Origin of the sequence: Sorangium sp. So ce119, assembly GCF_051524405.1 — a bacterium.
Taxonomy (GTDB): Bacteria; Myxococcota_A; Polyangia; order Polyangiales; family Polyangiaceae; genus Sorangium; species Sorangium cellulosum_G.
Genome location: NZ_CP150310.1, coordinates 6446861 through 6504531, shown reverse-complemented (window position 1 = coordinate 6504531; position 57671 = coordinate 6446861). Strand labels below are relative to the sequence as shown.

The 57671-nt window shown below is 73.0% G+C and carries 41 protein-coding genes (1 of these 41 cut by a window edge); 22 read left to right on the top strand and 19 right to left on the bottom strand.

The genetic code is table 11. The features are described from left to right. The 4 genes from WME76_RS24500 to WME76_RS24485 all read right to left on the bottom strand — a co-directional run. Positions 1 to 671 carry the 5' portion of an SGNH/GDSL hydrolase family protein gene (locus WME76_RS24500; RefSeq protein WP_437954700.1) on the bottom strand. Its footprint begins 310 nt before the window's first position, so the window shows 671 of its 981 coding nt (coding positions 1-671); the start codon lies at positions 669 to 671; its stop codon lies beyond the left edge, outside the window. Between the two features lie 201 nt (positions 672 to 872). After that, positions 873 to 1667 carry a DUF4336 domain-containing protein gene (locus tag WME76_RS24495; protein WP_437954699.1) on the bottom strand — a complete coding sequence of 265 codons (795 nt, stop codon included), beginning with the start codon at positions 1665 to 1667 and terminating at the stop codon, positions 873 to 875. 189 nt (positions 1668 to 1856) lie between these two features. Beyond that, a complete protein-coding gene (locus WME76_RS24490) occupies positions 1857 to 4607 on the bottom strand; it encodes a lanthionine synthetase LanC family protein (RefSeq protein ID WP_437954698.1) in 2751 nt (916 codons plus the stop codon). A 128-nt stretch (positions 4608 to 4735) separates the two neighbouring features. After that, positions 4736 to 4909, bottom strand: a complete 174-nt coding sequence (locus WME76_RS24485; protein ID WP_437954697.1) for a hypothetical protein — start codon at positions 4907 to 4909, stop codon at positions 4736 to 4738. A gap of 409 nt (positions 4910 to 5318) precedes the next feature. On the opposite strand from WME76_RS24485, the gene WME76_RS24480 reads away from it, so the two are divergent. After that, positions 5319 to 7169: an ABC transporter ATP-binding protein gene (locus tag WME76_RS24480; RefSeq protein ID WP_437954696.1), complete on the top strand. Its 1851-nt coding sequence runs from the start codon at positions 5319 to 5321 to the stop codon at positions 7167 to 7169. Here WME76_RS24480 and WME76_RS24475 read toward each other — a convergent pair. From WME76_RS24475 to ptsP, 6 genes are all read right to left on the bottom strand, one after another. After that, on the bottom strand, positions 7118 to 8221 hold the full coding sequence (locus WME76_RS24475) for a hypothetical protein (RefSeq protein WP_437954695.1): 1104 nt from the start codon (positions 8219 to 8221) through the stop codon (positions 7118 to 7120). The two genes, WME76_RS24480 and WME76_RS24475, sit on opposite strands and share 52 nt — an antisense overlap. Positions 8222 to 8259: 38 nt before the next feature. Continuing rightward, the gene (locus tag WME76_RS24470; protein WP_437954694.1) at positions 8260 to 11058 is read right to left on the bottom strand and encodes a family 20 glycosylhydrolase; all 2799 of its coding nucleotides are present in this window, start codon (positions 11056 to 11058) and stop codon (positions 8260 to 8262) included. Between the two features lie 9 nt (positions 11059 to 11067). Continuing rightward, on the bottom strand, positions 11068 to 12078 hold the full coding sequence (locus tag WME76_RS24465; RefSeq protein ID WP_437962156.1) for an SIS domain-containing protein: 1011 nt from the start codon (positions 12076 to 12078) through the stop codon (positions 11068 to 11070). A 16-nt stretch (positions 12079 to 12094) separates the two neighbouring features. Continuing rightward, a complete protein-coding gene (gene nagA / locus WME76_RS24460) occupies positions 12095 to 13186 on the bottom strand; it encodes an N-acetylglucosamine-6-phosphate deacetylase (RefSeq protein ID WP_437954693.1) in 1092 nt (363 codons plus the stop codon). A gap of 4 nt (positions 13187 to 13190) precedes the next feature. Continuing rightward, positions 13191 to 14930: an N-acetylglucosamine-specific PTS transporter subunit IIBC gene (gene nagE / locus WME76_RS24455; RefSeq protein WP_437954692.1), complete on the bottom strand. Its 1740-nt coding sequence runs from the start codon at positions 14928 to 14930 to the stop codon at positions 13191 to 13193. 92 nt (positions 14931 to 15022) lie between these two features. After that, complete coding sequence (gene ptsP / locus WME76_RS24450) at positions 15023 to 17623, bottom strand: phosphoenolpyruvate--protein phosphotransferase (RefSeq protein ID WP_437954691.1); 2601 nt, start codon at positions 17621 to 17623, stop codon at positions 15023 to 15025. A 437-nt stretch (positions 17624 to 18060) separates the two neighbouring features. Here ptsP and WME76_RS24445 point away from each other — a divergent pair, with 437 nt between their 5' ends. Both WME76_RS24445 and WME76_RS24440 read left to right on the top strand, forming a co-directional pair. Further along, positions 18061 to 19638, top strand: a complete 1578-nt coding sequence (locus WME76_RS24445; RefSeq protein WP_437954690.1) for a glycosyl hydrolase family 18 protein — start codon at positions 18061 to 18063, stop codon at positions 19636 to 19638. Between the two features lie 205 nt (positions 19639 to 19843). Further along, entirely contained in the window at positions 19844 to 20209 is a 366-nt protein-coding gene (locus tag WME76_RS24440; RefSeq protein ID WP_437954689.1) for a nuclear transport factor 2 family protein, read from the top strand. A 205-nt stretch (positions 20210 to 20414) separates the two neighbouring features. Here the strand turns inward: WME76_RS24440 and WME76_RS24435 are convergent, their stop codons facing one another. Together WME76_RS24435 and WME76_RS24430 are read right to left on the bottom strand one after the other, a co-directional pair. After that, complete coding sequence (locus tag WME76_RS24435) at positions 20415 to 20918, bottom strand: anthrone oxygenase family protein (protein WP_437954688.1); 504 nt, start codon at positions 20916 to 20918, stop codon at positions 20415 to 20417. A gap of 53 nt (positions 20919 to 20971) precedes the next feature. Beyond that, positions 20972 to 21349 carry a DUF1428 domain-containing protein gene (locus tag WME76_RS24430; protein ID WP_437954687.1) on the bottom strand — a complete coding sequence of 126 codons (378 nt, stop codon included), beginning with the start codon at positions 21347 to 21349 and terminating at the stop codon, positions 20972 to 20974. Between the two features lie 181 nt (positions 21350 to 21530). On the opposite strand from WME76_RS24430, the gene WME76_RS24425 reads away from it, so the two are divergent. Continuing rightward, the gene (locus WME76_RS24425; RefSeq protein ID WP_437954686.1) at positions 21531 to 22532 is read left to right on the top strand and encodes a hypothetical protein; all 1002 of its coding nucleotides are present in this window, start codon (positions 21531 to 21533) and stop codon (positions 22530 to 22532) included. Between the two features lie 482 nt (positions 22533 to 23014). Here the strand turns inward: WME76_RS24425 and WME76_RS24420 are convergent, their stop codons facing one another. Next, a complete protein-coding gene (locus WME76_RS24420; protein ID WP_437954685.1) occupies positions 23015 to 23602 on the bottom strand; it encodes a Uma2 family endonuclease in 588 nt (195 codons plus the stop codon). 142 nt (positions 23603 to 23744) lie between these two features. Between WME76_RS24420 and WME76_RS24415 the strand changes: the two genes are divergently transcribed. The 10 genes from WME76_RS24415 to WME76_RS24370 all read left to right on the top strand — a co-directional run bounded on the left by WME76_RS24415 (position 23745) and on the right by WME76_RS24370 (position 40188). Beyond that, positions 23745 to 28439, top strand: a complete 4695-nt coding sequence (locus WME76_RS24415) for an nSTAND1 domain-containing NTPase (protein WP_437954684.1) — start codon at positions 23745 to 23747, stop codon at positions 28437 to 28439. Between the two features lie 96 nt (positions 28440 to 28535). Next, positions 28536 to 29060: a hypothetical protein gene (locus WME76_RS24410; RefSeq protein ID WP_433926964.1), complete on the top strand. Its 525-nt coding sequence runs from the start codon at positions 28536 to 28538 to the stop codon at positions 29058 to 29060. Next, positions 29041 to 29418, top strand: a complete 378-nt coding sequence (locus WME76_RS24405) for a hypothetical protein (protein WP_437954683.1) — start codon at positions 29041 to 29043, stop codon at positions 29416 to 29418. Before WME76_RS24410 ends, WME76_RS24405 begins: the two co-directional genes overlap by 20 nt. A 17-nt stretch (positions 29419 to 29435) precedes the next feature. After that, positions 29436 to 31922, top strand: a complete 2487-nt coding sequence (locus WME76_RS24400; RefSeq protein WP_437954682.1) for a SpoIIE family protein phosphatase — start codon at positions 29436 to 29438, stop codon at positions 31920 to 31922. A gap of 129 nt (positions 31923 to 32051) precedes the next feature. Next, positions 32052 to 32543, top strand: a complete 492-nt coding sequence (locus WME76_RS24395) for a hypothetical protein (protein WP_437962155.1) — start codon at positions 32052 to 32054, stop codon at positions 32541 to 32543. Then, complete coding sequence (locus WME76_RS24390; RefSeq protein WP_437954681.1) at positions 32524 to 32901, top strand: hypothetical protein; 378 nt, start codon at positions 32524 to 32526, stop codon at positions 32899 to 32901. Before WME76_RS24395 ends, WME76_RS24390 begins: the two co-directional genes overlap by 20 nt. A gap of 17 nt (positions 32902 to 32918) precedes the next feature. After that, positions 32919 to 35411, top strand: a complete 2493-nt coding sequence (locus WME76_RS24385) for a SpoIIE family protein phosphatase (RefSeq protein ID WP_437954680.1) — start codon at positions 32919 to 32921, stop codon at positions 35409 to 35411. Positions 35412 to 35737: 326 nt separating this feature from the next. Beyond that, positions 35738 to 36115, top strand: coding sequence for a hypothetical protein (locus tag WME76_RS24380; RefSeq protein ID WP_437954679.1), 378 nt, complete (start codon positions 35738 to 35740; stop codon positions 36113 to 36115). Between the two features lie 18 nt (positions 36116 to 36133). Continuing rightward, positions 36134 to 38611, top strand: a complete 2478-nt coding sequence (locus WME76_RS24375; protein ID WP_437954678.1) for a SpoIIE family protein phosphatase — start codon at positions 36134 to 36136, stop codon at positions 38609 to 38611. Positions 38612 to 38676: 65 nt separating this feature from the next. Then, a complete protein-coding gene (locus WME76_RS24370; protein ID WP_437954677.1) occupies positions 38677 to 40188 on the top strand; it encodes a pyruvate kinase in 1512 nt (503 codons plus the stop codon). A 114-nt stretch (positions 40189 to 40302) separates the two neighbouring features. Here WME76_RS24370 and WME76_RS24365 read toward each other — a convergent pair whose 3' ends face one another. Continuing rightward, positions 40303 to 40977, bottom strand: coding sequence for an energy transducer TonB (locus WME76_RS24365; RefSeq protein ID WP_437954676.1), 675 nt, complete (start codon positions 40975 to 40977; stop codon positions 40303 to 40305). Between the two features lie 18 nt (positions 40978 to 40995). Here WME76_RS24365 and WME76_RS24360 point away from each other — a divergent pair, with 18 nt between their 5' ends. From WME76_RS24360 to WME76_RS24345, 4 genes are all read left to right on the top strand, one after another. Continuing rightward, positions 40996 to 43173, top strand: coding sequence for an ATP-binding cassette domain-containing protein (locus WME76_RS24360; RefSeq protein ID WP_437954675.1), 2178 nt, complete (start codon positions 40996 to 40998; stop codon positions 43171 to 43173). Positions 43174 to 43422: 249 nt separating this feature from the next. Then, positions 43423 to 43737: a hypothetical protein gene (locus tag WME76_RS24355; RefSeq protein ID WP_437954674.1), complete on the top strand. Its 315-nt coding sequence runs from the start codon at positions 43423 to 43425 to the stop codon at positions 43735 to 43737. Beyond that, on the top strand, positions 43707 to 44174 hold the full coding sequence (locus WME76_RS24350; protein ID WP_437954673.1) for an ATP-binding cassette domain-containing protein: 468 nt from the start codon (positions 43707 to 43709) through the stop codon (positions 44172 to 44174). The genes WME76_RS24355 and WME76_RS24350 overlap by 31 nt, the downstream gene beginning before the upstream one ends. A 119-nt stretch (positions 44175 to 44293) precedes the next feature. Further along, positions 44294 to 46735, top strand: a complete 2442-nt coding sequence (locus WME76_RS24345) for a family 43 glycosylhydrolase (protein WP_437954672.1) — start codon at positions 44294 to 44296, stop codon at positions 46733 to 46735. Between the two features lie 115 nt (positions 46736 to 46850). Here the strand turns inward: WME76_RS24345 and WME76_RS24340 are convergent, their stop codons facing one another. The 3 genes from WME76_RS24340 to WME76_RS24330 all read right to left on the bottom strand — a co-directional run bounded on the left by WME76_RS24340 (position 46851) and on the right by WME76_RS24330 (position 49263). Beyond that, positions 46851 to 47621 (bottom strand): YsnF/AvaK domain-containing protein, encoded by a 771-nt coding sequence (locus WME76_RS24340; RefSeq protein WP_437954671.1) that lies wholly within the window; start codon positions 47619 to 47621, stop codon positions 46851 to 46853. Between the two features lie 110 nt (positions 47622 to 47731). Further along, positions 47732 to 48133 carry a DUF2382 domain-containing protein gene (locus WME76_RS24335; RefSeq protein WP_437954670.1) on the bottom strand — a complete coding sequence of 134 codons (402 nt, stop codon included), beginning with the start codon at positions 48131 to 48133 and terminating at the stop codon, positions 47732 to 47734. Between the two features lie 524 nt (positions 48134 to 48657). Then, the gene (locus tag WME76_RS24330) at positions 48658 to 49263 is read right to left on the bottom strand and encodes a hypothetical protein (RefSeq protein ID WP_437954669.1); all 606 of its coding nucleotides are present in this window, start codon (positions 49261 to 49263) and stop codon (positions 48658 to 48660) included. A 349-nt stretch (positions 49264 to 49612) separates the two neighbouring features. Between WME76_RS24330 and WME76_RS24325 the strand changes: the two genes are divergently transcribed. Genes WME76_RS24325 through WME76_RS24315 form a run of 3 tightly spaced genes read left to right on the top strand, consistent with a single transcriptional unit; the run spans position 49613 to position 53329 of the window. After that, positions 49613 to 50650 (top strand): hypothetical protein, encoded by a 1038-nt coding sequence (locus WME76_RS24325; RefSeq protein WP_437954668.1) that lies wholly within the window; start codon positions 49613 to 49615, stop codon positions 50648 to 50650. Further along, entirely contained in the window at positions 50647 to 51516 is an 870-nt protein-coding gene (locus tag WME76_RS24320) for a S8 family peptidase (protein WP_437954667.1), read from the top strand. The genes WME76_RS24325 and WME76_RS24320 overlap by 4 nt, the downstream gene beginning before the upstream one ends. Further along, a complete protein-coding gene (locus WME76_RS24315) occupies positions 51503 to 53329 on the top strand; it encodes a hypothetical protein (RefSeq protein ID WP_437954666.1) in 1827 nt (608 codons plus the stop codon). The genes WME76_RS24320 and WME76_RS24315 overlap by 14 nt, the downstream gene beginning before the upstream one ends. 459 nt (positions 53330 to 53788) lie before the next feature. Here WME76_RS24315 and WME76_RS24310 read toward each other — a convergent pair whose 3' ends face one another. Further along, positions 53789 to 54709: a transposase gene (locus tag WME76_RS24310; protein ID WP_437962154.1), complete on the bottom strand. Its 921-nt coding sequence runs from the start codon at positions 54707 to 54709 to the stop codon at positions 53789 to 53791. Positions 54710 to 55424: 715 nt separating this feature from the next. Here WME76_RS24310 and WME76_RS24305 point away from each other — a divergent pair. Then, complete coding sequence (locus tag WME76_RS24305; RefSeq protein ID WP_437954665.1) at positions 55425 to 56252, top strand: hypothetical protein; 828 nt, start codon at positions 55425 to 55427, stop codon at positions 56250 to 56252. Positions 56253 to 56273: 21 nt separating this feature from the next. Here WME76_RS24305 and WME76_RS24300 read toward each other — a convergent pair whose 3' ends face one another. Further along, the gene (locus WME76_RS24300) at positions 56274 to 57347 is read right to left on the bottom strand and encodes a GDSL-type esterase/lipase family protein (protein ID WP_437954664.1); all 1074 of its coding nucleotides are present in this window, start codon (positions 57345 to 57347) and stop codon (positions 56274 to 56276) included. Between the last annotated feature and the right edge of the window lie 324 nt (positions 57348 to 57671).

Below are 57671 nucleotides of genomic sequence, written 5' to 3'. Positions count from 1 at the left end.
CGATTCGGTGCGTCCGCAAGGTTGATGTTACCGTTGATGTCGTTCGTTCCGATCATCAACGTAATGATGTTGGGCTGGTAATTCGGAATGCTGGTGCCCACGAGCTGCGCGATGCCGTTGTTGCCCTCGATCGTCCAGCCGCCGTGACCCTCGTGGTTCCTCGGGAACGTCACTCCGTCCACCATGGGCACGCTGTAATCACTGGCGGAACCGACGAAGGTGATGTCGCGGTCCGCTTCGAGCGCGAGGTGGAACAGCGGGGCGCGGTAGCCGCCGGCGACGTTGAAACCCTGCGTGATTGAATCGCCGAAGGGCATGATCTTACAGGGGCCGCTCGCCGGGCAGGGCTGGAATGCCGGGCCGCCGCCCGCGCCAGCGCTGCCCCCTGCACCTCCGTTGCCCCCGGTACCTCCGCCACCGTCGGATACGCCGTCCATGCCACCCGAGCCCGCTCCGCCGGCGCCCCCGCCGGCCGCGCCCCCGCTGGTTGCGCTCGAGCCGGAACTGCCGGGCGAGCCGCCACCCGACGCTGTCCCGCTGCCGCTCGTGGTCCCCGTCGTGGTCCCCGTCGTCGTGCCCGGCGAGTCGGCGCCGTCACTGCACGCTGCGACGAGCAGCACCACACACGTGAGGACGGCGGAAGAAGAGAATTTCAGGCGGTGTACGAGCATCTGCTACGCATAGCACGATCGCGTACTCCACCGCGATTGTGGAGCGCAGCTTATCGAAGCTGCCGCCGTCGTTGAAAAATTTCATCGCTAGCACCAACGATGAGGCAGCGCATGGCCTCGAGCGCCGTCACGCCGGCGAGCCCGACGGCAGCGAACGGGTCCTTGCGGCGAGCCACTGCACCGGAGGAGGCGCGCGTCGAGTTACACCTCCACGCCCTCCAGTCGCCAGGCTTGTGCGAGGCGGTCGAGGCAACCTTCTTTGATGACGTCGGCATGCCCCACGATGAGACGCTGGGCCGGTCGCTCCAGCATCGCGCGGATGGAGCGCGCGGCCGCGGTCTTGTCCGGAATCTTGTTTCTGGCGTCGGGAGGTACGCGCACCCGCTCGTAGCAGCCGGTAATGCGCGCGGCACAACGGAAAGTCCAGTGATCCTCGGCGCCAGCGCAAAGGACGATGTCTGCGCCCAGCAGGGTCTGCGTTGGCCGATGGTAGAGCACCGTCTCGTCCCAGAACGGCACGCCCAGAAGTGGCAAGGCCTCGAATTCGGGAACCTGCTCGCTGAACCGGGCGTCGTGGATATCCACGTGGAGCCTCAAAGCCTTGTTCCTGCTCAGCGCCGACGCCGGTCCCACCACCCGCGCCTCAGGGAAACGGGCCGCCGCCGCGGGCGTCCCGAGATGATGCCAGCAGTTGGGTACCACCAGCCAGCGCACCGGGCCCAGGGCTCGTAGCTGCTCTGCCAGCGCGTCGGTGGGAGGAGCCGGAGTGTGGAGGAGTAAACTGCCGTCGTCGAGGCGTACGACCGTGGTGCGGGCGCGCAGCCGTACCCCGCTGAACCACACGGGGCGGTCCAGGGCCCAGATCCTGTCATCGACAACGGCGGTGAGAGCGCTGTCAGGCATGCGGGCGGCCACCTCCAGGCGGCAAAGGCCTTCAAACGGCCAGCCGGTGCCGACGACGAGAGCTTGTCGGTACCAGGGGGCCAGGAAATCCAAACGGGATCCGAAAGTCAACCTCCTCGCGGTGGCCGTCCCACCGTCCAGCCACGCTGCACGCGTCGGTTGACATGGAGAACCTTACGCGATCCGCACCCCTCCTGGAAAAGTGACGCTGTATCAGCAACTCATCCATGCATCGAGGGGGCCGCGTTCACTCCAAACGCAAAGGCGCCAGCGCTCGCGCGTTCACGCGGGGCCCACCCCGTACAGCCTCGCCAGCAGCGTCGAGCGCCAGCCGTCGCGCGTGCCGGCGGCCCGCAGACCCTCCTGGATGCCCGCGAGCCCGGTCATGTAGCCCACGGGCGTCGCCCCGGGGAGGCTGCCAGCGCGCACCCTCGACGTGGCCTCGATGGCGCGCGCGATCCGCGCGCGCAGCGCCCCGGCCGCGCTGCTCCCGGTCATCTCGGCCGCGACGCTGAAGCAGAGGAGCTCGCCGGTCATCCCGTGGCACAGGCTCAGGTTGTCGCTGCGCAGGTCCGCGGGCCCCAGCGCGCGCGCGATCTCGTCGACGAGCCTCGTCAGGGTCGGGTGCTCCCGGCCGATGACGGCGATCGCGCTCAGGATCCCCGAGATGCCGTGACACCACCCCGTCGGCAGCAGCTCCGCCCCGCTGCGGCTCGCGTGCTCCTCGATGAAGCGCCTGTCCTGGAGGATCTCCGCCGAGAGCGCCTCGGCGATGCGCTGCATTCGCCCCGCGAGCGCCGACGAGCCGAGCGATCTCGCCAGGCGATGGCCAATCAGGAGATCGCCCGCGACCCCGTGGGCCAGCCCCACGAACCTCCGCCGGCGGAGCATCGCGTCGAGGTCGTCGCAGGACAGGTCCTCGACGATCCGGTTCGCGACGCGCGAGGCCGACCGCGGGAGTGGAATCTGCATCTCCTTCAACGTGACAAGGCCGAGCCCCACGCCCAGCGCGCCGTCGATGACGTCGCCCATCTCGAGCCCCTCGGCCGCGCGGCACGAGAGATCGGCGAGCGCCGCGGCGAGCTCCTTGAGCGCCGCACAGTCCTGCGCGGCGCACACCAGCGCGACCCCGGCGGGGCCCGTGAACAAGCCCCTCCCGGTGCCCATCAGGTAAGGGCCCTTCTCGCCCGCGGCGAGGGCGACGAGCGACACCCGAGCCAGCTTGCGCAGCCCGCCCCAGGCGCGATTCCGTCGCTCGACGGCGCCCCGCGTCCAGGCATGCATGACGCCGGAGCTGCCCTCGTACAGATCCGCGCCTGCGCCGTCCGCGAGCCAGGCGCCGTCCTGACACTCCCTCACGGCGTGCGCTCGCGCGACGCCCTCGCTCTCCTCCACGCCGTCGAGGATCCCCGAGATCCACGCCGCGGCCTCGCCCGCGGTGGGCGCGACAGGGCGCTCGTCGACGAGCGCCTCGGCGCTCGCCGGGAACATCGCGGCGACGCCGTCGCGCAGGAGGAGCACGCTCCTCGGGATCGCGGCCTCCCCGAGCCCCATCACGCCTTGATCGACGCGGGCCCGCGGCGGCGTGAGCGTCGCCACGGGGCGGCCGGACGCGTCCTCCAGGGTCGAGCCCTCGAACGGCTGGTAGAACGCCGGGAACAGGCCCAGACCGAGCGCGCGCACCTCGGACCTCAGGATCCCGAGCGGGAAATGGGGCGCGCTCCTCCGCAGCTTCGCATGGAGGTAGGCGCTCGAGACGGCTCCGCCGGACCACGCGTAATCGAGGAGCTGGCCATAGGAGCTCGTCGCGCGGAGGACGACCCGACACTTGCTGCCACGGAGGCCGGTCGCGATCTGATCCCGCAGCCGCGCCCGATCCGCCGAGAGCTGCCGAGCCGCCCGCTCGTAATGCGCCTCCAGCGCCCGCAGCCACGCCGGCGAGATCGGCGCCGGCTCCGGCGCGGGCGGCTCCTCCTCGACCAGCTCGGGGCGATCGCCGTCGGCGCTTCTCCAGACCGTGCGGCGGAGCTCCAGCGCGGACAGCGCCGTGCCGCGGAGCATCCCGGCGAGCACGCGCCGCTGCTGCGCTCCGAACGGCAAGAGGAGGCTCTCGTCGATCGACGGGCTCCGCACCGCGCGACACGCGAAGCGCTCGTCGAGCTGCAGCGAGCCGATCACCTCGTTGTCGATGGGGACGAGCTGCCCCGCCACCCGCAGCACGTTGTCCTTGTGCAGATCGGCGATCCCGACGCGCTGGCTCAGCGCGAGCAGCGCGCCCAGGGCTCGCGGGTCCGGCGGCGCCCACCCCGGGTCTTCCCGGAGGAATCGGACGAAATGCCTGTCCGCGCTCACGTCGACGAACATGTCCTCTGCCCGGACCGGAAAGTCCGGCACGAGCTCGCCCATGCGCTCGAGGACCACGCGGTCGCAGGCCGAGGAGCGGTGCTTCAGGATCCAGCGCTCGTCCTCTCCGAAGCTCAGCTTGACGTGCTGCGCGCGCCAGGAATGACCATCGTCGTCCAGGAGCTCGATCGCGGTCACCTGCGCAGGCGTCTTGCGCAACGCATGCAGGTCGTCCACGCAGGAATGGACGCTCGCCCGCAGGCGCGAGACGCCCCCGATCAAGCTCGCGGCGGCCACCGGGTGGCCGGCGAGCAGCGGCGCGAGGAGCCGCTGGGCGAGCACGCGATCGAGGAAAGAGCGCCGCCTCGCGCGCTCGCATTCGCCGGCGAGCAGGCCGCGGTCGCGCGCGAGATTCAATCGCTGGAGGAGGATCCTGTCGCACGTGAGCCGGAAGAGCCTGAGCAGGGCGGATCGAGCGTTCGACAGCGACGCCGCTGTCTGGAGCTCGCGCGGGATCACGGCCCGCGCGCCGGCGGCGGCGTACACCTCGTAGAGCCCGTCGAACGGGCCGCGCGTGGAGGTGTCGTCGACCCCGGCGGAGCCTTCGAGGCTGCCGAAGAACGCCATCAGGAGATCCGGCAATCCACCGCTCCTCTGGGCGGCGAGAAACTCGGTCGTCGTCGGTGTCATCGAGGGCCTCCGTTCGGTTCAGCCATGGGCCGCGCCACGGGCGGTGAGCGCAGGGCAAAGAGCGCAGGGCAAAGAGCGCCGGGCGGCCGCGAGAGCAGTCCCGCCGGCCGACCCGGTCGCGTCGAGGATCAGCCGGAGAGGCAGCAGGCGAAGTGCGTCAGCGCCGTGCAGACGCGCCCACACGTCCCGGTGAAGTACGAGTAGGCGTGATTGCCCCCCTCCTCCTCCAGCTGAGGCTCGGGCGCGTTCGTCTTCACGCTGGTGATCATCACATCGAGCATCGCATTATCCATGGCGGCCATGTTCAATTCTCCTGTTTCGTGGTCCATCGAAGCGCGCGACTCACCGCGCGCCTCGCTCGGGGCGTTTGCAACCGCTGGACCAGGCGTGGAGAGGGCGCTCCTCATCACGGCGCGTCGATGCGCGGCCCAGGGGAAACCGCTGCAGCGTGGCCCTCGGATCCTCGCCGGGCCGCCAGCGCTCATCGCCGCGGCGGAGCGCTGTCACGGGGCCGTGTCAGGTGAGCTGTAACCGGCGCGTGTCACCTGTCATGCGCCCGCACCAGCGGGTCGGGGCGCGGCCTGCCTCCCTGCGCCCGAGAGGGGGCCCACGCCGCGGGATCCAGGGCGCCGGCGACAGGACACCGGCCGTCCGACGTGCGCTGTCCGCGAGGCGCCGGCGCGCACGGCGATTGCTACGTTCGCGCTCGTCATGCAGAGTCCTGCCAAGGGGCGCCCCGGCCCGACGCACCTCCGACGCCTCCTCCGCCTCGCCCGCCCCGAGCTCGGCGACCTCGCGCTCGGCGCCCTGTTCCTGGGCATCGGGAGCGCGATGGGCCTCCTGCTCCCCCAGGCGATCCGCGTGATCCTCGACGACGCCCTCACGCCGGGCAGCAGCGTCGAGGCGGTCGACCGCGCGGCCCTCTGGCTCGTGGTCCTCGTCGCGATCCAGACCGCGGCCGCCGCCCTGCACCACGTCCTCTTCTCGACGGCAGGCGAGCGGATCGTCGCCCGGCTGCGGGCGCAGCTCTTCGCGCACTTCCTCCGGCAGGAGGTGGCGTTCTTCGACGATCACAGGACAGGCGAGCTCACGAGCCGCCTCGCGTCGGACACGATGGTCCTCCAGGGCGCGGTCAGCGTGAACGTCTCGATGGCGGTCCGGTGCGCCGCGTCCGTGATCGGCGGCGTCGCATTCCTCCTGATCACGTCCCCGCGGCTCACCCTCCTCATGCTCACCGTGGTGCCGCTCGTGGCGCTCGGCTCGGTGTCCTATGGGCGCCACGTCCGCGAGCTCTCCCGCGCCGTCCAGGACTCCCTCGCTCGGGCCAGCGAGGCCGCGGAGGAGGCGCTCTCGGGCATCCGCACCGTCCGCGCCTTCGCCGCCGAGCGGCGCGAGGTGGATCGCTACGCCGGCCGCATCGGCGCGTCGCTCGAGGTCGCCCGGGCGCGCATCCGCGCCTCGGCGGGCTTCATGGGGCTCGTGAACTTCGCCGGCTACGCCGCCGCGGCGCTCGTGCTCTGGTACGGCGGTCACCTCGTCGTCGACGGGCGTTTGACGCTCGGCGGGCTCACCTCGTTTCTCGTCTACACGGTCCTCGTCGCCTTCGCGCTCGGCGGCCTGAGCGACCTCTGGGCCCAGCTCATGAAGGCCGCGGGCGCCGCCGAGCGCATCTTCGACCTCCTCGATCGCGAGCCGGCCATGGCGGACGCGGGCGGCGTCGAGCCGCTCGCCGTCGAGGGGCGCCTGGAGCTCCAGCGCGTGCGGTTCAGCTACCCGAGCCGCAGGGACGCGCCGGTGCTCAAGGACATCGACCTCTCCGCGCGGCCCGGGGAGGTCATCGCCCTCGTCGGGCCGTCCGGCGCGGGCAAATCGACGATCGCCGCGCTGCTCCTGCGGTTCTATGACCCGGACGAGGGCCGTATCCTCCTCGATGGGCGCGACCTCCGCGAGCTCTCGCCGGCGTGGCTCCGCCGGCAGATCGGGCTCGTCGCGCAGGAGCCGCTGCTCTTCGCCGCGAGCATCGCCGACAACATCCGTTATGGCCGAGAGGGCGCCTCGGACGAGCAGGTCGAGGCGGCCGCGCGCGCGGCGAACGCCCACGATTTCATCGCGCGGTTCCCGGCGGGGTACCGGACGCTCGTCGGCGAGCGCGGGGTGCAGCTCTCCGGCGGGCAGAAGCAACGCGTGGCCATCGCCCGCGCCATGCTCAAGGACCCCCGGATCCTCGTGCTCGACGAGGCGACGAGCGCGCTCGACGCCGAGAGCGAGCACCTCGTGCAGGGGGCGCTCGACGCGCTGATGAAGGGGCGCACGACGCTGATCATCGCTCACCGCCTCTCCACGGTGATGGGCGCCGATCGGGTGCTGGTCATCGATGGAGGCACGATCGTGCAGAGCGGCGCGCACGCGGCGCTCCTCGCCGAGGAGGGGCTCTATCGCCGGCTGGTCACGCGGCAGCTCGCCGGCGGCGACGGCTCGGCACCGCGCCCCCGTCCCCCGGCGACGCCCTCTCACCGCGGGGCGCGCACCACGCGGCCGCCGCCGGCCTCGTCGACCGCGTAGACGCAGGCGCCCTGCACCGCCACGGCCGAGGGGCGCGTGAGGCCCTCGGCGAGCACCTCGGGGTAGCCGGGGCATCCGGCGGTCGGACAGCGCATGAGCGTGCCCCCGCCGCGGTTCACCCAGTACGCGTCCGCGCCGTCGATCGCGAGCGCCGCGGGCTCGCGCAGCGGCCGCGCCGGCTCGGTCTGCGGCGCGAGCGCCTCCGCGGCGCACGACGCCGCGAGGTCGCAGCGGGAGACGCCGCCCGCCGCGCCGCCCGGGTCGGCCCAGGTCCAGAGCACCTCGCCGGCGCCGAGCGCGACCCGGTCCGGATAGTCGAGCAGCACCGCGATCTGCGCGGGCATGACGGCCGACGTCGCGCCCTTGTCCAGGCGGAGCAGCTTGCCGAAGGCGGCGCCCGTGCCGCGCTGGACCCAGACGACGTCGCCCGCGTCGCCCGGGGCGACCGCCACCCCGCGCGGGTGGGACTGGCTCGGCGCGAGCAGCTCCGGCGCCGCGCCGCAGCCCCCGGCGACGGGGCAGCGCAGCAGCTCGCCGGCGGTGCCGCTCTCCTCGTCGCGCGTCCAGTACACGTGCCGGCCGTCCGTCGCCAGGCCGCGCACGGCCTCGGCGTCGGCAGGACCGAAGGCGAGGAGCGAGGTCGCGCCCGCCGGGCAACCGGCGGCCGGGCACCACCAGAGCCCGTCGTCGGCGACCCAGACGACGAGCCCCTCGGCGGCCGTGAGCAGGCCCGGCCGCGGGGTGAACGGCACGAGGTCCTCCACCGCGTCGGTCGCGGGATCGAGGCGGCGGACGCGATCGGCCGCGCGGCTGGTCCACACCACGTGGGGCCCCACGGCGGCGATCGCGGCCGGCGCGCCCGCCGCCTCGGGCCCGGCGACGACACACTGGACGCTGCAATCCCCGGGAGCGCAGCCCTCCGGGTCGCCGGGGGCGGGGCTGCCCGTGCCTGTGCCCGAGCCCGTGCTGGAGCCGTCCTCGGCCCCGCCGCTCAGGCCGTCGAGATCGATGTAACAGCCAGGCAAGCCGGGGAGCAGCGCGACGACGGCCACGAAGGCCCCCCGCCGCGCCGCGATCCTCGACCAGCCCCTCACCGCGCCGCGCGGCGTCCACCCGCCTCGCCCGACGCGCCCGGATCGAGCACCGAGGTGCGGCTGCCGCGGCCGCGCGTGTCGAACGTCCTGAGCTTCACGACGCCGCTCACCGCCACCGGGCCGCTGTAGACCGGCGAGGCGGCGTCGGGCTCGGCGCCGTCGGTCGTGTAGCGGATCTCGAGCCCGGGGAACGCGACGTTGGCCATGAGCTGGCCGCCCTCGAGGCGCGCGCCCGGCAGCGGAAGCCGGTAGTCCACGCCGCCGCTCAGGCGGTCGAGCCGCGGGAGCTCGCGCTGCCCGAGGCTGTTGGCGAAGCGATTCCACGCCGCGGCGAGCAGGGCCGCGCGGGCCTCGGCGTCGTCCTCCGCCGCCCATGCCGGGTCGGGCGCCCAGGCCCGCTCCGCGAGGCTGACCAGCTTCGGGAAGATCAGGTACTCCATCGCTTTCTGCCCCTTGGCGTTCTCGCCCCAGAGCTGCCCCTGGATGCCGAGGATGTTCGCCCGGCCGGCGTCGGTCAACCGGACGTGATCCCGGAACACCTCGGCCTGATCGATCGGGTTGCCCATGCGATCGGCGTGGGCGCTCCGGTAGACGTCGAGCGGCACGAACTCGTAGGGCTGCCGCGTGTCCACGAACCCGGCCCAGTAATAGCCGGGCTCCGCAGGGTCCTTGTCGTAGGCGAGATCGAAATACAGGTTGGTGGCGTTGGAGAGGACCACCGGATACCCCGCGTTGGCGAGCTTGTAGCCGTTGTCCTCGTCGCCCCAGCCCCAGACGTTGTTCCACGCGTACGGCCTGAAATTGCTGCTCAGGAACTCGGGATTCGCCTCCTTGTCGACGCCGTCGCCCTCCTGCACCTTCACCAGGCCGATCTCCTCCCAGCCCCCGGTGACCAGGCCGTGGGACGACACGATCGCGCCGACCTTGCGAAGGAAATGGCTCGCCAGGTCCTCCGCCGAGTCGACGCCCGACACCTGACCGAGGAGCGCCTCGCACGCGGGGGATTGCTCCCAGACGCCTTCCGGCACCTCGTCGCCGCCCGTGTGAAAGGTGGTGAGCGTCGCGCCGGCCTCGGCGTACATCGCGACGATATCCCCCACGACCTTCTCGACGAACCTGTAGGTGGACTCCCGGCAGGGGTTCATCACGTTGTCGTGCCACATCTGCACGGACATGTATCGAGAGGCGTCGTCGAGATCGCTGAGCAGGTACTCCTCGGCTCCCTCCTTGTCGCCCTCGGCCGCGAGCCTCGCGTGGCGCGCCTCCATCGCCTTGACCGCGGCGCGGGCGTGGCCCGGCATGTCGATCGCGGGGATCACCTCGATGTGGCGCGCCCTGGCATGGCGAAGGATCTCGACGAACTCGGCGCGGGTGTAATGGCCGTTGCCGCTCGATCTCGGCGACTCCGGATCAGGGCCGGAGCCGAACGAGGGCACGAGCTGGTCGCGGTCGTCCAGCGTGTGGCCGCGCCGGGCGCCGACCTCGGTGAGCTCGGGGAGGCCGCTCACCTCGATGCGGAACCCCTCGTCGTCGGTGAGGTGGAAATGGAACCGGTTCAGCTTGTAGAAGGCCATGAGGTCGAGCAGCTTCAGCACGGCCTCCTTGCGCTGGAAGTTGCGCGCGACGTCGAGGTGCATGCCGCGGTACGCGAAGCGCGGGGCGTCCTCCACCGCCACCGCGTCGATCGCGATCTCCGGCTGGGCGGCCCGGTACGCCTCCACGGGCGCGAGGGCGCGCAGGCTCTGGATCCCGTAGAAGACCCCGGCCGCGTCGCTGCCCACGATCGCAATGCCCTCCTCGGTCACCGTGAGACGGTAGGCCTCGTCGCCCGCCTGCCGCGGCCGGCCGCCGACGTCGATCGCGCCCGTCGTCAGCGAGATCGCCGCCGTCCCGGCGGGCGGCGCGCCCTCGCGGACCTCCGGCGCGTCGCCGAGCAGGGTCCCGAGCGTCTCCGCCAGGAACGCCGCCTCCGCCTGGAGCCCGGCAGCGTGGTAGATGGGCACCGCGGACGACAATACAAGCGCTCCGGCGCCTGCCTCGAGGTGCACGGGCGAGGGGACGATCCTGTCCACCTCGGCCGCCGGGAGCAGGCGGACGGCCTGGTTCTCGTCATAACGAGACTCCGCCGTCGGGACGGGCGTGATGTCGCCGGGGAACCTGTCGGTCTGCTTCTCCTCCACGAAGGGCGCGACGGTCTCGGAGCCGACCGGCTCCGGCGTGGAGGCCACGCCCGCCTCGTCCGTGAACACGAAGTAGAAGCCCGCGGGCGCGTCCGTCTCCTTGATGGCCCAGAACGACGCGTCGAAGGGGATGACCGCGCTCTCGCCCGGCTGCACCGGCTGGAATGCCTGGGTCGGCTCCATCTTGAAGAAGTCGCCGTTGATGTGGGTGACCTTCACCCCCGCTGGCAGGCTCTCGGGCACGATGGTGCGGACGAAGTTGAAATAGAGCGTCCAGCCGCTGCTCCCGAGCGCGACCGAACCATGGTTGGTGATCGTCAGCGCCGAGCCGAAGCTCACGGCGGGGTTCTTGGTGTTGTCCAGCACCTCCCAGCGCACGGCGACGTCGGCGCCGGACGGGCGCTGCTGCGCCGAGTCGCCGCCAGCCCCTGTATCGCCGCCAGCGCCGGTGTCGCCGCCGGCGCCGCCGTCGCCACCGACGCCGCCACCGCCGTCACCGCCCGTGCTGGTGCTCATCGTGGTGCTCCCCGTGGACGAGGGTGTCTCGTCGTCGGCGCACCCTGCCATGAACAGGGCCGCGGCGAGCAGCCCAAAGTGGAAAACAGGCCTTCGCATGGCGCACTCCTACAGTGTTTTCGTGACCTTCTTCAGCCGTCTCGGCGCGTCGGGGTCCAGCCCTCTGGCCTCGGCCAGGGCAGCGGCCGCGAGATAGAACGCCTGGACCTGACAGAGCGGGTCGAGCAGCTCGTGCGGCGACTCGGGCACCGCGAGATCCACCCCCGGCAGGCCGGCAGGGCCCACCAGGATCACCTTCGCGCCCTGCTCCCGGAAGTCCTCCGCCACCCGGACGAGGCCGGCCTGGGCCGGGCCGCGCGGGGCGAAGATCAGGAGGGGGAACCGCTCGTCGATGAGGGCCATCGGCCCGTGCTGCACCTCGGCGACCGTGAACGCCTCGGCGTGGACACCGCACGTCTCCTTGAACTTGAGCGCCGCCTCCAGCGCGATGGAGAAGCCCGGGCCGCGCCCGAGCACGAGCAGGTGCTCCTCGCCGGCCAGCGCGCCCACGAGCGGGCCGACGTCGCCTTCGCTCGCGGCGGAGAGGGCGTCCGGCAGCGCGCGCAGCGCGTCGAGCAGGGCGGCGTCCTCCTTCCAGCACGCAACGAACCGGGCCATGGCGCTCAGGCTGGCGATGAAGCTCTTCGTGGCGGCGACGCTGCGCTCGGGGCCGGCGCGCAGGGGGAGCGTCGACGCGGCCACCTGGGTGAGGGGCGAGCCGAGCTGGTTCACGAGGGCCGCCGTCACCGCGCCCGCGGCGCCGCAGGCCTCCAGCGTGTTCACCACGTCCGGGCTCTGCCCCGACTGCGACACCGCCACCGCCAGGGCGCCCGGGAGCCGCAGCGGCGCGCGGTAGAGCGTCACCACCGAGGGCGGCAGGCTCGCGACAGGGCAGCCGAGCTGCGTCATCGCGAGGTAGGCGAGGTAGCCCGCGGCGTGATCCGAGCTGCCGCGCGCGATCGTGACCACCGACGGCGGTGGCGCCGCGCGCAGGCGGGCGCCGAGCGCGCGGTAGGCTGGCTCGTCCTGGGCGAGCTGCTGCGCCACGACCTCCGGGGCGGAGCGGGCCTCCTCGGCCATGATGGAGCTCGTCCGGCTACTCAAGGGGCTCTCCTTCCACGAGGACCCGCCGCAGGGCGAGATCCTCGTCCACGACCAGCAGATCGGCGAAGCAGCCCGGCGCGACGCGCCCGCGGTCCGCGAGGCCGAGGTGCTCGGCCGGGAACTGGCTGCAGCGGCGCGACGCCTCGGCCACGGAGAGCCCGAGGCCGACCAGGTTCTTGAAGGCCTGGTGCATCGTCAGGCAGCTCCCCGCCAGCGTCCCGTCGGCGAGCCGCACGCTGTTCTGGCACTTCGTGACCGCGTGCGCGCCGAGCTGGTACGGCCCGTCCGGCATCCCCGAGGCCGCGGTGCCGTCGGTCACGGCGTAGAGCCTCGGGATGCAGCGCAGGGCGGCCCGGATGGCGCCCGGGTGGACGTGGACGAGATCCGGGATCAGCTCGGCGAAGTCGCCGTGAGCGAGGGCCGCCCCCACCGCGCCGGGCTCGCGGTGGTGCAGCCCGTTCATCGCGTTGAAGAGGTGGGTGAAGCCGCTCGCCCCCGCCGCGAGGGCCGCCGCGACCTCCTCGTAGCTCGACAGCGTGTGCCCGACCTGGATCCGTATCCCGAGGCGTGACAGCTCGCGGATGAGCTCCAGGTGGCCGGGTAGCTCCGGCGCGAGGGTGAGCACGCGGATCGGGGCGATGGCGTGGAGCGCGCGCGCGGCGTCGAGGTCGCCGCTCGTCACGCACGAGGGCTGCGCGCCCAGCCGACCCGGGTTGAGGAACGGGCCCTCGAGGTGCACGCCGAGGACGCGCGCCTCGCCGCGGCGGCGCGCGTCCATGGCGGCCCGGATCGCGCGCAGGGCGAGGGCGATCTCCGTCATGGGGGCCGTCATCGTGGTGGCGAGCAGGCTCGTGGTCCCGGTCGCCGCGTGCGCGCGGGCCATCGCCCGGGGCGCGTCGCCTCCCTCCATGACGTCCCGGCCGCCGCCGCCGTGGACGTGCAGATCGATGAAGCCGGGCAGGATCCGCGGCCCTCCGGCGGGCCCGGAGATCGGCGCGCCCTCGACCTCCTCGACCCGCGCGCCGAAGCGCACGCGCCCGCGGAGCCAGCCGTCCGGCGTGAGGATGTTGCCCTCCAGATCCACGGCATCACCCCTTGAGCTTCTGCTCGAGCGCGGCGGCGTAGCGCGGCGCCTCGGGGCCGACCAGCAGGTGGACGACCCGGTCCGGGAGGCGCATCACGCCCTTCACGCTCGCCGCCTGGAGCGCCGCCTCGTCGACCGACGCGTCGTCGGCGAGCTCGACGCGCACACGCCCGCTCGAGAACCCCTCCACGGACACGACGTTGGCGGCGCCGCCGAGCGCCGCCAGCCAGCGCTCGACCCGCGCCGAGAGCGCGGCCGACGCGCCCTCGCGCGCGGCGCTCGCCGCCTTGCGCACGCCCGACGCGGCCGGCGCCGCCGCCGACGCGGCCGGCGCGGCCGGCGCGTCGACCCGGGGCTCCCGCATCGCCCCCATCTCCCGCGCGACCGACTCGGCCATCGGGCCGAGGATCACCTGCAGGCCGTCCGTGCCCGGGCGCACGACGCCCTTCGCGCCGAGCGCCTTCAGGTCCGCGTCCTTCACGAGATCGCGGTCGACCATGACCAGGCGCAGGCGGGTGATGCAGGCGTCGAGCTCGCGGATGTTCGCGTGGCCCCCCAGCGCCCGCAGGAGCTGCCCGGCGAGCCCGCCGTCGGCCTCGGCCCCGGCGCGGGGCGCGCCCCCGGCCGCCTCCGCGGTCGCCGCCGCCTCGCGGCCCGGCGTGGCCAGGTTGAACCGCTCGATGCAGACGACGAAGAGCCCGTAATAGACGACCGCGTAGGCGAGGCCGACCGGCACGATCATCCAGCCCTTGGTCGAGAGGCCGTAGTTGAGCGCGTAGTCGATGAACCCGGCGGAGAAGCTGAAGCCGTGCTTGACGCCGAGCACGTCGAGCAGCGCCAGCGAGATGCCGGTCAGCACGGCGTGGACCGCGTAGAGCGCCGGGGCGAGGAACATGAACGCGAACTCGATCGGCTCGGTGATGCCCGTCAGGAAGGCGGTCAGCGCGGCCGAGAACATCACGCCGAAGGTGGCCTTGCGGTTCTCCGGGCGCGCGGTCCGGTAGATCGCCAGGCACGCCGCCGGCAGGCCGAACATCATCACCGGGTAGAAGCCGGCCATGAACGCGCCCGCCGAGGGATCGCCGGCGAAATAGCGGTTCAGATCGCCGGTCACCACGCCCTTCGCGCCCTCGAACGAGCCGACCACGAACCAGGCGAGGTTGTTGAGGATGTGGTGCAGCCCGGTCGGGATGAGCAGGCGGTTCAGGACGCCGAAGCTGAAGGCGCCGATCGGCCCCGAGGCAACGATCCAGCCGCCGATCGCGTCGATGCCGGCCTGCACGGGCGGCCAGACGAAGCCGAGCACGAGCGCGAGGGCGAGGCTCGCGCCGCCGGTGACGATCGGCACGAAGCGGCTGCCGCCGAAGAAGCCCAGGAACGCGGGCAGCTTCGTGTCGCGGAAGCGGTTGTACATCGCCCCCGCGAGGACGCCGGCGAGGATGCCGGCGAGGACGCCCATCTTGATCTTGTCGTCGATGGTCTTCACCCCGCCCGTGATCACCAGGTAGGCGATCATCCCGGAGAGCCCGGCCACGCCGTTCCGCTCGTGCGCGAGGCCGACGGCGATGCCCACGGCGAAGATCAGCGCCAGGTTGTCGAAGATCGCGCCGCCGGCCTGGGCGACGAACGCGACGTCGAGCACGTCGGGCTGCCCCAGCCGGAGCAGCAGGCCCGCGACCGGAAGCACCGCGATGGGCAGCATCAGCGCCTTGCCGATGCGCTGCAGCTCGTTGAACCCTCTCATTCGAAGCTCCTTCTCCCGTGGGCGGGGCGGCCCTCGCGTCGCGCCGGCGACGGCCCCCGGCCCGCATGCTGCGGCGGAATGACGGATGACGCTCAGCCGGGGCGCGCGCCCGGCGAGAGCAGCGCCCGCACCTCGGCGGCGGTCCCGAGATCGAGCGCGGCCTTCGCGATCTCCCGGCACCTGGCGGCGTCGAGCTCGCGGATCTTCGACTTCACCTCCGGCATCGCCTGGACGCTGACGCTGAGCTCCGTCACGCCGAGGCCGATCAGCACGGCCACGGCCTCGGGATCGCTCGCGACCGCGCCGCAGATCCCCACGTGGCGCTCGCGCCTCTGCGCGGCCTGCACGGTCGCGTCGATGAGCCGGAGCACCGCGGGGTGCAGCGCGTCCTGCCGGCCGGCGAGCCGCGGGTGGGTGCGGTCCATGGCCAGCGTGTACTGGGTGAGATCGTTGGTGCCGATCGAGAAGAAATCGACCTCCGCCGCGAACCGATCGGCCTGGATCGCGACCGACGGCACCTCGACCATCACGCCGAGCTCCACCGGGGGCGACCCGGCGCGCCGGCGCTCCTCCTCGAGCACCTGCTTCGCCTCCAGGAGCTCGTCGAGGCTCGAGACCATGGGCAAGAGGACGCGGTGCGCGCCCCGGACCCGGGTCGCGAGGACCGCGCGGAGCTGGCTGCGGAGGATCGTCGGGTGGAGCGCGCCGATGCGCAGGCCGCGGATGCCGAGGAGCGGGTTGTCCTCGGCGGGCAGCGGCATGTACGAGAGCGGCTTGTCGCCGCCGACGTCGAGCGTGCGGATGGTGAGCGGGCGATCGCCCAGCGCGTCGGCGATCGCCTGGTAAGCGGCGGTCTGCTCGGCCTCGGTCGGCGCGGTGGCGCGATCGAAGAACATCAGCTCGGTGCGCAGCAGGCCCACGCCCTCGGCCCCGAGCCGGACGGCCGTGCGCGCGTCGTCGGCGCTCGCGATGTTGGCGAGCACCGCGACGTGGACGCCGTCGCGGGTCACCGCGCGCTCCGCCGCGGCCGCCTCCTGCCGCGCGCGCAGGGCCCGGCGCGCCCCGAGCCGGTCGCGGTAGGCGTCGAGCTCGGCGTCGGTCGGGCGGAGCAGCAGCGCCGCCTCGTCGACGTCGAGCGCGTCGAGCACGGCCGTCGCGCCCGCCTCGACATCGAGCAGCGCCCCCGGGGCGCCGACGAGGTACGGCACGCCGAGCGAGCGCGCCAGGATCGCCGCGTGCGAGGTGGTGCCGCCGAGCACGCTGACGAGGCCGGCGACCCCCTGGTCCGCGAGCCGCACGACCTCGGAGGGCGTCAGGGTCTCCGCGACGACGACGCTGCCCGCCGGCGCGGCCTGCGCCTCGTCGCCGCCGGCGAGGTGCCGCAGCGCGCGGCCGCCCACGTCGCGCAGATCGTTGGCGCGCGCGGCGAGCAGGGGGTTCGACTGGCCCGCGAGCTCCCTGTACGACGACATCACCGCCTCGCGCCACGCGAACGCGGCCGACTTGCCCTCGACGATGGCGACCTCGGCGCGCGTGATCACGTCCGGATCGTCGAGCATCGTGAGGTGCGCGCTGAAGATCTCGGCCTGCTCGGCGCGCTTGCCCGACCCGGCGACGAGCAGCTTCAGCTCGAGCCGGGTGTGCGAGAGCGCCTTCTGCAGGCGCGCGAGCTCCGCCTCCGTGTCGGTCGCGTGCTCCTCGACCTCGACGGCGAGCGGGTCGATCTTGCAGACGGGGCCGATGGCGAGGCCGGGCGCGGCGCTCACGCCGTGGAGGCGCCGCGGGTCGTCGGTCGCGCGCGCCGCGCGCGGCGCGGGGGCAGGGGAGGCGGGGGCGGCGCGCTCGGGCGCGGCGGTCGTCGCGCGCGCGGCGGAGAGGTCCTCGCCGAGCCCGCTGCGGACGAGCTCGACGAGGCGCGCCACGGCCCGCGCCGCCTCGCTGCCGCTCGCGACGATGCGCAGCTCGGCGCCCGGGCCTGCGCCCAGATTCAGCAGCGCGACGACGCTCTTCGCGTTCGCGTTGCGGCCGGCGAGCTCCACGCTGATGGCGGCGGCGAACGACCTCGCCTCGCTGGCGAGCACCGCGGCCGGCCGCGCGTGCAGCCCGTGCGGGTTGGGCACCGCGACGACGGCGGACGTGACGCCGACCGTTGCCCGCGGCGGCGGCCTGGACGCGCCGGCCTCGCCCGCGCTGGACGCCCGCTGCGCGTCGTCCGCGGCCTTCCGTCGGGGGCCCACGCTCATGAGGCGGCTCGCGCCGGCCGTGGCCACGCCGCTCGCGCGCTCGACGATCGCGCTCGTCTCGCCGCTCAGGAGGATGATCTGCGTGAGCAGGCTGGGCGCGTTGCGGAGGATGTGATCGGCGTCGAACTCGAGCAGCGCCTGGCCCGCGGAGACCCTGTCTCCCTGGCTCACCAGCGCCGTGAAGCCCTCGCCCTTCAGGCCGACGGTGTCGATCCCCACGTGGATCATGAGCTCGACGCCGCCCGCGGCGCTCAGGGTGATCGCGTGCTTCGCCGCGTGGAGCTGGGTCACCGTCGCGTCGCAGGGGGCGAGCAACGTGCGGGTGGTCGGATCGATCGAGATGCCGTCGCCGACCACCTTGTCGGCGAAGACCGGGTCGGGGACCGACTCGATCGGGACGATGGGACCGGAGAGCGGTGAGAGGAGCGTCAAGAAGTCGCCGGGGTGCATTTCGGCGGCGATCCTACCCCGATGCGCCTCGGTCGGTTCCTGGCTGGGGAGCACGATGGTTCCGTCCACGGATCCGCAGAAGAGCAAGCGTCGTGCCCCGGATCTCGACCGCGCGCTGCTCGCGGGATGATCGAAGAAGAGCGCTGAACCGGGCCATCGCCGCGCGATCGAGCGGATCGCTGGGGGGCGATCCGGGGGCTCTCCCGCGATCGGGGGGATCGCACGGCGATCTCCGGGATCACCCCCCTCGATGGCCGGGGTGGCCGGGCGCGATCGCGGCGCGCCTCCTCATGGCGGCGCTCGAAACGGGGGTGCCGCGGGGCCGTGGCGCCGAGCGTCGGTGTCACCGCCAGGACCGGTACGCCAGTTGCTCATTGCGTTTGCAACGTTTGGAACAACCGGAGACCGGGACACCGGCACACCGAAGGAGATCAGCCATGAAGCTTTCCTCACGCACGACCCTGCCGATCTTTGCTGTCATGGCCCTGGCCGCCTGTGGCGGACTCGATGGCGGAGATGGCCTTGGCCCCGATGGAGCCGAGATCGACGCGACGGAGCAGGCCGCCACCGCCGCGTGGGCGCCGTACACCGCGTATGCGGTCAACTCCCAGGTGACCTACGGCGGTGTCACCTATAGCTGCATCCAGGCGCACACCTCTCTTCCGGGGTGGGAGCCGCCGATCGTCCCGGCGCTCTGGAAGGTGGTCAGTGGTGGCACGAGCACGAGCGCCAGCACGACGAGCACGACCAGCGCTGGCGCGGGCGGCAGCGGCGGCGCCGGCGGCAGCGGCGGCAGCGGCGGCGCCGGCGGCGCCGGCGGCTCGGGCGGCTCGGGCGGCAGCGGCGGCGGTTCGGGCGGCGGCGACAGCGGCGGCAAGAAGGTGATCGGCTACTTCGCGGAGTGGGGCGTCTACGGCCGCAACTACCACGTCAAGAACATCGACACGAGCGGGTCGGCCGCCAAGCTCACGCACATCAACTACGCCTTCGGCAACGTGGTGGGCAACCGCTGCCAGCTCGGCGACACCTACGCTGATTACGACAAGGCCTACAGCGCCGCCGACAGCGTCGATGGCGTCGCCGACACCTGGGACGCGGGCGCGCTCCGCGGCAGCTTCAACCAGCTCCGCAAGCTGAAGCGGAAGCACCCGCACCTCAAGGTGCTGATCTCGCTCGGCGGCTGGACCTGGTCGGCCGGCTTCTCCGACGCCGCGCTGCCCGCGAACCGCGCCGCGTTCGTCTCGTCCTGCGTCGATCTCTTCATCAAGGATCCCCGCTGGGCCGGCGTGTTCGACGGCATCGACGTCGACTGGGAGTACCCGGCCGCCTGCGGCAGCACCTGCAACCAGCGCCCCGAGGACACCCAGAACTTCACGGCGCTGCTCGGCGAGTTCCGCAATCAGCTCAACGCGGTGCGCCCCGGGCTGCTGCTCACCATCGCGGCGCCCGCCGGACTCGACAAGATCGACAAGATCCAGGTCGGCGAGATCCACCGGCACCTCGATTTCATCAACCTGATGACGTACGACATGCACGGCGCCTGGGAGAGCACGACGAACTTCCACTCGCCGCTCTTCAACTCCGGCTCGAACCCCGCGAAGGCGCTGAAGTACAGCACCGACGAGGCGGTCGCGGCCTGGCTGAACGGCGGGACGCCGGCGAGCAAGCTGGTGGTCGGGGTGCCCTTCTACGGCCGCGGCTGGACGGGCGTCGCCAGCGTGAACCAGGGCGTGTGGCAGTCGGCCGCCGGCGCCGCGCCGGGCACGTACGAGGCGGGCATCGAGGACTACAAGGTCCTGAAGGCCAAGGGCCACCCCGGCTTCACCCACCCGGACACGAAGGCCTTCTACACCTTCAACGGGACGGAGTTCTGGAGCTACGACAACCCGGCGTCGCTCGGGGTCAAGATGCGCTACATCAAGGACAAGGGCCTGGGCGGCGCGATGTTCTGGGAGCTGAGCGGCGACACCTCGAACGGCGAGCTCATCTCCGCGGTGAAGAGCGGCCTGCGCTGACGGCCGGCGCCGCGCCGGGCAGCGGGCCCGGCGCTCCCTGAAGCCAGCTCACCCCCGCCGGCGCGCGCTGCGCCGGCGGCCGGCGGGGAGCGAGCGACGAGCAGCCGCTCGCGCATGGTTCCGTCCTCGCCGAGCTGGCCGAGGCCACCACGACGAGATTGACTTTCGGGTCGTATCTGGATTTCCTCGCCCCGCTATGAGAAGCATGGTCGAGGTCGCGGTGAAGACCTACATCGACGCGGCGAGCGAACGGGATCCAGAGAAGCGGGCAGCGATGCTCGAGGCGTGCTTTGCGGCGGACGGGCGCGTCGTTTCACGCAGCCGCGAGATCCGAGGGCGAGCAGCGGTCGCTGACGAGATCGCGAAGCTGCTTGCGGACCCGCTGCTGGTGCGAATCCGCATGCTCAGCGTCATCGAGACGGGGAACACCACATTTCGATTCCGCTCGGTCGTCGAGCGTCGTGATGGCAAGAATTTCGAGTTCTTCGATGCTGGTGAGGTAGACGCTACTGGCCAGATCTCGCTCCTGCTCACGTTCGCCGGCCCTCTACGTGAAGCCGCTGACCCCTGACGATGGGTCGGCAGGAACGCTGCTGGCAGCCCGTAGCACGACGATTCATCCCACGTCGCGCTGAGTCGTTGATACAGCCTCACTTATCCCGCGGGCCGGTCGATCGAAGTCCACGTCGCCCATGTGAACGCTCACAAGATGCCCCGTCGACATCCTCACGGAGCCTCGCGCGCGAGCGACAAGGGCCTGCCTCTTGGGGGCCGCGTCAGGGCGCTCCCGCGCTGCCTCGCAGCCAGAGCCCGACCGTCAGCGCGGCGGCGGCCAGGAGCGCGGCGGCGGTCCGCACGTGGTTCCCTGCGGTCCAGCTCGTGATGTAGTCCGCCCACAGCCTCGCGCTCTCGGCGTTCGCCGGGTCGACCGCGGCGAGCGCGTTGTTGCGCGGCACATGGAACGTGAGCGTCTCGATGAACGTGCCGGCCACATAGAGCAGGCCGCCGGCGAGCGCCCAGCCGGCGCCTGGCTTCGCCCACGTCAGGAGCGCCGCGATCGCGAGGAGGACGCATGTCGCGGCGGTCCCCGTGAACACGCCGAGGAAGACGGGGTTGAGCACCACGACGTTGATGGATTGCATCGCGGCGATGCCCTGCGCGGGCGGCAGGCGGGCCAGCGCGCCCATGACGAAGGTCGAGAAGGCGAAGAAGGTGCCGGCCATCAGGCCGCTGCCGAGCGCCGAGACGAGGGTCAACGTGAAGAAGATGCTGTCGGGCATGAAGCCTCCCGCGCGAAGCTTTGGTGCCGCCGGACGCAATCGCAATTGCCGCATCAGGGGACGGGACGCTGGCGATTCCCTTCGCCCGAGTCGAAGAGGACCGCGAACCCGCCCCAGATCATGCGCTTGGCGTCGAACGGTGCGCCCTCCATCTGCATGCGCGGGTCGTTGCGCATCTTCTCGTTCGCCTGATCGCGCACCTCCTTCGACGGCCACTCGATCCAGGAGAACACGATGGTCTCACCGGGCTCGGCCTTCACAGCGCCCTTGAAGTCGGTGATCTTGCCGTCCGGGACATCATCGCCCCAGCACTCGACCACGCGCGTGGCGCCATACTCTCTGAAGAGATCGGCGGCCTGCGAGCAGACCTCGCGATAGGCTGCCTTGTTGCCCGCGGGGACCGGAACCACGAATCCGTCGATGTAGCTCATGCGCGCGATTATGCGGATTGGCGGCGAGCGACGTCAAGGAGGAGGCGCGGGGCCCCGCCGCTGGAGCCTCGCCGGCGCACGCGGACACACGTCTACAGCCGCCCGCCCCCGAAGCTCCGCGAGCAGCACGGGCGCGCGCCAGGAACGATGGAAACCGCGCGGCGCAAATGGCAATGCGAGCATGGTTGCCTTTCTGTGCTATCCGCTGCCGGGTATGCACTTCCGCTTCGATCAGCTCGGCAAGAACATCCTCCGTGATTTCTTCGGGCTCGTCGGCGCCGCCGAGACCGAGGTGGAGGTCCCGGCCGGCGATGCGCAGCGGATCGACGTCTGGCACGTCCCCGATCCCGCCCTGCTGGTGGCTCACCCCGAGATCGAGCCGGGGCTGTTGCGCTCGATGGCGGTCGAGCCCGGGATGGTGGAGGTCTTCAGTCAGGCCCTCGACGCGGCCGAGCTGCACGAGTGCCTGCGCAAGCGCTACCAGTGGCATCACACGCTCGAGCTGCGGGCGGAGCGGCGGCTGCCGCTGCCGGCCGCGTGGCTGCTGAGCGCCGGGCGGCCGGACGGCGTGCTGCGCGGCTTCGGGTTCGCGCCGGATGCTGCCGGCCCGGCGGGCCTGTACGCCCCGGCGGCGGAGTGGCGGGTGCAGGTCGTGGTGATCGGCGAGCTGCCGCGCGAGCGCGGCACGGTGCTGTTGCGCCTGCTCGGCTCGGCACGGGTGCGCCGGATGGCGCTCCGGGACCTGACCGAGCTGCCGGGGGACGCGTGGGAGCGGCGGGTGGCGCTGCCGTGGCTGGTCCGGTTAAGCTTCGAGGTGCCGGCGGCGCTCCTCGCGGGGCTGCCGTCCGAGGAGAGGGATTTCATCATGGAAACCCGGGAGTGGTACGAGCAAACGCTGAAGCAGGCGGAGGAACGCGGGATCGAGCGCGGGATCGAGCGCGGGATCGAGCGCGGGATCGAGCGCGGGATCGAGCGCGGGATCGAGCGCGGGATCGAGCGCGGGCAGCTCCGGATGACGGCTCGGCTGTGCGCCATGCGCCTCGGGCGGCCGCTCGCCGAGGCGGAGCAGGCGGCGCTCGCGTCGCTGCTGGATCGGCTCGGGGAGGAGAGGGTGGGTGAGGTGGTGCTCTCCTTCTCCGTCGAAGCCCTGGCTGCGTGGCTCGCGGATCCGAGCGCGCGGTGAGCCGCGCGCGACGCTCGCTTCGATCGTCGCGTCAGGACCGCCGACGCGCAGGCCCGGAGGGATTGTACGCCGCGGCCGCGGAGCGGGAGATGCGCGCGCCAGCTGCCGCAGGCCCGTGACGATGACCGCGGGTCCGGTCGTGTGCGCAACCCTGTTTCTCACCTTGTGCAGGTCGTCAGCTCAGTTTGCGCACGGCTCCTGTAACAGCGCTCCTCGGCAGTTGGGGGGGCTCGACCATCAAAATCCGTGCAACAGCAGCACTCTGGCTGCTCGATGGATAGGTCGAGCGAGGAGAGCGCTCGCTGGTTCGAATCCGGAGAAGCGAGCGAGAGCGGCGCTGGCGAGGGCGGCTGTGATGACGAGGAGGGCGAGGACGAGGAGGCGCCCGCCGAGGAGCGCGCCGCGAGCCCGAAGGGATCACCTGGGAGGCGCTCCGGGGCCAGCCCTCGTGCGCGCGGAGGCCTGTCGAGCGCGAGGCGGCGTCAGCGTCCCGTGCTGGTGGCCTCGAGCACGCCCCGGTACACCTCGTCCACGGCGATGTCGCACCCCACCGACGACAGCGCAGCGCGATCGCCGGGGCCGTAGACCCGGAGCACCCAGCTCCCATCGGCCTGGCGCGCGAAGACCTCGACGCGAGGCGCCTTCTGCGACGCCAGGACGACCTCCCGGATCGACGCCACGGTCTGGTAATGCGCAAACTTGTCGCCGCGATCGTACGCCTCGCTCGAATCGGAGAGCACCTCGAGCACGAGGACCGGGTTCAGGAGCGTGTCGCGCCGCTCATCCTCGAACTCGGGGCGACCGCAGACGACCGAGCCGTCCGGGTAGACGTAGCGATCCGAGGCGGGGATCTTGATGCGCATGTCGGAGTTCAGCGCCATGCACCCGCGCTCGCCCAGCGCGTTGCCGAGCAGCCGGCCGATGTTCGCGGCGATGGCGCTGTGCTCGAACGTGCCGCCGGACATCGCGAAGAGCTCGCCGCCAGCGTACTCGTGCCTCACCTCCGATGCGCGCTCGAGCTCGAGGTACTCCCCTGGCGAGAGCTTTCGTCGCGGTGCCGCCACGCCCATGCGCGACAGTGTCGCGTGCCGGGCTGGAGATGTCCACGCGCAGGCAGGCGAGCCGCTGCGGGCGCGCGTGGGGCAGCCGGGCTGCGCGCTGCGCCGCGAGACCGCCCACCTCCCGCCGCGCCGGTGATACCGTCGTCCCGCGATGGATCGCACGCTCGTCGACGAGGGCAGCTCCTCCCGCGACCCGGGCGCCGTGCCGCTCCCCCCGGGCGGCCTCGGGCACGCGCCCGGCGACGTGCTCGACCGCCGCTACCGGCTGCGCGTGCGCCTCGGCCGCGGCGGCTTCGGCGACGTGTGGCGCGCCGAGGAGCTCCTGCCCGACGGCGCCCCGTTCCGCGAGGTCGCCCTCAAGCTCCTCTGCTCCGACTTCGCGACCGCCGCGGACTGGGCCGACGAGGCCAAGCTCCTCGCCTCGTTCCGCCACCCCTCGCTCGTCACGATCTACGCCGCCGGCATCCTCCACGGCGCCCCGAGGACCCCGTTCGTCTCGATGGAGCTCCTCGAGGGCCGGAACCTCGCCGACCTGATCCGCTACCGGCGCCGCATCCCCTGGCGCCGCGTCGTGGCCTGGGCCCGCGACGTCGCCGGCGCGCTCGACGTCATCCACGCGCGCGGCGTCGTCCACCTCGACCTCAAGCCCGCCAACCTGTTCCTCACCCAGGACGGCGCCCTCAAGGTCCTCGACTTCGGCATCTCCCGGCGCGCCGGCGCCCCGCCGGGCGGCCCCGCCTCGCGCGCCCCCGGCGCGCCCCCCGCCGTCAGCCTCGGCGCCGGCAGCGGCAGCGGCCCCGCCGCCGGCAGCGGCCCCGCCGGCAGCGGCAGCGGCCCCGCCGCCGGCAGCGGCAGCGGCCCCGCCGCCCCCAGCAACGACCTCGGCACCGCCGCCTTCCTCGCCGAGCGCGACGTCTACGCCTCCACCCGCCGCGCCTTCGCCGGCGCGGACAGCCCCGCCGCCGCGCGCAACGTCATCGGCACCCCCGGCTTCATGGCCCCCGAGGTGCTCGAGATGGCCGAGCCCACCGCCGCCACCGACGCGTACGCGCTCGCCGTCTGCATCGCGCAGCTCACCACCGGTCGCCTCCCGCACGACGTCCCCGACGAGCCCGACGACTGCTCCGACCCCTCGAGCGTCACCGCCTGGTGGACCGAGCTCCGCAGCGCCACCCTGCGCGGCGCCATGCGCGACCTCGGGCGCGACCCCGCGCGCCTCCCGCGCGGCCTCGTCGCCCTCCTCACCCGCCTGCTCTCCGTCGACCCCGCGCACCGCCGCGTCGCCCCGGGGCGGCTCAAGCAGCTCCTCGACGAGGTCTGGGAGCGCCCCCACGGCGTCCCCGACCGCCCGTACCGCGGCCTCGACCCCCTCTCGTCCACCGACGAGGGCCTCCTGTTCGCCCGCGACGACGACACAGCGCGCCTCGGGCGCGAGCTCGAGTTCGAGCCGTGCGTCATCCTTCAGGGGCCGCGCGGCTCCGGCAAATCCTCGCTCGCCTCCGGCGGCCTCGTCCCCCACCTCGCGCGCCGCCACGCCGACCACAAGGACGACTGGATCGAGGCGCGCCTCACCCCCGGGGACGACCCCGACCGCGCCCTCGCCCGCGCCCTCGCCGCCGTCTCGCCCGACCTCGAGACCGCCGACCTCGACGCCCTCACCCGGTTCTGCATGGCGTCCGCCGTCGGCGTCGCGCTCGTCGTCGACCCCATCGCCCCCCTCGGCGGCGGGCGGCTCGCCGCCCTCGTGGGCGCGCTCGCCACCGGCGAGGCGCGCCGCGGGCTCCGCCTCATCGGCGTGCTCGACGAGGCCGACGAGCGCGCCGCCGCGCTGCTCGCCACGCCCGCCGGCGAGGGCCTCCGCGCCGCGCTGCGCTACGTCGGCCTCCCCGCCGCCGCCGCCGTGACGGACCTCGTCGCCGGCCCCGCCCGGCTCGCCGGCGTCGAGGTCCGCGGCCTCGCCCAGGTCGCCGCCGAGGTGCAGCGCGAGCTCCGGGGCGGCGGCGCCGCGCTCTCGTTCGTGGCGCTCGCCCTCGCCGACTGGTGGCAGGCGCGCTCCAGCGACGCGCGCGGCGCGCTGCGCGGCGAGGTCTGGCAGGAGCTCGGCGGCGTGCGCGGCGCCCTCGCGCGGCACGCCGACGCCGCGCTCGCCGCCCTCGCCCCGGACGACCGCCCCATCGCCGACGAGGCGCTCCTCCGCCTCGCCGCCGTCGACGGCTCGCGCGTCCGCTGGGTCGAGGCCGAGCTCGTCGAGGCCGTCGCCGCCCCGCCCGCCGACGTCGAGCGCGCCCTCGGCGCCCTCGAGCGCGCGCGCCTCCTGAGCCGCCGCGACGGCGCCGTCGAGCTCGCCCACGAGGCGCTCGCCTCGAGCTGGCCCCACCTCGCGTCCACCCGCGCGCGGCACATGGACCGGCTCATCCTGCTCGAGCGGCTCCGCGAGGCCGCCGACGTCTGGGACCGCTCCGGCGAGCACCCCGACTTCCTCCTGCGGCGCGACCTGCTCGATCAGATCAGCGCCGGCGCGACCGACGTCGCGCGGCTGCCCCGGCGCGAGCAGGCCCTCGTCCGCGAGAGCCTCCGGCGCGCCCGCGCCCAGCGCGCCCGCAAGCTCGGCGCCGTCGCCGCGCTCGGCCTCGCTCTCGGCGCGGCGTTCGCGGCGGAGCGGTGGGTCGCCGCGCGCCAGGCCAGCGTCGAGGCGGCGCGCCGCGCGGCCGAGGAGCGCGCCGACCTCGCCGAGCTCACCGGCAAGGCGCGCCGCACCGAGGACCCGTACCACCGCGCCGCGTGGATCACCGCGGCCCTCGCGCGGCGCGCCGACGACGCCGCGCTGCCGCTCGACCTCGCGACAGCGGTCCTCGACCTGCCGCGCGCGCACTTCCTGACCGTCGACAGCGCGGTGGGCCCGGCGCTGCCGTGGGACGACCGCTGGGTCATCGCCGGCGGCCCCGGCGGCGCCCTGCTCGTCGCCGACCTGCGCCCGCCCGATCCGCAGGTCATCGACGACGTCCCCCTCGACGCCGACCCGGACAGCGTGACGCGCGCCAGGTCCCCGCGCGTGCTCGCCCTCCGGCCCCACGACGCCCCGCACGTCGAGCGGGCGCCGTTCGCGTTCGACACGGCGCTGGCCACGCGCTCGGTCACGGGCGAGGTCCGCGTCTTCCGGCTGCGGGAGGGCGGCACCGTCGCGCTGGCCGCGGTCGCGCCCGTGCGCTGCAGCAGCGCCGTGCACGCGGCCGAGGCCGCGCCCGTCCTCGCCTGCTCGACCGACGGCGGCATCGCGCGCTGGGACATGCGCCGCGGCGCCGGCGCCGATGCCGTCGACCGGCACCCCTTCCGCGGCAACGTGCTCGGCGTCTCCCCCGACGGCGCGCGCGTCGCGGCGGTCCTCGGCCGCCGGGCGCTGCTCTGGGGGCCGGACGCGGGCGCGGGCGCCGAGATCACCCTCGCCGTGCCCGCCGTGCTCGGGCGCTTCAGCCCGCGCGACCCCGTGATCGCGCTCGTCCAGCAGGGCAGGACGTCGATCTACGCCTTCGACCGGCCCGACGCGCCGCTGCTCGAGCTCGACACCGACCCGGCGCCCGCCTCCGCGCGCTGGGACGCGGGCGGCCTCGATCTCGGCGTCTGCGGCGGCGGCGCCGGCGCCGGCGGCGCCTGGCACTACCTCCGCAAGGGCGGGCGCGCCGCGGCCGACCCGCCGCCCGAGGGCTCGCCGTGCGAGCCGCCCCCGGCCCCGCGCGCGCCGCGGACGCTGCGCGCGCGCGGCGAGGCGTCCGACGTCGCCGAGCGCGACGTCGGCCCGCACGTCCTCCTCGGCGCGTGGCGGCTCCCCGACCGCCGCGTGCTCACGCGCGACCTCGTCCTGTTCGACCCGGGCCCGCCCGCCGCCGAGCGCCTCCTCCGGTTCGAGGGGCTCGATCCGCAGGGCGGACCGGAGATCCGCGACGCGAGCGCCTCGGCCGCCGCCGTGCTGCGCGGCGGCGGCGCGATCGCCGTCCAGCTCGGCGCCGAGGTGCGGCTCTACAGCGAGGCCTCGCGGCGCCGCACCGCCGCGCGGCGCGGTCATCTCCTGCGCGCCTGCGACGACGGCCGCCTCCTGTCGTACCGCCGCGACCAGGGCATCTGGGCGCTGTTCGACGCGGCGACCGACCAGCTCGTCGAGGCGGTGCCGAGGGCGCCCGCGTTCGTGCTCGGCGTCGACGCGGCCTGCCGCACGCTGTTCACGCAGGAGCTCGACGGCAACCTGGTCGCCACGTCGCTCCGCGACCTCTCGTCGCGCACCATCGCGGTGACCGACGGCTACGTCTACGAGGCGCGCCCGAGCCCCGCGCGCGGCGACGTCGGGCCCGGGCTGCTCCTCGCGTTCAGCTCGGGCGCCGTCGCGCGCATCGACGAGGCGCGCGGCGAGGTGCGCGTCCTCGGGTACGCCACGCCGCGCGCGACGGCGATCGCGGACGGCCCCCTGCCGGGCGACGTCGCCTTCGCCGACGCGACGGGCGTCGTCGTGGTCCGCCGCGCCGGCGTCGCCGAGCGGGTGCTCGACGGCGTGACCGGGGCCGAGTGGGAGGACATCGCCGCCGCGCCCGACGGCGAGACCCTGCTGCTCTCGTCGGCCGACCGGCTCGCCGTGCTCGACCTGGAGCGGCGCGAGATCGTCGGCGCCATGCCGTCCGAGGGCCGCGAGCGGCTCGCCCCCTGGGACGCCGAGGGCTCGGTGCTCTCGTGGTCGTTCGGCCGCGTGGGCGGCCCGAGCGGCCTCGTCGTCCCCCGCGGCCTGCCGCTCGCGCAGCGGGTCGGAGAGGCCGTGTCGAACCTGAGGGCCGATGGCAAGCGGCTCGTCGCGCGCCAGTAGCTCAACGCGGCTTGTAGGGCGCCCGCTCACCTGCGGGATCGCGGGCGGGTCGAGGGGATTGGATCCGCCCGCGAAACGCCGTACGCTGCTTCAATCGTGTCAGCGCCTGAGCCGAGCCAGAATGCCTCACTGTTCCTGTGCATCACGTTCTTCCCGAGCGAGCGGCTGGCCACCGCGGTGCTGCGGCTCGTCTCCAGCTTCTGCGGGATGGTGCTGGACGACGCGAACGTGAGCTCGAGGTTCTACATGGCCGCGCACGAGCTCGCCGAGAATATCACCAAGTATTCGGCCGGCCCCAAGGTCAGCCTGGAGCTCGCGCTCGAGGAGGGCGAGAGCTCCTGTATCATGAAGATCCGCGCCCGGAACGAGGCGTCTCCGGAGCGGCTGCGCGAGGTGGAGCGGCGCCTCCTCGAGCTGAAGACGGCGGCCGATCCGGTGAAGCATTACGACGATCTCATCACCGAGACGGCGATGGTAGAGGGGGTGTCGGGGCTCGGCCTCGCGCGGGTGCGCGCCGAGGGCGGGCTGGACGTGGACTACAAGATCGAGGGAAACGAGCTCACGATCATCGCGCACGCGCCGGTTGGGAGGTGGAGGGTAGATGAGAAGCTTGAGGGTTGAGCCCGTCGTCACGGAGAGCTTCGGGATCGAGCCGGCCCTGAGGGACGACTCCCTCGGCGTCAAGCTGACCGGCACGGGCGACATGTCGGCGGTCGCGCCGCTCGGCCTGTTCCTCAAGGACCTTCAGGCCGAGGCGGCGCGCCTGCGCGTGAGCGCCATCGAGTTCGACGTGAGGGCCCTTTACTTCCTGAACTCGAGCTGCCTGAAGGCGTTCATCAGCTTCATCTGCGGCCTGCCGGCCCTCGGGCTGCGGTGCAAGGTCCAGTTCGTGACGGACGCGCGGCTCGGCTGGCAGCGGCGGAGCCTGACGGCGCTCGAGCGCATGTCTCCGGATCTCGTCTCGATCACCGAAAGTTGACCCGAGAGCCGCAGGCCATGACGAAGAAGCGCCGGACGATCGCCCTCCTGATGGACTACGTACGAGGCGAGTACCAGTCCGAGGTGCGCTTCGGGGTCGAGCGCGCCGCCGAGACGCACGACGTCAATCTCCTCGTCGCCTTCGGAGAGACGCTCGCGCTCCCCGGATCGAACGCGTCGGCGCAGAACAGCATCTATCACCTCATCGGCCCGGAGACGGTCGACGGCGTCATCCTCGCCTCGACGACCCTCTGCCACCACGTCGGCATCGAGGGCATGCAGCGGTTTTGCCGCGCCTACGCCCCGGTGCCCGTCTGCAGCATCGGGATGGCGATCGACGGCGTCCCGAGCCTCGTCGTCGACAACGCCCTCGGGATCGAGCTCTCCGTCAGGCACCTGGTCGACGAACACGGACGTCGGCGCGTCGCGTACATCGGCGGGCCGGCCAACAACGAGGAGGCGGACGTGCGCGCCACCGCGTACTGGCGGGCGCTCGCGGAGCGATCTCTGCCCTTCGACGAGCGGCTCTTCGCGTTCGGCGCGTTCACCCTCGACACCGGGCGCATCGCGATGCGCGAGATCCTGGAGCGCGGGGTCGAGTTCGACGCCGTGGTCGCCGCGAGCGACACCATGGCCCTCGGGGCGATGGAGGTGCTGGAGGCGCGCGGCATCAGCGTCCCGAAGGACGTCCTCGTGTGCGGCTTCGACGACGTGGCCATCGCGCGCTTCACGAAGCCGTCCTTGACGACCATCTGCCAGCCCATCAAGCGGCTCGGCGCGCGCGCCGTGGACACGCTCCTGGGCATGATCGACGGCGCCCCCGTCGCGGAGCGCAGCCTGTTCCCGGTCGAGCTCGCGCTGCGCGAGTCCTGCGGCTGCGGCTACCAGGCCGAGACCGCGGGCGCGTCCTCCGGCATGGCGCGGCGCGCGCCGCTCCCGCCCCCGGGCCAGCGGGCCGACCTCGAGCGCCTCCTCGAGAAGAGCGTCGCGATCCCGGCCGGCTCGCTCCGCGGCTGGGCCGGCGCGCTCCTGTCGGCGCTCGAGGAGGACCTCGCCGGCGGAGAGGCGGCCGAGGGCAGCTTCCTGCGCGCGCTCGAGGCGCTCCTCGACGCGGCGGGGCGCGAGGGGGCGACCCTCGAGCACTTCCAGGGCGTGATCTCGCTGCTGCGCGAGCGGTTCCACCCCGGGCCCGGGGAGCGGCGGGACGCCGCGCTGGAGGAGGCGCTCGAGCGGATCTGGCACGGGGCGCGCGTCGTCATCGGCGGCGCGTCGGTGCGCGCCGAGGGGCAGAAGCGGCTCAACGTGGAGCTCGCGTCGCTCTACCTGAGCTGGAGCGCGCGGAGCTTCTCGACCTGCCTGAGCCTGCCCATCCTGCGGCGCATGATGGCGTCGGAGCTGCCGAGGATGCAGTTCTCGCGGGTCGCGGTGTCGCTCTACGACGACGCGCACCGCGCCGTGCTGAAGCCCCTCTTCCTCCTGGAGGACGGCGTCGAGGTGGATCCCCCTTCGGTCCGCTTCCCGGCGCGCAGCCTCGCGCCCCCGGGGTTCTTGAAGGACGGCGAGCGCTGGAGCATGGTCGCGCTCCCGGTCGCCTTCGGCGACACGGAGAAGTTCGGCGTCGGGGTGCTCAACAGCGGCGCGAACGAGCTGGTCTATGACGCGCTCCGCCTCCAGCTCGGCTCCGCGGTCAAGGCCGCGGCGCTGCACTGGGAGGTCGTGCGGCAGGTGGAGCTGCGCGAGCGGCTCGAGCAGGAGAAGGTCCGCCAGGAGAGCGTCGTCGCGGCGCGCATCCAGACGACGCTTGTGCCGCCGCTGCTCTCGGTCGAGGGCCTCGATCTCTGCGCGGTCATGAGGCCGGCCGCCGAGGTGGGCGGCGACTACTACGATGTGCTCGCGACCCCCCGGGGCGGGTGGCTCGGGATCGGCGACGTCGCGGGGCACGGCCTCGCGGCGGGGCTCGTGATGCTGATGATCCAGAGCATGATCTCGGCCCTCACGCGCAGCGATCCGGACGCCAGCCCGGGCGAGCTCGTCTCCGCCGTCAACGCGGCGGTGTACGAGAACGTGCGCAGCCGCCTGAAGCGGGACGAGCACGCGACGCTGCTGCTCCTGCGGTACGAGCGGAGCGGCCGCGTGACGTTCGCGGGGGCGCACGACGACATCATCGTATGTCGCGCGCGCACGCGGCGTTGCGTGTGCATCCAGAGCTCCGGCGTCTGGATCGGCGCGCTGCCCGTCATCGACGCGATGACGCGAGACGCCGAGTTCCTCCTCGAGGACGGGGACGTGCTCGTGCTGTACAGCGACGGTGTCACCGAAGCGCGCAACGCGCACCGCGAGCAGTTCGGCCTGGAGCGGCTCTGCGCCACGATCGAGTCCGCGCAGGCGTCGCCCGTCGAGGCGATCCGCGACCGCATCCTGAGGGACGTCGACGGCTGGTGCCCGAGCCCCGATGACGACATCACGGTCGTCGTGGCGAGGTACAGCGCCCCGCGCCCGTTGTGATGCGGGGCCGCCGACTCTCCTACATGAGCGCCATGTTCCGTCCCGCGCGCAGAAGAGATTGGATCCGGATCGAGAAAGCCGTACGCTGATCCAATCGTGCCAGTGTCCGAACCGAGTCAGAACGGCTCACTGTTCTTGTGTATCACGTTCTATCCGACCGAGCGGATGGCCAACAGCGTGCTTCGGCTGGTGTCCAGCTTCTGTAGCATGGTGCTGGACGACGCCAATGTGAGCTCGAGGTTCTACATGGCCGCGCACGAGCTCGCGGAGAACATCATCAAATATTCCAGCGGCCCGAGGGTCAGCCTCGAGCTCGCGCTCGAGGAGCGCGAGAGCTCGTGCGTCATGAAGATCTGCGCGCGGAACGAGGCGTCTCCGGAGCGGCTGCGCGAGGTGGAGCGGCGCCTCTTCGAGCTGAAGACGGCGGCCGATCCGGTGAAGCATTACGACGATCTCATCACCGAGACGGCGATGGTAGAGGGGGTGTCAGGGCTCGGCCTCGCGCGGGTTCGCGCCGAGGGCGGGCTCGACGTGGACTACAAGATCGAGGGAAACGAGCTCACGATCATCGCGCACGCGCCGGTCGGGAGATGGAGGGTAGATGAACAGCTTGAGGGTTGAGCCGGTCGTCACGGAGAGCTTCGGGATCGAGCCGGCGCTGAGGGACGACGCCCTCAGCGTCAAGCTCACCGGCACGGGCGACATGGCGGCGGTCGCGCCGCTCGGCAGCCTCCTCAAGGAACTGCAGTGGGAGGCGGTGCGCCTGCGCGTGAGCGCCGTCGAGTTCGACGTGAGGGCCCTTTACTTCCTGAACTCGAGCTGCCTGAAGGCGTTCATCAGCTTCATCTGCGGCCTCGCGGGCCATGGGCTGAAGTGCAAGGTCCAGTTCGTGACGGACGCGCGGCTCGGGTGGCAGCGGCGGAGCCTGACGGCGCTCGAGCGCATGTCGCCGGAGCTCGTCTCGATCACCGACACCTGACCCGAGAGCCGCAGGCCATGACGAAGAAGCGCCGGACGATCGCCCTCCTGATGGACTACGTGGGAGGAGACTACCAGTCCGACCTGCGGTTCGGGGTGGAGCGGGCCGCCGAGGCGCACGACGTCAATCTCCTCATCGCCTTCGGCGAGACGCTCGCGCTCCCCGGGACGACCGCGTCGGCGCAGAACAGCATCTATCACCTCATCGGCTCGGAGACGGTCGATGGCGTCATCGTCGCCGCGGCCACGCTCTGCCACCATGTCGGCGTCGAGGGCATGCAGGAGTTCTTCCGGGCTTACCCGCCGCTGCCCGTCTTCAGCATCGGGATGGCGATCCAGGGGATCCCGTGCGTCATCGTCGACAACGCCTTCGGGATCGAGCTCGCGGTCGGCCACATGGTCGATGTCCACGGGCGCCAGCGCGTCGCGTACATCGGCGGCCCGGCCAACAACGAGGAGGCGAAGGCGCGCGCCGACGCCTACTGGCGGGCGCTCGCGCAGCGATCTCTCCCGCTCGACGAGCGGCTCTTCGCGTTCGGCGCGTTCTCCATCGACTCGGGCCGCCTCGGCGTGCGCGAGATCCTCGACCGCGGGGTCGAGTTCGACGCCCTTGTCGCCGCCAACGACAAGATGGCGCTCGGGGCGATGGAGGAGCTCGCGGAGCGGGGGCTCCGCGTCCCGGACGACATCCTCATCGCCGGCTTCGACGACGCCGCCATCGCGCGCTTCTCCAGGCCGTCGCTGACCACCGTCCGCCAGCCCATCAAGCGGCTCGGGTCGATGGCGGCGGACGTGATGATCCGCATGCTCGACGGGGAGCACGTCGACGGGACGACGCTCCTCGGGGTCGAGCTCACCTGCCGCGAGTCCTGCGGCTGCGGGACCCAGGCGAGCGCCTCGCTCGCGCCCCCGGGCCCGCCGACGCGGGGCGGGGCGCTCTACCTCGCCGGACAGCGCGAGTCGCTGGAGCGCGCGCTCAGCAGGAGCGTGATGATCCCGACCAGCATGCTCGACGGCTGGCCCGGCAAGCTCCTGTCGGCGCTCGAGGAGGAGCTGTCGGGGGAGGCGGCCGCGGGCCGCTTCCTGCGCACGCTCGAGGCCATCCTCGACGCGGCGAGGCGCGAGGGCGCGATCGTCGAGCACTTCCAGGGCGCGATCACGGTGCTCCGCGAGCGGCTCTGCCGGCCGCCCGAGGACGGCAAGGACAGGGAGATCCAGGACGCCCTCGAGCGGATCTGGCACGCGGCGCGCGTCGTCGTCGGCAGCGCGTCCGTGCGCACCGAGGGCGAGAAGCGGCTGAGCGTCGAGCTCGCGTCGCTCTACCTGAGCTGGAGCGCGCGGAGCTTCTCGACCTGCCTGAGCTTGCCTGTCCTGAAGCGCGTGATGACGTCGACGCTGCCGGCGCTGGAGCTCTCCCGCGCCGCGGTGTCGCTCTACGACGACGCCGACGCGGAGCGCGCCACGATGAAGCCGCTCTTCGTGATGGAGAGCGGCCGCGAGGTGGAGGCGCCGCCGCTGAGCTTCCCGGCGCGCCTCCTCGCGCCCCCGGGGTTCATGGACAGCCCGGAGCGCCAGACCCTGATCGCGCTCCCTGTCGCGTTCGGCGACGCGGAGAAGTTCGGCGTCGCGGTGCTCGACAGCGGCGCGAACGAGCTGGTCTATGACGCGCTCCGCCTCCAGCTCGGCTCCGCGGTGAAGGCCGCCGAGCTGCACCGGGAGATGATCCGGCAGGTGGAGCTGCGCGAGCGGCTCGAGCAGGAGAAGGTCCGCCAGGAGAGCGTCGTCGCGGCGCGCATCCAGACGACGCTCGCCCCGGAGCAGCTCTCGGTCGAGGGGCTCGATCTCTGCGCCGTCATGCGGCCGGCCGCCGACGTGGGCGGCGACTACTACGACGTGCTCGCGACGCCCGGGGGCGGGTGGCTCGGGATCGGCGACGTCGCGGGGCACGGCCTCGCGGCGGGGCTCGTGATGCTGATGATCCAGAGCATGGTGTCGGCCCTGACCCGCAGGGACCCGGGCGCCAGCCCCGGCAAGGTGCTCTCGGCGATCAACGCGGCGGTCTACGAGAACGTCCGCAGCCGCCTGCAGCGGGACGAGCACGCGACGCTGCTGCTCCTGCGGTACGAGCGCGGCGGCCGCGTGACGTTCGCGGGGGCGCACGACGACATCATCGTGTGTCGCGCGCGGACGCGGCGCTGCGTCTGCATCCCGAGCACGGGCGTCTGGATCGGCGCGCTGCCCGTCATCGACGCGATGACGCGAGACGCCGAGTTCGTCCTGGAGGACGGGGACGTCCTCGTGCTGTACAGCGACGGCGTGACCGAGGCGCGCAACGCGCACCACGAGCAGTTCGGCCTCGAGCGGCTCTGCTCCACGATCGAGTCCGCCCAGTCCGCGTCCGTCTATGACATCCGCGATCGCATCCTGAGGGAGGTCGATGGCTGGTGCGCGAGCCCCGACGACGACATCACCCTCGTCGTGGCGAGATACCGCGCCCCCCGGCGGCCTTGATCGCGCCCCGCGCGGTCGGCACGCGCCGCGTGCCCATCGAAGCCCCTCGCTTGCCGACATGTCGCACACAGGGGCGAGGGGATTGGCTCCGGGTCGAGAACCACGTACGCTGGCCAACGCGTGTTAGCTTTCGAACCGACCCAGGACGCGTCACCGTTCTTGTGGGCCACGCTTTCTCGTGTGAGCGGACGATTGCCACGGTGGTGCAACGGACGGGGCGGGCTCGGGCGGGCTCGCGCGGAGGGCGGTCTCGACGTGGAGGACACGACCGACGGGAGCGAGCCGAGGATCCTCGCGGGGGCGCGGGTGGCGGAGGTGGAGGGGAGATGAGCAGCTTGCGGGTTGAGCCTGTCGTCACAGACAGCTTCGGGATCGAGCCGACCCTGAGGGACGACGCCCTCGGCATCAAGCTCAGCGGGACAGGCGACATGGCGGCGGCGCCCTCGCTCGGCCTCTGCCTCAAGGCGCTCCAGGCGGAGGTGCTGCGCCTCTCCATCAACCGCGTCGCGTTCGACATCAGGGCGCTTTATTTCCTGAACTCGAGCTGTCTGAAGGCGTTCATCAGCTTCATCTGTGGCCTTCCGGGCCAGGGCATGAAGTGCAAGGTCGAGTTCATCACGGACGCGCGGCTCGGCTGGCAGCGGCGGAGCCTGATGGCGCTCGAGCGCATGGCGCCGGACGTGGTGTCGATCTCCGACGTCTGATCCCGAGAGCCGCAGCACATGACGAAGAAGCGCCGTACGATCGCCCTCTTGATGGATTACGTGCGTGGCGAGTACCAGTCCGCGGTGCGGATCGGGGTGGAGCGCGCCGCCGAGGCGCACGACGTCCACCTCGTCATCGCGGTCGGGGAGACGCTCGCCGGCCACGGCCCCTCGGAGATCGCCCAGAACAGCGTCTACCGCCTCGTCGGCGCCGAGGCGGTCGAGGGCATCGTCATCGCCGCGGCGACGCTCTGCAATCACGTGGGGGTCGAGGGGGTGGAGCGCTTCTGCCGGGACTACGCGCCGCTGCCCATGTGCAGCATCGGGATCCCGCTGCAGGGCATCCCCAGCGTCGTCGTCGACAACGCGCTCGGGATCGAGATGGCCGCCGGCCACCTGCTCGATGACCACGCCTGCCGGCGCGTCGCGTACATCGGCGGTCCGACGAACAACGGCGAGGCGAGGCTCCGCGCCGAGGCGTACCGCAAGGCGCTCGCCGCGCGCGCGCTCCCCTACGACGAGCGCCTCGTCGCGAGCGGCGAGTTCACCATCGACACCGGCCGCGCCGCGATGGCCGAGATCCTGGCCCGCGGGGTCGAGATCGACGCCGTTGTCGCCGCCAACGACAACATGGCCCTCGGCGCCATCGAGCTCCTGAAGGCGCAGGGCCGGGGCGTCCCCCGGGACATCCTCGTGTGCGGCTTCGACGACGTCGGCGTGGCGCGCTACACGAAGCCGTCCTTGACCACCGTGCGCCAGCCGATCAAGCGGCTGGGGGAGATCGCGCTCGAGACCGTGCTGCGCATGCTCGACGGCGCGCCGGTGCCGCTGCGCAACCTGCAGCAGGTCGAGCTCACGCGGCGCGAGTCCTGCGGCTGCGCGTACCAGGCCGCCGCCGCGGGGCCGCTCACGATCCCGCCGCCGGCCCGCGCCGGGTCGATCTCGCTCGCCGGCCGGCGAGACGAGCTGGAGCGCGCGCTCGAGCAGGCCGTGGGCATCCCGGCCGCCTCGCTCCATGGCTGGGCCGGCGAGCTCCTGTCGGCGCTGGAGCAGGAGCTCGGCGGCGGCGAGGGGCGCTTCGTGCGCGTGCTGGAGCGCCTGCTCGACGCGGCCGGGCGCGAGGGGGTGTTCCTCGACCTGTTCCAGGGCGTGATCACGCTGCTGCGCGCCCGGCTCCGCCGCCCCGGCGGCGATCCGGCCGGGGCCGCCGTGAACGAGTCCCTCGAGCAGCTCTGGCACGCGTGCCGCGTGCTCATCGGGAGCGCGTCCGTGCGCGCGGAGGGGCGGCAGCGCCTCGACGTCGAGCTCGCCTCGATCGGCCTGGCCTGGAGCGGCCGGTGGTTCTCGACGTGCCTGAGCCTGCCGCTCTTCAAGCGCATGCTGGCCTCGGAGCTGCCCCGGCTGGGCTTCACGCGCGTCGCCATCTCGCTCTACGACGACCCGACCCGCGCCACCCTGAAGGCGCTCTTCCTGATGGAGGACGGCCGCGAGGTGGAGCCGCCTGCGGAGAGCTTCCCCTCGCGCCTGCTCGCGCCGCCCGGGTTCCTGAGCTCGAGCGAGCGCAGGAGCGTGGTCGTCATGCCGCTCACGTTCGGCGACACGGAGTATTTCGGGCTGATGGCGCTCAACAGCGGCGTGAACGAGATGGTGTACGACGCGCTGCGCCTCCAGGTCGGCTCCGCGGTGAAGACGGTGACGCTGCACCGCGAGATGGTCCGGCAGGTGGAGCTTCGCGAGCGGCTGGAGCAGGAGCGGGGGCGCGAGGAGACCGTCGTCGCGGCGCGCATCCAGACGACGCTGGTGCCGGAGCAGCTCGAGGTGGAGGGGCTCGAGCTCTGCGCGTCGATGACGCCGGCGGCGGAGGTCGGCGGCGACTACTACGACGTCATCGCGACGCCCGGGGGCGGGTGGCTGGGGATCGGCGACGTCGCGGGGCACGGGCTCGCGGCGGGGCTCGTGATGCTGATGATCCAGAGCATGGTCTCCGCGCTGACGAGCAAGGAGCCGAGCGTCAGCCCGAGCGAGCTCCTCGCCGCGCTCAACAAGGCCATCTACAAGAACGTGCGCGGCCGCCTGAGGCGGGACGAGCACGCGACGCTGCTGCTCCTGCGGTACGAGCGCGACGGGCGCGTGACGTTCGCGGGGGCGCACGATGACATCATCGTGTGCTCGGCGCGCACGCGGCGGTGCGTGTGCATCCCGAGCACGGGCGTCTGGATCGGCGTGCTGCCCGTCATCGACGCGGCGACGCGGGACGCCGAGTTCGTCCTGGAGGACGGGGACGTCCTCGTCCTGTACAGCGACGGCGTGACCGAGGCCCGCAACGCGCACCGCGAGCAGTTCGGCCTCGAGCGGCTCTGCGCCGCGATCGAGGCCGCGCAGGCGTCGCCCGTCGAGGCGATCCGCGACCGGATCCTGAGGGAGGTCGAGGGCTGGTGTCCGAGCCCCGACGACGACATCACGGTCGTGGTGGCGCGGTACCGCGCGCCCGCGTAGCGCGCCCGGCGTTGCGGCGCGCCGCGGCGGGTGAGAGCATCCGCGCGCACCCTGGAGGCCGCGCCATGACCTGTCCTGATCCGCACACGATCGAGCAAGCGCTGACCGCCGTCGGGGCGCTGCGCGGGAGCGCCGTCGAGCACGAGCAGCGTTACCGGGAGCTGATCGACGCGGCGCACCCGGCGCACCGCGCGGGCGCGACGAACCTGCTCCACTACCTCGCGGTCCGGCAGCGCGACATCCGCGATCTCCAGCGCCAGCTCGCCTCGTACGGCCTGAGCTCGCTGGGCCGGCTCGAGCGCTGCGCGCTGGCGTCGCTCGACGCGGTGCTCGGCGCGCTCGACGCGCTCGCGGGGCGCCCCGGGACGCGGCCTCCCGGCGAGCACCCCACCACGTTCGACTCGGGGGAGTCGCTGCTCGAGGACCACGCGCGGGCGCTGCTCGGCGAGGGGCGGCCGGGGCGTCGGACGCGGGTGATGGTCACGCTGCCCGGGGACGCGCGGAAGCGCGACCTGAAGCGGCTGCTCGAGGCGGGCATGGACGTCGCGCGGATCAACTGCTCGAAGGGCGACGCGGCGGAGTGGACCGGGCTCGTCGAGCGGCTCCGGAAGGCGTCGCAGGAGACCGGCTTCGCGTGCAAGATCCTGTGCGACATCGCCGGCCCCAACCCGCGCGTGAGCAAGGTCGACGGGGGCTCGGCGCGCCTCGCGCTCCCGGAGTCGGGGGGGCGGCCGCAGTTCTGGCTGTGCAAGGAGCTGAAGGACGTGAAGCGGGCGCGCGCGGCGGCGGCCGGCGCCGAGGGGGGCGACGCGCTCGCGGTCGGCTGCACCATCCCGGAGGTCGTCGACGACCTCCGGCCCGGGCACCGGGTGTTCTACGACGACGGGCGGCTCGGCGGCACGGTCAAGCTCGTCACCGACGGCGCCGCGCTCGTCGAGGTGGATTTCGCGCGCCAGGGCTCCGTCAAGCTGAAGCCGGGCAAGGGCCTGAACTTCCCGGACACCGAGCTCGGGATCCCGCCGCTCACGGCGAAGGATCTCGAGGATCTCGACTTCATCGCGCGCCACGCGGACATGGTGGGGCTGTCGTTCGTGAGGTCTCCTTCCGATGTGGAGCGCCTCCAGGCGGAGCTCGCGGCGCGCGAGGCCGCGCACCTCGGGCTCGTGCTCAAGATCGAGACGACGCCCGCGTTCCGGCAGCTCCCGCGGCTCCTGCTCACGGCGATGCGCAGCGAGAACGTCGGCGTGATGGTCGCGCGCGGCGACATGGCCGTCGAGATGGGGTTCGTGCGGCTGGCCGAGGTGCAGGAGGAGCTCCTGTGGCTCTGCGAGGCCGCGCTGGTCCCGGCGATCTGGGCGACGCAGGTGCTCGAGAGCCTGAACAAGACCGGCGTGCCGACGCGCGGGGAGGTGACGGACGCGGCGATGAGCTCGCGGGCCGAGTGCGTGATGCTGAACCAGGGCGAGAACATCGTCGCGACGGTCGACTTCGTCGTCGACGTGCTCCAGCGCATGCACGAGCACCAGGACAAGAAGCGGGCGCTCATGCGGCCGCTCAGCGTCTCGCGCCTCGACTGAGGCGCCGGGTCGGGGCGGGGCCGCTCCGGGTCGGGGCGGGGCCGCTCCGGGTCAGGGCGGGGCCGCTCCGGGTCAGGGCGGGGCCGCTCCGGGTCAGGGCGGGGCCGCTCCGGGTCAGTCGACGGACGGCACGGTCGCGTCCACCCGGGTGGGCAGCCCGCGCGCCCCCGCCGGCGCGCGGAACGTCGCGGCGGACAGCTCCCGCCGCATGCAGGTGGCCGCGTCGTCGTAGCGCGGGTCGGACGCGCTCCCGATGATCGTCGGCGCCACGATGTAGCCGTCGGCGTCGACGTTGAACTCCACCCGGATGACGTCGGGCGGCAGGATCTTCCCGTCCGGGCCGCGGCAGCGCTGCACGAGGTCCCAGTAGAGCTGCGCGCGCGCGGCCTTCTCGATGGCGGGGCTCGACATGTCGACCTGCACCGTGGGCGCGCCGATCTCGACGCGCGATCGCGGCGCGGGCTCGGGCGGCGGCGCCGACGCAGCCGGGCGCGCGGAGGGCTCCGGGACGCCGGTGCTCGTGCCGATCTTCGCGATCGTCCCGCCGTCGCCCGCCCTGGGCGCGGCCTGCCGCGCGGCGGCGAGGATCTCCTCGAGCGCCTCCGGCTCGGCGGAGCTCACCGCGGCCGCCCCGGCCGTCCGGAGGCTTGCGCTGCGGTGGTCGAGGGGCGCCGCGCTGTCGCGCGTCCAGGGGGTATGGGCCCCGGCGTCGGCCTGCGCCGGCGGCGCGGGCTCCGGGCGCTCGCAGGCCACGAGCAGCGGGAGCAGGACCACGAGCGCGGTGCGCACGCGGAGAGGGTCGATCGGATGCGCGTCGCGCGCAACCGCGCCCGCGGTGTAGCGTGGACGCGCACGTCGATGCGCGCGCTCCTCGCGATCCTGCGGCTCGGTCTCCGCTCGCTGCACGCGGGGCGCGTGTCGCACATGTCGGCGGGGCCACCGGGGTCGCAGGGAGCCGGCGCGCGCCTCGCGCTCGTCGTGGCGCTCTCGTCGCTCGCGGGCGCCCTGTCCGGCGTCCTGCCGGCGGTGGCCGGCGCGGCCATCGGCGCGGTGGCCGGGCGCGCCGCGGGGCCCTCCGGCGGTCTCGGCGGCGCGCTCGCCCGGCTTCTCGACGGCGCGCCGCCGGCCGCCGTGGTCCTCGCCGCGCTGGGCGCCACGCTCGGGTCCGCCTCCCTGGCCGTGCTGTCCGGCCGGAAGAGCTCCGAGCTCGCCGGCGATCTCACCGCCGCGCTCCGCGTCGCGCTCTTTCGCGCGGCGCTGTCCGCCTCGCCCCGGGACGTCGACGCCGCGGGCCGCGCGCTCCTGGACGCGCAGGCGGCGGGGCCCGCGGCGCCCCGGCCGGCGCCCGGCTCCGGCGCGCGGCCTGCTCCGCCCGCGCGGGGCGCCGAGGTCGTGCGGCTCGCGATCGTGCGCGACGCAGGCCTCGTCGCCGACTTCAGCCTCGCCGTCGCCGCCGGCCTCCCGCAGGCGGTCGCGACGCTCGCGGTGCTCGCCGCGGCGCTCGTCTCGAGCGGCATGGCGCTCGTGCTCGCCGGCGGAGCGGCGCTCTTCGCGGCCTCGCGGCTCGCGGCCGACCGGGCGTCCGGGCGCGTGGCGCGCGCGATGCGGGAGATGCAGCACGCCGACACGGCCGTCTTCGGCGCGGTCGGCGAGGCGCTCGCGGGCGCGGAGGACCTGCGCCTGCTCGGCGCCCGCGATCAAACCGTCCGCGAGCTCACCGGGGCCGCGTACCGGGTCGCCGACGCGCGCCGCCGCTTCGGCCAGGCGCTCGCGGTGTCCGGCCAGATCAAGGGCGTGTTCGCGGCGCTCTCGCCGCTCGTCATCGTGGCCGCGATCGCGGTCTCCCGCGGGGACGCCGGCGCGGGCGAGATCGGCGAGCTCCTGCTCGTGGTGCCGCTCCTGATGGCGCGCCTCGATGCGCTCGACGCGCTCCGCGCCGGCTTCATCGAGCGCGCCCCGCTGCTGCGCGCGACGCTCGCCCTGCTCCGCCTCCCGGAGCACCCGCCGCGCGCGGAGGGCGGCCGCGCGGCGGCGGCAGGAGAGGGCGCGATGGCGGCAGGAGAGGGCGCGGCGGCGGCAGGAGAGGGCACGGCGGCGGCAGGAGAGGGCGCGGCGGTTGCACCGTCCTCAGGCGGCGCCGCGGCCGGTCTGGACGGCGAGCCGAGGCGTCCGCTCGCGATCGTGTTCGAACGGGTCACCTTCACCCCGCCGGGCGCGGGCCGCCCGGTCCTCGATGACGTGTCGCTCTCCATCCCGGCCGGCGCGGTGGTCGGCATCTGCGGCCGATCCGGCAGCGGCAAATCGATGCTCCTGCGCCTGCTGCTGCGGCTCGACGAGCCGTCGTCGGGCGCGATCACCGTGGGCGGCGTGGACCTGCGGCAGATCCCGCCCGAGGCGCTCCCGCGGCTCTTCGGCGTGGTGGGCCAGTCGGCGCGGCTGTTCGAGCGGAGCATCGGGGACAACCTCGCGCTCGGCCTCGATCCTCGCCCGTCGGAGGGCCGCATGCGGCAGGCGCTCCGCCTGGTGGAGCTCGACGAGCTCGCGGGCGCGCCGGGCGCGCCTGGCGCACCGCCGGACGCGGGGCCCGCGGGCGCCGTCCGGGCGGCGGCGCGCGGTCTCGGGACGGAGGTGCGCGCCTCGCCGCCGAGCCTGTCCGGCGGCGAGGCGCGGCGGCTGCTGCTCGCGCGGGCGCTGCTGCGCGAGCCACGCGTCTTCGTGCTGGACGAGCCCGAGGCGGGCCTGCCGGGCGCGACCGCCGAGGCGCTCCTCCGCACCGCGTGCGAGGTCGCCGGCGGGCGCACCGCGGTCGTGGTGACCCACGCGCCGCACCTCTTGCGGTCGACCTTCAACGTGCTGCTCGACGGCGGCAGGGTCGCGGCGGTGGGGACGCACGCGTCGCTCTGCGAGCGCTCGCCGCTCTACCGCTCGCTCCTGGCCGAGGCGCTGCAGCGGTCCCCAGCGCCCGCGAGCCCGGCGGCGGGCTGATGAAGACCCTTTGCCGGCCTGGCGGCGCCGCGCGCGCTGCTGGAGACCGCCCCCGCTGCTCCTGTACCGTCCCCGTCAAACAGCTCGCGCCACCCCATCGACGTGCATGAGCAGGAGCTGCATCGATGATGACCAGTTCCGCGGCGGATCGCGCCTGCTCATCGACGCGCGTGGCCAGATTCTTGCGATTGGAGCCAGGTAATTTCTGTTAGATTCGCGGCAGGGCTGCGTTCGTTCATCGCAGTACCCATGCAAAGGGCCAAGAATATGAATCATCCGCCGAGTTACTATACCGACGACCTGCCGTTCGAGATCCTGTGCCGCATTTTTGATGACCTGGATGCGAATGCCTTGAGGAATTTTGCCGTGTTTTCACCAGGAAAGATGCCTCAGGTGCACGGTTATGTCCAGCATCTCGTCAATAGCGGAAAGCTCGTCTTCTCCGCGAGATACCATGGTGGGAAGATGCGAGGCTGGGAGGTGAAGCATTCTCACGACATCTCGACCATGACCCCCGCCGAGATTCTCGACAAATGGGCCGAGGGCTACATGGAAAGGGGCTGAGCGAGGACGCGGCGAGAACGACGGCGAATTCGAGCGCCCCGCCGTTCGACCGACTCCGAGGGGGACGCGCCGCGGCGGCGCCTGGATGGTCCGGTCGACCCCGTTCGATGGCTCCGCGCACAGCCGCGCTCGACCGTTGGAGGAGGTGGTGCGCGGTGGTCGGCATCTGCGGCCGATCCGGCCGCGGCAAATCGATGCTCCTGCGCCTGCTGCTGCGGCTCGACGAGCCGTCGTCGGGCGCGATCGCCGTGGGCGGCGTGGACCTGCGGCAGATCCCGCCGTCGGGGCCAACCTGGCTCGTGCAGACCGTCGGGCGTGGAGAGGGTGGAGCACTGGCCAGGTGGCAGCGACTTCGATCGCGCAGAGGCCGCTCCGCCGCGCCGGCCAGCCGGACGACCTCGCGCCCGTCGCGATGGAAATTGACACCCGTTGTGTGAACGTTCACAGTGCGCCCGCGTTCGTCCTTTGGATCGGAAAGGCTGCACGGGTCGTCATGCGCACCCGCCAGAGGTCCTCGTGGCCGGGATTGGCGGCCAGAGCGACTCAGGACATGACCATGAGAAAACAAAGCGCTTTCGTCACGGCGATGATCTTGATCGGGTCCCTGCCCATGTCCTGCGGAGGGGACGAGCACATATCGCCCCTGGAATATCCCCTGACCATCGAGGCGAAGGGGGACGGGACGACCGATCCTCCGCCCGGAACCTACCGGCACAGGGCCGGCACCGTGGTGACCGTGACCGCCAGACCCGCGCCGAGCGCCGACTTCACGGGATGGAGCGGAGCCGCGAGCGAGGCGGACGACGTCGTGGAGGTCATGGTGGACGGGGACAAGACGCTGACCGCCGCCTTCGAGACAGCGAGCTGGCCGGGCGAGCCCCAGTCCACGTACCTCAACCCGATCCTGCCCGGCGATCACCCGGACATGAACATCTACATCGAGGGGGACGATTTCTACATCACCGGCTCGAGCTTCAACATCTCACCCTACGTCGAGATCCTGCACTCGCGGGATCTCATCCGCTGGGAGCGCGTGTCGCGGGTCGTCGATCCGGCGTGGTCCGGCCTGGAGACCTCGACCTCGGCGGGGGGCGGGACGTGGGGCGGCTTCATCGTCAAGGTCGCTTCCGGCTACAGGGTCTACTTCGCCGTCAGCTTCAACCAGTACTTCGCGGAGGCCGAGAGCCTGGCAGGGCCCTGGGGAGAGCCCGTCCACGTGGAGCCTGTGGGCCCCTACACGCCGCCCGGAGAGGACCCGGAGCTCGTCTCGTTCGACCGCGGGACCGGCTATGACGACTCGGTGTTCGTCGACGACGACGGGACCACGTACCTGGTCGTCAAGGCGGGGCAGTGCAAATGGAATGGAGTGACGGGCGGCGAGGTGAACAACTTCGGCGTCAACCTGCTCCAGAAGATCGATCCAGAGACCGGGCAGCTCAGCGGCGAGTCGATCGATCTCAGCTTCGTCAACTGGGACGTGGAGAACGGGGGCTGCGGTGATCCCGCGGCCGACCCCGACGGCGCGGTCGAGGAGAACTGGGCCGAGGGGCCCACCATGACGAAGCGAAACGGCTTCTACTATTATTTCGACTCGACCCACACGGGGTGCGGCGGCGAGCAGTACGGGTGGCGCTCGGCCACGCTGAGCAGCAACCCCGAGGACTGGACGCCGCTGGGCAGCGTCCTCAAGGGAGAGGCCCCGTTCAGCGGCGCGCAGCACAGCACCGCGCCGTTCCAGATCGCCGACGGCACGTGGTGGGTCTTCTCCCACTCCTACGAGTGCGACAACAACCGGCGTGGCCTGGGCCGGCAGGGGTTGCTCAGCCAGGTGACCTGGATCGACGACGCGAGCGGCGCCGGGGTCCCGGTCGTGAACGGTCGCCTGGGCGAGCCGGCGCCGGCGCCGGCGCTGCCGCCCAGCGACATCCCGTTCCTGCTGCCCGTCAACGACGAGTTCACCGGGGACGAGCTCTCACCGGCCTGGACTTTCTACGGCAACATGCCGTCCGATCGCACCTCGGTCACCGACCGCGCCGGGTGGCTCCGGCTCAAGCCGGCGGCGGGCGAGACGCGGTGGGCGATCCAGAAGGACGCGCTGCACGCCAAGGCGATGGTCGTGAGGATGGACTTCGCCCCCGAGGCGGAGGGCGACGCGGCCGGCGTTCGCCTGGGCAACGCCGTCCCGGAGCAGGATCTCATGGCGTTCCCGACGTGGATGCACCCCATCAGCCAGGAGGTGTCGGTGGCGCGCGTCCGGGCGGACGCAGAAGACCGGATCCGCTTCTCGTTCCGGTCGGTCGTCCCCGTCCTCAACGCCGACGAGAGCGCCTATGAAGCGGTGGACGCCACCGAGATCAGCTTCGATGCCCCGGCGCCGGCCGAGCGCACCCTCTGGCTGAAGCTGGTGCACGGCAACGACCACGAGGCCACCGGCTGGTTCAGCACGGACCGCCTGACCTGGACCCAGGTGGGCGAGCCGATCGACATCAGCGCGCTCGAGGACTACGACACAGTCAACAACGGCTGGGTCGGCAGCCAGGCCGGCGTCTTTGCCAGGAGCGCGAGCGCCGACTTCGACCTGTTCACGTACCGCGACGGCTTCACCGCGATCCCGGCCGCGGAGCCGGACCAGGAGTCCGGTACCGAGGTCGTGTCGAGCCAGTCGGCGGGGCCGGTGCTGGGCGGCCTGGAGGACGGCGACTGGGCCATGTACGGCAGCGTCGATCTGGGCAGCGGCGGCGTGGCGTCGGTCGAGATCGAGCTGCAGGCCTCCAGCGCGAAGGGCGGCGCCGTCGAGGTATGGCTCGACCCGCTGGCGGGCGGCCGCCGCGTCGCGACCTGCGATGTCCCCGCCACCGGCGGCTGGGAGACCTGGACGACCGTGACGTGCAAGGCGAGCGCCGCCGGCTCCCACGAGGTCTACCTGAGGGCAAAGGGCGGCTCGGGGGAGCTGCTGCGCCTCGAGTCGCTCCGCTTCGTGCCCGGGAAGAGCGAATGAGCGGCCCACGCCCTGGGCACCCCGGAGACGCCAGGAGGCGCCGAGAGCAACGAGCCCACGGCGCCTCCTGTCTGCTCGGTCCCGTTCGCGCTCGGCGCTGCGGAGGACCGCGGCCCTAGGCCTTGCCCGAGACCTTGTCCCAGGCGTGGCGCACCGCCGACTTCATCTGCTCCCAGGTGCCGGGGTTGCGCTCTTCCCACGCCTTGCCCGCTTCCATCTCGATGGTCGACCAGTCGTGTCCCTTGAAGTTCTGGGACGTCCCGAGCTGGTAGCCGAACAGGTAGGCCGGGGCGACCTGCTCGTAGGCATAGCCGTGCTTCGAGTACGCGCCGGCCTGGTAGTGATTCCGGAACTCGGTGTCGTACTGCTCGTAGCCCCTCATCCCGTTGCCGCGCTGGGTCGCGCTGACCGGCTCGACGTGGACCTCCGTGTGGCGCAGCGTCTCGCGGATCTGCTCGGCCCTCTGCGTCACCGCCTTGCTGACGACGACCTCCTCGATGACGCGCGCCTTCTTCGCGACGACGGCCTCCTCGTCGGTCTCGACGAGCTCCACCGTGCCGGCCTGGAAGGTGTCGAGCGCGGCCGGCTGGACCGGCCGGTCCACGGGGTGCCGCTCGACGTGGACGTGCTCCTCGCGCAGCATCACGTCTTGCTCGACCGGCTGCTCGACCAGGCGGCTCGACACGCGGACGCCCCCGCGGTTCACCTCGCGCTTGCCGACCTGGAGCTCCTCCTCGATCACGGGGACGGCGACCTGCTCCTGCAGGACGTCGGCCCGGAGCTCGTTGGTCTTCGCCGTCGAGGTGGCGGTCCTTGTCGTCTGCTGCGACTTGCTGATCTGCTGAGAACGCTGGGACGGGGACACGGATCGTTCGCTGTTGTTCATGATGTGACCTCCATGCCTTTCACGGCCTCATCGGCCATGTTCCCCTCGCGCCGCGCGCGAGGTGGGGTTTGCGGTTCAGGGCCCGTGACGCCGGGCCCGCGACGAAACTCTCACGCTCCGTCGCGCTCGCGTGGGGGTACGCGCTCGACGCGCACGTCCTCGCTCCGGAGCGTGACGTGCTCCGGCGGGCTCATCTCGACCGAGCGGACCCGGGTGATGCGGAGCTCTTCCTTGAGCACCAGGCGCTTCTCGACGACGAGCACCTCCTCGACGACCGGGACGATCAGGGTGTCGCCCTCCTGACGGGTCGCGGGCGGTTCCGTCACCACCCGATCGATCGCGACGCGCTCCACGAAGACGCGCTCGCGCGCGAGCGGCTCCTCGACCTCCTCGACCCGCTCGCGGACCTCCTTGGTGATGCGGACGCGGCCGGATTCGACGGTGCGCTTCTTCACCTCCAGCTCCTGGGCGACGACAGGCACGACGAGCTCGTCGGTGAGTTCCGTTTTCATCTCGGAGGGTTCTTGTCGGCTGCTCGAGTTCTGCACGGTGCCCCGGTGCGCGCTCCTCGGAGCGCAGTCGGTCTCGCTGGAGCCCTCTCCGCGAGTGCTGCTTGCCAAAGCATGTTCCGGGCCAAGGGACGCTCATGGGCCGCAGGCCGCCTCGGGAAGCGCGCTCGCTCATGCGTCGGCGCCCATCGCGCGAGGCAACGCGCCACAGGCGAGCTGCAAAGGGTATTTACAAATAGCGCGTTGCCGGGGATCGAGGCAACGGAGGTGATGGCCAGAAGGCCACACGTGAGACAACCACGCGGTTCGGCTCAGGGCATATCGCGCGGACGCTCGCCCGCTCGGAAGGCGCTGGGCGATGTTGCGGTTGGGTCCGGCTCTCCAGCGCAGGGGCTGTTCGCTCGTCGGCTGAGTTGCTCTGCTCGTGGAGGTTGCCCGCTCGCATGGGCATCACGCCCTGCAGGGATAGATCGCTCGTCTGCGTCGTGTTTCAGGCAGCGCGGTGAGAGCGCGCTTGCCTGTCGGGCTCACGGCTCGAAGGGGCCGCTCGCCTGGACTGCCTGACGGGCGAGCTCCTCCGCGTCGCCCGTGGGCCGGGACGCAGCTTCCGGTACGTCCGGCGCGACGCCGAGCGGGCGGCCGGCGAGCCCGTGCGCGAGGTACACGAGGATGGAGACGGTCCCCCAGGCGAGCGCGAGCGCGACGCCCGCGTCGACGATCGCGCGGTACGGCGCGGGCATCTGCCGCACGAGCAGGATGAGCGCCACGATGCCCGCGATGAGCGCCCATGTCGCGATCAGCCGGCGGCGCGTCGCGTGGAGGAGCGCCATGCAGTAGAGCGGCGCGAGCGCGACGTGGAGCGGCCGCCGGTGCTCCGCGAGGTGGAGCGCGCGCGCGACGACCCGCGGCGAGAAGCGCTGCTGAAAGCCCCGGTATCCCTCGAAATAGACGATCACGACCGTCCACGCGGCCAGCAGGATGAGCTGGCCCGTTGTGAATGCGTGCGTTGTCAGGATGCGAACAGCCAACGTCCCGAGGCGATAGATGGCCTCGACCAGGACGGCCACGACGCCGAGGACACCCCACAGCACGACGGCGAGGCGGCGCCGCCGCTCCCGGAGAGGCGGGCTCATCGCGCCCGCGCCGGGGCGAGGGGCCTCACGGCCGTGGACCGCGGCCCTTGCGCCGCGCGCGCGGACAATCGCCTCGGACGGTGCGCGGGGCAGCCGGAAAGCCGCATGCCCTTGCATGCTAGGAGAGGGGCGCAGCACGTCAACCGGAACCTCGCGTCGCGGCCGGAGGGCATCTTGCGGGCGGGCGGCGATCTTCGCGGCTCGCGGCTCGCGGCTCGCGGCTCGCGGCTCGCGGCTCGCGGCTCGCGGCTCGCGGCTCGCGGCTCGCGGCGGGGGTCTGGCTTTCGGCGGGCCGGCGGGCGTCATGGCGGTTCGCTCCGGCGCCCTCCGGAGGTAGCATCGCCGCCCCATGCCGCTCGCCGATCGCTCCGCGCCGGGCGTACCGCCCGCCCCGGGCCGGGCCGTCGCGCCCCTCCCGCACGCGCTGCGCTCGCCGCTCGCCCCGTTCACCGCGCGCCTGCGCGACCTGCTCTCGACCGTGGAGTCGGCGGCGCTCCTCGGCGCAGTCGAGGCGCGCGTGCGCGGGCTCGGCGAGCACCTGCGCTTCGCCTGCCTCGCGGTGCCGTGCTCGGAGGCGCTCGTGGCGCTCGAGATGGAGGCGCTCGGGCGGCTCACGGTCCCCGTCGTCGCCGACGCGGCCGGCTTCCGCCCCTCGGGCGCGGAGTTCCCGCCGAGCGGCACCCCGTTCGCGTACCTGCTCGGCGGCGGCGGCGGGCACGCGGTGGCGCTGTCCGACGGCGACCCGATGATCGCGCCGCTCCGGCCGCTCCTGGCCTCCACGCCGGCGGCCGCGATCTTCGTGCCGATCCGCGTCGGCGCGGCGACGGTGGGCGGCGCCGCGCTCTTCTCGTGGGACGCGCCGCTCGGAGGGCGGGAGCTCGACATGGCCGAGCGGCTCGCCGAGGTCCTCGCGCTCACCGTGGAGTCGTTCCGCACCGAGCGCGTCGTCTTCGAGCTCTTCGCGCGCGCGATGCCCGACCTGCTCGCGCAGGCGCCAGGTCAGGCGGCGGCGAGCGCGGGCGAGCCGACCCGGGACGGGGCCGGTCCGGCGGTGCGAGAAGGAGCAGCCCCGCCGGCGCCGGGAGGGGCGGCCCCGTCGGCGCCGGGAGGGGTGGCCCCGCCGGCGCCGGGAGGGGCAGCCCCGCCGGCGCCAGGAGGGGCGGCCCCGCCGCCGACCTCGCTCCGCGCCGCGCTCGAGCGGCACATCCACGCGCTCCGCCTCACGCCCGAGTACCGCCGGCGCCTGGAGCTCGCGGCGGTGGTGGGGCGGCTCGCCGAGCGCGGCGAGGCCGAGGCCCGCCTCGCGCTCGACCTGCTCGCGCGGATCGACGCCTACGCAGGCGGCGCGCAGGGGCTGCTCGGGGAGGGGGAGGGGAGCGCGGCGTGACCGCGGCCCCTCCGGCAGGACCGGGCGGCGCGCGAGGCGAGGCCGCGCGCCCGATGGAGCGCCGCGGCGACGGCGTGCGGGTCGCGCTGGTCGACTCCGGCGTCGACGCGTCGCACCCGGCGCTGCGGGCCGCGGCGCTGCGGCACGTCGCGCTGATCCGGCGCGGCGCCGCGCACGACGTGGCGCCGTGCGCGCCGGGGGACGTCAGCGGGCACGGGACCGCGTGCGCGGGCATCGTCCACCGCATGGCGCCGGGAGCGGAGATCACGAGCGTCCGCGCGCTCGGCGAGGACGGGCGGTGCTCGCGCGACGGGCTGATCGCCGCGCTGCGCTTCTGCGTCCGCGAGCGCTTCTCCGTGGTCAACCTGAGCCTCGGCATCGATATCCCGAAGGGCGCGCCGCTCCGCCCCGGCGACCACCGGTCGCTGGTCGAGCTCTACGAGGTCGCGGACGCCGCCTACACGGCGGAGGTCGTGCTCGTGGCCGCCGGCCCGAACGCGGCGGCGTTCCGCACGTATCCAGGGCGCTTCAAGTCGCTGATCGGCGTCGGCCGGGGGCCTTTCCGTGACCCCGAGGCGCTCCGGAGCGAGCTCACGATGGACCACGAGATCCTCGCGCCCGGCGACGAGGTGCTCGCGCCCGCGCCCGGCGGCGGCGAGCGGCGGTGGACGGGCACCTCGTTCGCGGCGCCCCACGTGACCGCGCATGTCGCCCGGATCCGCGCCGCGCGGCCGGAGCTGTCGATCGAGGCGGTGAAGGCGGCGCTGCACGAGCTCGCGCGCGGGGCGGGGAGGAGCGCGGGCGAGGGCGTGAAAGAGGCCGATGAGGCGGCGGGGGAGTCGGAGGAGCGCGGTGCTCCCGCTTGACCCGATCGACGGCGTGTCGCCTCTGCCGCGGCTGCTGCGCAGCGCGCCGGCCGCCGAGGTCCACGCGGAGCTCGACCACCTTGAGGAGCGGCTCAGCGCCGCCGGCGATGCTGCGGAGTCGCCTGCCGGGGGCGCGCTCCGCGCGGCCGCGCTCGGGTTCGGGCGCGGCGCGCTCGCGCTGCGCGAAGGCGCGCTCGACGCCGCGGTCGTGCACCTCGACGGCGCCGCGGCCGCGTTCGACCGTGAAAATGAGGCGGAGGCCCGGGACCTCGCGCGGTGCGAGGCGGCGCTCGCGCGCATGCGCCGCGACGCGCGGTCGGCCTGCGGCGCCGCCGTCGTCGAGCTCGGCGCCGTGGCGGCCGCGGGCGACCCTGGCCGGCGCGTCGCCGTCGTCGCCGACCATTACCGCGGAACGGCTGAGCGGCTCCTCGGCGACGCAGCGGCCGCGCAGCGCACGCTGCTGTCGGCCCTGCGCCGATCGGAGCCGTTCCTCGGCGAGCGGGCGCAGATCCTGAACTCGCTCGGCACGCTGTACGTCGCCCTCGGCGCGTACGGCGCGGCCGAGGCGCTGCTCGAGCATGCCGCCGAGCTCCACCGGCGCCGCGGCGACGCCGTGGGCGAGGCGATCGCCTGCGGCCAGCTCGGCGCGGCGGCGCTCGGGCTCGGCGCCCTCGAGCGCGCCCGCGCCCCGCTCCAGCGGCAGGAGTGGCTCTGCGCGCGCCTCGGCGACGCGTTCGGCCGCGCCCGCGCGCTCACGTTCCTCTCGGAGCTCGCCCTCGAGCTCGGCCGCGCCGACGACGCGCTTGCGCTGGCGACCTCCGCCCGCGACGTCGCCGAGCGCGCGGCGCCGCCGCTCCGGACCTGGATGGCCTACGCCGCGCGGGCGATCGGGCGGGCGTTGCGGGACCTCGGCGATCCTGGCGCCGCGGCGGCGCTCGACGAGGCGGGGGCGATCTTTCGCGAGCTCGGGCACCCGCTCGGGGTGGCGCTCGCCGCCTGGGATCGCGCCACGGCGGAGGCGCTCGCGCTCGGGGGGCCCGCGGTGCCGGTCGACTGGTTCTCCGCCGCCTGGGCGCTCGGCTCGCTGGGCTTGCCCGCGCGGGTGGCCCAGCTCCTCCGCGAGCGCCTGGAGATCGAGGAGACCGCGCCGCGTCCGGAGAGGAGCGGCGGACCGGCGCCGGACGGCGAGGCGCGCGAGCGGGCGCTCGCCGCGGCGGCGCAGACGTCGCCGCACGTCGCGGTGCAGCGCGAGGTCGAGCTCGTCTACGACCGGCCTGACGAGCTGGCCGGGATTGCCGTGCGGCGGACCGCGGCGAACCGCAACCTGGGTCGCCTCGCGGCGCTGACGCTCGCCCCACCAGGGCTCGCTGTCGCAGCGGTGGCGGCCTCGCGCCTCGGTACGCGCGGCCTCGCGCTGCCGCCCGAGCGCGCGGCGGCGGCCTGCGTCGCCGACCTGCCGGGGATCGCGGTCTGGATCTGGCCCGCGGACACCGCGCCCGGCGTCATCGGCCGCGACCTTGCCGCTCTCGGCGCCGCGCTCGGTGAGCTACCGCGCGCCGCACTTGCGCTCGCGCCGGACGGGCGGGTGCTCTGCCCGCCCTTCGCGGGCGACGCTGGTGCCGAGCTCGAGGCGGTCGAGGTCGGCGCGTTGATGGCGCTGCCCGCCCGACTCGAGGCGGGCGAGGTGCGCCTGGATTCGCGGCTCGGCTGGGACGGCGAGGCCTGCGCGAGCGTGGAGGCGCTGGGATTCACCGTCACCCCGACTCAGGTTGAGCAGCCGCCCCGACCCAGCAGCCGCCCCGACCCAGGTTGAGCAGCCGCCCCGACCCAGGTTGAGCGGCTGCCAGCCGCCCCGACCCGGGTCAGTCGAGCAGCCGCCCCGACCCAGGTTGAGCCGCCGGCCGCCCCGACCCAGGTTGAGCCGCTGCCAGCCGCCCCGACCCGGGTCAGTCGAGCCGCCCAACCACCCAGCTGCCCAGCCGCCCGGGTTAAGGAGCCGGAGGAGCCGCCGACCTGATCGTGGTTGGATTGATCAGGTTGGGCCATCCGACCGGTGGCGACCGGCCCCGGGTTTGGGGGCCCCCTCGATCAAATTGCGCTTACAGCAACTCGCTCATACGCCGCTTCGTACGCGCTCGACTCATCCATCGCGCCGCCGTGTGAAGGATCTGCCGCCCGCTCCGCGCTTTGAAGACGAACGTTTCCCATGGCGACGCGTCGAATCCGTCGCTCGCGGTTGCCCACCTGACTGTGTCGCGCCCCCGCGAAGCGCCTACATCGTGGGCACGATCTCGGTCACGTTCACGCCATGAAACGTGCGCATCCACCACGTCCCCGATGGGAATACAACGCTGCGCACGCCGGCGCGCCACCGCTCGAGCGCCGCGCGATACGACGCGCGAAATGCTCGTACAGCGGCACCAGCGACTCGCCATGCGTCACCCTGCTCACGACCGACCGCGAACGTCGGATTGCGATCGCGCAGTGTCTCGAAGCTCGTGGCACGCTCGTAAGGGGAGACCGTGCTGGCTCGCTCGGCTCCCAAGAAACGGAGTCCCTGCCGCTGCATCTCCGCATGCGCCTGAGCTTCCTGTCTCTCGAGCTCGGCGGCGACATCACGACGAAAGCGCTCCGCGCCGTCATGCTCGATGCCGGGCGGCAGCGCGAGCGGGAGCGTCACTTCGTCCGGCCACTGTGGGTTCTCCGGGTCGAGGTACGTCGCGGGGCGCGCCGCGCGCAGCAGGCCATGACCGATCTCGCCCGCATCCACCTTGGCGCCCGGCCACTCGCGCGCATGTCGGACGAGGCCGGCGGCTACAGGGTTCGCGATGACATACGCGATTTTTTCCACCACTGCCGCTCGTGTAAGCAACCGCACCACACTGGTGGCTTCGTGATCCCATACCGGCCCTTCCCATTTACGGAGCACCTTCGTGCCGAGCGCGACGATGCGATGGAAAAATTGCAGGAAGCGAGGCAGGACGCCATTCACATCGGTCACTACGAGGTGCAGATGCGTTGACATCGCGCAGAGCGCGTGGACTTCGATACCGTAGCGGCGGGTCGATACAGCGAGCGCGTAAACCAGGAGCTGGGTGATGGCTGCGTCGGGTCGGAGGAGGAGATGTCGTCGCAGGACGCGACGGGTGATGAGGTAGGTAGCGCCTGGAGCGATCTCGCGGGGTTGGCTCATGGCCGGCGTACACTGACAAGTGCCGTGCCAGGGGTTGTGGCAAGTAATTTCGAGGAGTTGCCATGTGCCAGGGGTGGCGGCCACCAGCTGATACGTCACTGCCTTTGCTCCTCCTGCTACCCGAACTTGGGTTGCTGCCCCTGCGACCCCGAACTTGAGTCGCGTCGCCGACAGACGACTTGCCGGGGTCATGACGAATGATTTCGAGGATTTATCACGCTCCGTGGGTGGCGGCCGCCAGGTGATCCGCCTGTCCCGGTGCTACCCTTCTGCCCCAACCTGAGGTGTGTCGTGCCGTGGGTGGCGGCCGCCAGGCGCCACGTGGTCCGCCATTCCCGGCCGGCCCGGTGCGGTGACCTCAACCTGGGTCGGTGACCTCAACCTGGGTCGGCGGTGACCTCAACCTGGGTCGGTGACCTCAACCTGGGTCGGTGACCTCAACCTGGGTCGGTGACCTCAACCTGGGTCAGTGACCTCAACCTGGGTCAGTGACCTCAACCTGGGTCGGGTCGCCCCGCAACCTGGGTCGGGTCGCCCCGCAATCTTCCGCCGGAGCTACCGGCCCAGTCACCGCCCTCAGCCGCGAATTGACCCCTGGCCCCGCCGGTGAGAGGGCGATGGCGCGGCTTCGCCGGCTGCGGGCGAGCGCGCGCGGCCACGGGTGCCCTTCGGGCCTGGACCGATGATGCAAGCTTCCCTGGAAGGAGTACGAGACATGCTGAGGCAACTGGCGACGAACATCCTTTTCCTCGCGCTCGCGGCGGCCGGTCCCGTCGCGTGCACGGGCTCGGGCGACAGCCCTGCGGACCCTGGCGGCAGCAGCGTCGCGAGCGGGAGCGGCGGCGCTGCTGCCGCCGGCGGACAGACCTCGGCCAGCAGCGGCGCTGGCGGTGATGGCGTTGCGGGCGGCAACCCGGAGGGGAGCGGCGGCGCGGATCCCGGCGGCACCGGCGGCACGGATCCCGGCGGCACCGGCGGCGCGGATCCCGGCGGCACCGGCGGCGCAGGCACCGGCGGCGCAGGCACCGGCGGCGACGAGACCGGCTGCGTGGGGATGGGCGGAATCACCTACACGCTCGCGACGGTGCCCACGCCGACGGCAGAGCAGCAGTCCGCGTACGACATGATCACGAGCGCCATGGATGAAGCGCTCTCGTACTACAACTGCCACACGAGCATCGAGAAGAGCCTGCGGGTCTCCTACGAGCCGTCGGTCGCGACGGCCGACGGCAACGTCAACGGATCCATCCGGTTCGGCGCGCCCAGCTCCATGAACCACATCACCGCCATGCACGAGATCGGGCACACCGTGGGGGTCGGCAGCAGGGAGTTCGGCGCCCTGGTGGTGGACGGCATCTTCACGGGCCCGGAGGCGACCCGCCAGCTCAGGGCCATCACCGGGAACGACGCCGACGTGGTGCACGCGGACACCCAGCACTTCTGGCCCTACGGCCTCAACTACACGAGCGAGGTCAAGACCACGGACGACCTCGTGAACCACTGCAAGATCGTCGCCGCCATCCGCGAGGACATCGGCCTCTGAAGCCGCCCCGCGGGCGCGGCCTCACTCGAGGTACGCCGCCAGGCCGATCGCCTGCTCGCGAATGGCCTCGGCCACGAGCCCCGCGATCTGCGCCGCGCCGGAGCGCGCGAAGTGCGTGTGATCATCGCAGAAGAACTCGCCGACGGGCCCGCTCGTCGTCGCGCTCACGTCGCCCCCGGGGACCGGGCAGAAGCCCAGGGCGTTGTACAGCGCGACGCTGCGCTCGTGCAGATCGATCACCGGCACGCCGTGCTCCGCGCCCGCCTCCTGCGTCGCCGTCACGTAGCCGCCCCGCGTCCCCCGGGCCGCGCTGCCGCTGCAGGAGATCGCGCTCACGGGCGTCACGAACACGGGCTTCGCGCCCCGCTCCTCGGCCGCGCGGGCCATCATTCCATAGCTGCTCTTGAAGGCGTCGAGCCCCACGTGCCGGTCGCAGGTGCGCGAGCCGTCGTTGATGCCGAACTGGATGAACAGGTAGTCGCCCGCCTTCATGCCGTCGAGCATCCGGACCCACCGGTCCTGCAGCACCGGCTCGCCGCTCGCGTCGCGCTCGAGCTCGCACTCCCCGTCGCTGTCCATCACGGTCTTCACCTGGTACAGCCAGGTGCGCACGCTCCGGCCGCCGACGGCGCTGTTCACCACGGTGACGCGATCGTCGAAGAGCGCGTCGAACGGACCGCCCCAGCCCGCCGGACAGGGGGTCTGCCCGTTGGCGACCGTGGAGTCGCCCGCGATCCAGATCGTGATGTCCGGCAGCGGCCCCATCCCGCCCGACCCCCCACCACCGCTGCCAGCCACGCTGGCCGACCCCGCCGAGCCCCCCGCTCCGCCGCCCGCTTCACCGTCGTCCCCCTCGTCCTCACCCCCGGCAGCGCCCGACGACGTCGAGGCGCCACCTGCCCCCGCCCGCGAGCTGCTCGGCCCAGGCCTCGCGTCTCCGCCCGTTCCCCCCGCTCCGCCGCCGCCGACACCGCTCCCGGGCGTCTCCGGACCAGCGTTGCAGGCCACCGTGAGCGCCGCGATCTGCGCCACCCGGGCGACGAGCCGATGCGCGGAAAAGTTGGCGGTGAATCGAGGGTGCCAGGGCATGTGCATGGGGTTCTCCGATCGCGAGGGCAGCGCAAGATCATCCGTCAGGCGCAAGGAACCACGAACGCGAGAGCGATGGCGAGGCCCAGCGGCGTGCCGACGGTGAGTGAGCGCGGCTCACATCCCTAGTGTCGGCTCGGCGTCCCGATCAATCACGACAAGCGCTTTTTTTGATCCACGGCCGCCGCCCGGGAGGCGCTCCGATGCGCTCGCCGAAACTTTGAAACTCCAGCGAAACGGCGCAGCGTGGTCGGCGAGGCGTCAGCCTCCGCGCGCCTCGGAGCGCGATGCGTGATCAGTTCGCCAGGGTGCGGGAATTCCTCGGCGCCG

Coding starts and splice junctions, on each gene's coding strand:
- WME76_RS24490 (WP_437954698.1), bottom strand. CDS start 4,607: ATGACACCGACGACGACCGAGTTTCTCGCCGCCCAGAGGAGCGGTGGA.
- WME76_RS24485 (WP_437954697.1), bottom strand. CDS start 4,909: ATGGCCGCCATGGATAATGCGATGCTCGATGTGATGATCACCAGCGTG.
- WME76_RS24480 (WP_437954696.1), top strand. CDS start 5,319: ATGCAGAGTCCTGCCAAGGGGCGCCCCGGCCCGACGCACCTCCGACGC.
- WME76_RS24470 (WP_437954694.1), bottom strand. CDS start 11,058: ATGCGAAGGCCTGTTTTCCACTTTGGGCTGCTCGCCGCGGCCCTGTTC.
- WME76_RS24465 (WP_437962156.1), bottom strand. CDS start 12,078: ATGGCCGAGGAGGCCCGCTCCGCCCCGGAGGTCGTGGCGCAGCAGCTC.
- nagE (WP_437954692.1), bottom strand. CDS start 14,930: ATGAGAGGGTTCAACGAGCTGCAGCGCATCGGCAAGGCGCTGATGCTG.
- ptsP (WP_437954691.1), bottom strand. CDS start 17,623: ATGCACCCCGGCGACTTCTTGACGCTCCTCTCACCGCTCTCCGGTCCC.
- WME76_RS24445 (WP_437954690.1), top strand. CDS start 18,061: ATGAAGCTTTCCTCACGCACGACCCTGCCGATCTTTGCTGTCATGGCC.
- WME76_RS24440 (WP_437954689.1), top strand. CDS start 19,844: ATGGTCGAGGTCGCGGTGAAGACCTACATCGACGCGGCGAGCGAACGG.
- WME76_RS24435 (WP_437954688.1), bottom strand. CDS start 20,918: ATGCCCGACAGCATCTTCTTCACGTTGACCCTCGTCTCGGCGCTCGGC.
- WME76_RS24430 (WP_437954687.1), bottom strand. CDS start 21,349: ATGAGCTACATCGACGGATTCGTGGTTCCGGTCCCCGCGGGCAACAAG.
- WME76_RS24425 (WP_437954686.1), top strand. CDS start 21,531: ATGGTTGCCTTTCTGTGCTATCCGCTGCCGGGTATGCACTTCCGCTTC.
- WME76_RS24420 (WP_437954685.1), bottom strand. CDS start 23,602: ATGGGCGTGGCGGCACCGCGACGAAAGCTCTCGCCAGGGGAGTACCTC.
- WME76_RS24415 (WP_437954684.1), top strand. CDS start 23,745: ATGGATCGCACGCTCGTCGACGAGGGCAGCTCCTCCCGCGACCCGGGC.
- WME76_RS24405 (WP_437954683.1), top strand. CDS start 29,041: ATGAGAAGCTTGAGGGTTGAGCCCGTCGTCACGGAGAGCTTCGGGATC.
- WME76_RS24400 (WP_437954682.1), top strand. CDS start 29,436: ATGACGAAGAAGCGCCGGACGATCGCCCTCCTGATGGACTACGTACGA.
- WME76_RS24390 (WP_437954681.1), top strand. CDS start 32,524: ATGAACAGCTTGAGGGTTGAGCCGGTCGTCACGGAGAGCTTCGGGATC.
- WME76_RS24385 (WP_437954680.1), top strand. CDS start 32,919: ATGACGAAGAAGCGCCGGACGATCGCCCTCCTGATGGACTACGTGGGA.
- WME76_RS24380 (WP_437954679.1), top strand. CDS start 35,738: ATGAGCAGCTTGCGGGTTGAGCCTGTCGTCACAGACAGCTTCGGGATC.
- WME76_RS24375 (WP_437954678.1), top strand. CDS start 36,134: ATGACGAAGAAGCGCCGTACGATCGCCCTCTTGATGGATTACGTGCGT.
- WME76_RS24370 (WP_437954677.1), top strand. CDS start 38,677: ATGACCTGTCCTGATCCGCACACGATCGAGCAAGCGCTGACCGCCGTC.
- WME76_RS24360 (WP_437954675.1), top strand. CDS start 40,996: ATGCGCGTCGCGCGCAACCGCGCCCGCGGTGTAGCGTGGACGCGCACG.
- WME76_RS24355 (WP_437954674.1), top strand. CDS start 43,423: ATGCAAAGGGCCAAGAATATGAATCATCCGCCGAGTTACTATACCGAC.
- WME76_RS24350 (WP_437954673.1), top strand. CDS start 43,707: ATGGGCCGAGGGCTACATGGAAAGGGGCTGAGCGAGGACGCGGCGAGA.
- WME76_RS24345 (WP_437954672.1), top strand. CDS start 44,294: ATGAGAAAACAAAGCGCTTTCGTCACGGCGATGATCTTGATCGGGTCC.
- WME76_RS24340 (WP_437954671.1), bottom strand. CDS start 47,621: ATGAACAACAGCGAACGATCCGTGTCCCCGTCCCAGCGTTCTCAGCAG.
- WME76_RS24335 (WP_437954670.1), bottom strand. CDS start 48,133: ATGAAAACGGAACTCACCGACGAGCTCGTCGTGCCTGTCGTCGCCCAG.
- WME76_RS24330 (WP_437954669.1), bottom strand. CDS start 49,263: ATGAGCCCGCCTCTCCGGGAGCGGCGGCGCCGCCTCGCCGTCGTGCTG.
- WME76_RS24325 (WP_437954668.1), top strand. CDS start 49,613: ATGCCGCTCGCCGATCGCTCCGCGCCGGGCGTACCGCCCGCCCCGGGC.
- WME76_RS24310 (WP_437962154.1), bottom strand. CDS start 54,709: ATGAGCCAACCCCGCGAGATCGCTCCAGGCGCTACCTACCTCATCACC.
- WME76_RS24305 (WP_437954665.1), top strand. CDS start 55,425: ATGCTGAGGCAACTGGCGACGAACATCCTTTTCCTCGCGCTCGCGGCG.
- WME76_RS24300 (WP_437954664.1), bottom strand. CDS start 57,347: ATGCACATGCCCTGGCACCCTCGATTCACCGCCAACTTTTCCGCGCAT.